General features: G+C 70.1%; 49 protein-coding genes (2 of these 49 running past the window's edge). 23 read left to right on the top strand and 26 right to left on the bottom strand.

Features of this window, described 5'->3' with window-relative positions; all coding sequences use genetic code 11:
* Window positions 1-154, top strand: partial view of an NPCBM/NEW2 domain-containing protein gene (locus AB0I12_RS06650; RefSeq protein ID WP_359925552.1) — the end only. The gene continues 1910 nt to the left of window position 1, outside the view; the window shows 154 of its 2064 coding nt (coding positions 1911-2064); the start codon falls outside the window, past its left edge; the stop codon is at window positions 152-154.
* A gap of 42 nt (window positions 155-196) precedes the next feature.
* Here AB0I12_RS06650 and AB0I12_RS06645 read toward each other — a convergent pair whose 3' ends face one another.
* Window positions 197-1831 carry a family 20 glycosylhydrolase gene (locus tag AB0I12_RS06645; protein WP_359925549.1) on the bottom strand — a complete coding sequence of 545 codons (1635 nt, stop codon included), beginning with the start codon at window positions 1829-1831 and terminating at the stop codon, window positions 197-199.
* Between the two features lie 49 nt (window positions 1832-1880).
* On the opposite strand from AB0I12_RS06645, the gene AB0I12_RS06640 reads away from it, so the two are divergent.
* Window positions 1881-2555 (top strand): GAF and ANTAR domain-containing protein, encoded by a 675-nt coding sequence (locus AB0I12_RS06640; protein WP_359925546.1) that lies wholly within the window; start codon window positions 1881-1883, stop codon window positions 2553-2555.
* A gap of 24 nt (window positions 2556-2579) precedes the next feature.
* Here AB0I12_RS06640 and AB0I12_RS06635 read toward each other — a convergent pair whose 3' ends face one another.
* Window positions 2580-3074 carry a DUF6069 family protein gene (locus AB0I12_RS06635; RefSeq protein ID WP_359925543.1) on the bottom strand — a complete coding sequence of 165 codons (495 nt, stop codon included), beginning with the start codon at window positions 3072-3074 and terminating at the stop codon, window positions 2580-2582.
* A gap of 194 nt (window positions 3075-3268) precedes the next feature.
* Between AB0I12_RS06635 and AB0I12_RS06630 the strand changes: the two genes are divergently transcribed.
* Window positions 3269-3760: a DUF1269 domain-containing protein gene (locus AB0I12_RS06630; protein ID WP_355698630.1), complete on the top strand. Its 492-nt coding sequence runs from the start codon at window positions 3269-3271 to the stop codon at window positions 3758-3760.
* Between the two features lie 141 nt (window positions 3761-3901).
* Window positions 3902-6070: a phage holin family protein gene (locus AB0I12_RS06625; protein WP_359925540.1), complete on the top strand. Its 2169-nt coding sequence runs from the start codon at window positions 3902-3904 to the stop codon at window positions 6068-6070.
* On the opposite strand, the gene AB0I12_RS06620 is transcribed toward AB0I12_RS06625, so the two are convergent.
* Window positions 6021-7517 (bottom strand): DUF2252 domain-containing protein, encoded by a 1497-nt coding sequence (locus tag AB0I12_RS06620; protein ID WP_359925537.1) that lies wholly within the window; start codon window positions 7515-7517, stop codon window positions 6021-6023. The genes AB0I12_RS06625 and AB0I12_RS06620 overlap by 50 nt on opposite strands.
* 139 nt (window positions 7518-7656) lie before the next feature.
* Here AB0I12_RS06620 and AB0I12_RS06615 point away from each other — a divergent pair, with 139 nt between their 5' ends.
* Complete coding sequence (locus AB0I12_RS06615; protein ID WP_359925535.1) at window positions 7657-8193, top strand: potassium channel family protein; 537 nt, start codon at window positions 7657-7659, stop codon at window positions 8191-8193.
* Window positions 8194-8200: 7 nt separating this feature from the next.
* On the opposite strand, the gene AB0I12_RS06610 is transcribed toward AB0I12_RS06615, so the two are convergent.
* The 5 genes from AB0I12_RS06610 to AB0I12_RS06590 all read right to left on the bottom strand — a co-directional run bounded on the left by AB0I12_RS06610 (window position 8201) and on the right by AB0I12_RS06590 (window position 11221).
* Window positions 8201-9790, bottom strand: a complete 1590-nt coding sequence (locus AB0I12_RS06610; RefSeq protein WP_359925532.1) for an MFS transporter — start codon at window positions 9788-9790, stop codon at window positions 8201-8203.
* 42 nt (window positions 9791-9832) lie between these two features.
* Window positions 9833-10156: an SHOCT domain-containing protein gene (locus tag AB0I12_RS06605; protein WP_359925530.1), complete on the bottom strand. Its 324-nt coding sequence runs from the start codon at window positions 10154-10156 to the stop codon at window positions 9833-9835.
* 10 nt (window positions 10157-10166) lie between these two features.
* Entirely contained in the window at window positions 10167-10622 is a 456-nt protein-coding gene (locus AB0I12_RS06600; RefSeq protein WP_359925527.1) for a DUF6325 family protein, read from the bottom strand.
* 79 nt (window positions 10623-10701) lie between these two features.
* Entirely contained in the window at window positions 10702-10968 is a 267-nt protein-coding gene (locus tag AB0I12_RS06595; protein ID WP_359925525.1) for a hypothetical protein, read from the bottom strand.
* On the bottom strand, window positions 10955-11221 hold the full coding sequence (locus tag AB0I12_RS06590) for a hypothetical protein (RefSeq protein WP_359925523.1): 267 nt from the start codon (window positions 11219-11221) through the stop codon (window positions 10955-10957). Before AB0I12_RS06590 ends, AB0I12_RS06595 begins: the two co-directional genes overlap by 14 nt.
* A 270-nt stretch (window positions 11222-11491) precedes the next feature.
* Between AB0I12_RS06590 and AB0I12_RS06585 the strand changes: the two genes are divergently transcribed.
* Entirely contained in the window at window positions 11492-14101 is a 2610-nt protein-coding gene (locus AB0I12_RS06585; protein ID WP_359925517.1) for a LuxR C-terminal-related transcriptional regulator, read from the top strand.
* Window positions 14102-14117: 16 nt separating this feature from the next.
* On the opposite strand, the gene AB0I12_RS06580 is transcribed toward AB0I12_RS06585, so the two are convergent.
* The 3 genes from AB0I12_RS06580 to AB0I12_RS06570 form a co-directional block, all read right to left on the bottom strand.
* A complete protein-coding gene (locus tag AB0I12_RS06580) occupies window positions 14118-15692 on the bottom strand; it encodes a phospholipase D-like domain-containing protein (protein WP_359925514.1) in 1575 nt (524 codons plus the stop codon).
* Between the two features lie 49 nt (window positions 15693-15741).
* Window positions 15742-16149, bottom strand: coding sequence for a hypothetical protein (locus AB0I12_RS06575; protein ID WP_359925511.1), 408 nt, complete (start codon window positions 16147-16149; stop codon window positions 15742-15744).
* Between the two features lie 105 nt (window positions 16150-16254).
* Entirely contained in the window at window positions 16255-16770 is a 516-nt protein-coding gene (locus tag AB0I12_RS06570) for a hypothetical protein (protein ID WP_359925509.1), read from the bottom strand.
* Window positions 16771-16967: 197 nt separating this feature from the next.
* On the opposite strand from AB0I12_RS06570, the gene AB0I12_RS06565 reads away from it, so the two are divergent.
* Both AB0I12_RS06565 and AB0I12_RS06560 read left to right on the top strand, forming a co-directional pair.
* Window positions 16968-18200 (top strand): AI-2E family transporter, encoded by a 1233-nt coding sequence (locus tag AB0I12_RS06565; protein ID WP_359925506.1) that lies wholly within the window; start codon window positions 16968-16970, stop codon window positions 18198-18200.
* 10 nt (window positions 18201-18210) lie between these two features.
* Window positions 18211-18819 carry a hypothetical protein gene (locus tag AB0I12_RS06560; protein WP_359925504.1) on the top strand — a complete coding sequence of 203 codons (609 nt, stop codon included), beginning with the start codon at window positions 18211-18213 and terminating at the stop codon, window positions 18817-18819.
* 16 nt (window positions 18820-18835) lie between these two features.
* Here the strand turns inward: AB0I12_RS06560 and AB0I12_RS06555 are convergent, their stop codons facing one another.
* Complete coding sequence (locus tag AB0I12_RS06555) at window positions 18836-19246, bottom strand: hypothetical protein (RefSeq protein WP_359925501.1); 411 nt, start codon at window positions 19244-19246, stop codon at window positions 18836-18838.
* Between the two features lie 129 nt (window positions 19247-19375).
* Between AB0I12_RS06555 and AB0I12_RS06550 the strand changes: the two genes are divergently transcribed.
* Complete coding sequence (locus AB0I12_RS06550; RefSeq protein ID WP_359925498.1) at window positions 19376-20692, top strand: cation:proton antiporter; 1317 nt, start codon at window positions 19376-19378, stop codon at window positions 20690-20692.
* Here the strand turns inward: AB0I12_RS06550 and AB0I12_RS06545 are convergent.
* A complete protein-coding gene (locus AB0I12_RS06545) occupies window positions 20681-21274 on the bottom strand; it encodes a phosphatase PAP2 family protein (RefSeq protein ID WP_359925495.1) in 594 nt (197 codons plus the stop codon). The two genes, AB0I12_RS06550 and AB0I12_RS06545, sit on opposite strands and share 12 nt — an antisense overlap.
* Window positions 21271-22551 (bottom strand): diacylglycerol kinase family protein, encoded by a 1281-nt coding sequence (locus tag AB0I12_RS06540; RefSeq protein ID WP_359925492.1) that lies wholly within the window; start codon window positions 22549-22551, stop codon window positions 21271-21273. Before AB0I12_RS06540 ends, AB0I12_RS06545 begins: the two co-directional genes overlap by 4 nt.
* A 209-nt stretch (window positions 22552-22760) precedes the next feature.
* On the opposite strand from AB0I12_RS06540, the gene AB0I12_RS06535 reads away from it, so the two are divergent.
* From AB0I12_RS06535 to sulP, 4 genes are read left to right on the top strand one after another with little or no spacing between them, the layout of a single operon-like run.
* Complete coding sequence (locus tag AB0I12_RS06535) at window positions 22761-24263, top strand: DUF2252 domain-containing protein (RefSeq protein ID WP_359925489.1); 1503 nt, start codon at window positions 22761-22763, stop codon at window positions 24261-24263.
* A gap of 49 nt (window positions 24264-24312) precedes the next feature.
* A complete protein-coding gene (locus AB0I12_RS06530) occupies window positions 24313-27081 on the top strand; it encodes a cation-translocating P-type ATPase (protein WP_359925487.1) in 2769 nt (922 codons plus the stop codon).
* 15 nt (window positions 27082-27096) lie between these two features.
* Window positions 27097-28026 carry a PPK2 family polyphosphate kinase gene (locus tag AB0I12_RS06525; protein WP_359925484.1) on the top strand — a complete coding sequence of 310 codons (930 nt, stop codon included), beginning with the start codon at window positions 27097-27099 and terminating at the stop codon, window positions 28024-28026.
* A gap of 19 nt (window positions 28027-28045) precedes the next feature.
* Complete coding sequence (sulP, locus tag AB0I12_RS06520; RefSeq protein WP_359925481.1) at window positions 28046-29818, top strand: sulfate permease; 1773 nt, start codon at window positions 28046-28048, stop codon at window positions 29816-29818.
* 87 nt (window positions 29819-29905) lie between these two features.
* Here sulP and AB0I12_RS06515 read toward each other — a convergent pair whose 3' ends face one another.
* Window positions 29906-30391, bottom strand: coding sequence for a hypothetical protein (locus tag AB0I12_RS06515; protein WP_359925478.1), 486 nt, complete (start codon window positions 30389-30391; stop codon window positions 29906-29908).
* Between the two features lie 207 nt (window positions 30392-30598).
* On the opposite strand from AB0I12_RS06515, the gene AB0I12_RS06510 reads away from it, so the two are divergent.
* Window positions 30599-31897 (top strand): hypothetical protein, encoded by a 1299-nt coding sequence (locus AB0I12_RS06510; protein WP_359925475.1) that lies wholly within the window; start codon window positions 30599-30601, stop codon window positions 31895-31897.
* Here the strand turns inward: AB0I12_RS06510 and AB0I12_RS06505 are convergent, their stop codons facing one another.
* Window positions 31898-32608 (bottom strand): hypothetical protein, encoded by a 711-nt coding sequence (locus tag AB0I12_RS06505; protein ID WP_359925474.1) that lies wholly within the window; start codon window positions 32606-32608, stop codon window positions 31898-31900.
* Between the two features lie 280 nt (window positions 32609-32888).
* Window positions 32889-35594 carry a LuxR C-terminal-related transcriptional regulator gene (locus tag AB0I12_RS06500; RefSeq protein ID WP_359925471.1) on the bottom strand — a complete coding sequence of 902 codons (2706 nt, stop codon included), beginning with the start codon at window positions 35592-35594 and terminating at the stop codon, window positions 32889-32891.
* Between the two features lie 245 nt (window positions 35595-35839).
* Here AB0I12_RS06500 and AB0I12_RS06495 point away from each other — a divergent pair, with 245 nt between their 5' ends.
* The 3 genes from AB0I12_RS06495 to AB0I12_RS06485 all read left to right on the top strand — a co-directional run bounded on the left by AB0I12_RS06495 (window position 35840) and on the right by AB0I12_RS06485 (window position 39604).
* A complete protein-coding gene (locus tag AB0I12_RS06495; protein WP_359925468.1) occupies window positions 35840-38536 on the top strand; it encodes a LuxR C-terminal-related transcriptional regulator in 2697 nt (898 codons plus the stop codon).
* A 173-nt stretch (window positions 38537-38709) separates the two neighbouring features.
* Complete coding sequence (locus AB0I12_RS06490) at window positions 38710-39144, top strand: hypothetical protein (RefSeq protein WP_359925465.1); 435 nt, start codon at window positions 38710-38712, stop codon at window positions 39142-39144.
* Window positions 39145-39154: 10 nt separating this feature from the next.
* Window positions 39155-39604, top strand: coding sequence for a hypothetical protein (locus AB0I12_RS06485; RefSeq protein ID WP_359925462.1), 450 nt, complete (start codon window positions 39155-39157; stop codon window positions 39602-39604).
* 27 nt (window positions 39605-39631) lie between these two features.
* On the opposite strand, the gene AB0I12_RS06480 is transcribed toward AB0I12_RS06485, so the two are convergent.
* The gene (locus tag AB0I12_RS06480) at window positions 39632-40759 is read right to left on the bottom strand and encodes a hypothetical protein (protein WP_359925461.1); all 1128 of its coding nucleotides are present in this window, start codon (window positions 40757-40759) and stop codon (window positions 39632-39634) included.
* 206 nt (window positions 40760-40965) lie between these two features.
* Here AB0I12_RS06480 and AB0I12_RS06475 point away from each other — a divergent pair, with 206 nt between their 5' ends.
* Complete coding sequence (locus AB0I12_RS06475; protein WP_359925458.1) at window positions 40966-41421, top strand: hypothetical protein; 456 nt, start codon at window positions 40966-40968, stop codon at window positions 41419-41421.
* Between the two features lie 44 nt (window positions 41422-41465).
* Here the strand turns inward: AB0I12_RS06475 and AB0I12_RS06470 are convergent, their stop codons facing one another.
* The 7 genes from AB0I12_RS06470 to AB0I12_RS06440 all read right to left on the bottom strand — a co-directional run bounded on the left by AB0I12_RS06470 (window position 41466) and on the right by AB0I12_RS06440 (window position 49853).
* On the bottom strand, window positions 41466-42860 hold the full coding sequence (locus AB0I12_RS06470; RefSeq protein ID WP_359925455.1) for a GH1 family beta-glucosidase: 1395 nt from the start codon (window positions 42858-42860) through the stop codon (window positions 41466-41468).
* Window positions 42861-42870: 10 nt separating this feature from the next.
* Window positions 42871-43869 carry an ABC transporter ATP-binding protein gene (locus AB0I12_RS06465; RefSeq protein WP_359925452.1) on the bottom strand — a complete coding sequence of 333 codons (999 nt, stop codon included), beginning with the start codon at window positions 43867-43869 and terminating at the stop codon, window positions 42871-42873.
* Window positions 43866-44897: an ABC transporter permease gene (locus AB0I12_RS06460; RefSeq protein WP_359925449.1), complete on the bottom strand. Its 1032-nt coding sequence runs from the start codon at window positions 44895-44897 to the stop codon at window positions 43866-43868. The genes AB0I12_RS06465 and AB0I12_RS06460 overlap by 4 nt, the downstream gene beginning before the upstream one ends.
* Window positions 44898-44899: 2 nt before the next feature.
* The gene (locus tag AB0I12_RS06455; protein WP_359925446.1) at window positions 44900-45880 is read right to left on the bottom strand and encodes an ABC transporter permease; all 981 of its coding nucleotides are present in this window, start codon (window positions 45878-45880) and stop codon (window positions 44900-44902) included.
* Window positions 45877-46890, bottom strand: coding sequence for an ABC transporter ATP-binding protein (locus AB0I12_RS06450; RefSeq protein ID WP_359925443.1), 1014 nt, complete (start codon window positions 46888-46890; stop codon window positions 45877-45879). Before AB0I12_RS06450 ends, AB0I12_RS06455 begins: the two co-directional genes overlap by 4 nt.
* Window positions 46891-46947: 57 nt before the next feature.
* The gene (locus AB0I12_RS06445; RefSeq protein WP_359925441.1) at window positions 46948-48639 is read right to left on the bottom strand and encodes an ABC transporter substrate-binding protein; all 1692 of its coding nucleotides are present in this window, start codon (window positions 48637-48639) and stop codon (window positions 46948-46950) included.
* 164 nt (window positions 48640-48803) lie between these two features.
* The gene (locus AB0I12_RS06440; RefSeq protein WP_359925438.1) at window positions 48804-49853 is read right to left on the bottom strand and encodes a LacI family DNA-binding transcriptional regulator; all 1050 of its coding nucleotides are present in this window, start codon (window positions 49851-49853) and stop codon (window positions 48804-48806) included.
* A gap of 230 nt (window positions 49854-50083) precedes the next feature.
* Between AB0I12_RS06440 and AB0I12_RS06435 the strand changes: the two genes are divergently transcribed.
* Window positions 50084-51259 carry an ROK family transcriptional regulator gene (locus AB0I12_RS06435; protein WP_359925436.1) on the top strand — a complete coding sequence of 392 codons (1176 nt, stop codon included), beginning with the start codon at window positions 50084-50086 and terminating at the stop codon, window positions 51257-51259.
* On the opposite strand, the gene AB0I12_RS06430 is transcribed toward AB0I12_RS06435, so the two are convergent.
* A complete protein-coding gene (locus AB0I12_RS06430) occupies window positions 51256-52482 on the bottom strand; it encodes a family 16 glycosylhydrolase (RefSeq protein WP_359925433.1) in 1227 nt (408 codons plus the stop codon). The genes AB0I12_RS06435 and AB0I12_RS06430 overlap by 4 nt on opposite strands.
* 235 nt (window positions 52483-52717) lie before the next feature.
* Here AB0I12_RS06430 and AB0I12_RS06425 point away from each other — a divergent pair, with 235 nt between their 5' ends.
* From AB0I12_RS06425 to AB0I12_RS06410, 4 genes are all read left to right on the top strand, one after another.
* Window positions 52718-54595, top strand: a complete 1878-nt coding sequence (locus AB0I12_RS06425; RefSeq protein WP_359925431.1) for a ricin-type beta-trefoil lectin domain protein — start codon at window positions 52718-52720, stop codon at window positions 54593-54595.
* On the top strand, window positions 54592-55962 hold the full coding sequence (locus AB0I12_RS06420; protein ID WP_359925428.1) for a ricin-type beta-trefoil lectin domain protein: 1371 nt from the start codon (window positions 54592-54594) through the stop codon (window positions 55960-55962). Before AB0I12_RS06425 ends, AB0I12_RS06420 begins: the two co-directional genes overlap by 4 nt.
* A 91-nt stretch (window positions 55963-56053) precedes the next feature.
* On the top strand, window positions 56054-56869 hold the full coding sequence (locus AB0I12_RS06415) for a MerR family transcriptional regulator (protein WP_359925425.1): 816 nt from the start codon (window positions 56054-56056) through the stop codon (window positions 56867-56869).
* Between the two features lie 2 nt (window positions 56870-56871).
* Window positions 56872-56973, top strand: partial view of a VOC family protein gene (locus tag AB0I12_RS06410; protein WP_359925422.1) — the start only. It continues 246 nt past the right edge of the window; the window shows 102 of its 348 coding nt (coding positions 1-102); it begins with the start codon at window positions 56872-56874; its stop codon lies beyond the right edge, outside the window.

Here is a 56973-nt window from a genome sequence, read left to right as displayed (position 1 = left end):
CTTGTTCGACAGCGGCACCGTCGACCGCAACACGGCGAAGCAGTTCGACGTCGACCTGACCGGCGTCCGCGTCCTGGACCTCCTCGTCGGCGATGCCGGCGACGGCGGCTACAACGACCGCGCCGACTGGGCCGCACCGACCGCGACCTGCTGACCACGATGTGAAGGGGGCGGTCTGCGAAGACCGCCCCTGCACCTACTTCCAGTCGACCTCGGTCGACTTCAGCCAGGTCCAGCCGCGGGTGCGCCAGGCGGGAGACTGCTCAGCCAAGCGCGCGGCGTACATCGGCCAGTCAGTCTGGGTCTGGTGCGACCATCCCTTCTCGGCGGCGCCGGGGAGGCGGGGGAGGAGCAGCACTTCGAGGTCGTCGGGGCCGGTGATGGTTTCGCACCAGATCGCGGCCTCGACGCCGGCCAGCTGATCGGTCGACGTCACGCCGGGGGTGTCCTCGACCGGGTCCCAGTCGAGCCCGTCGCGGAGGGTGGCCGGGCCGTAGAACTCCAGCCCGAGCCGCTTGCGCGCCTCCTCCTGTTCCGGGTCGGACGAGGCGTCGCCGTGCGGCCGGTCGAAGTACAACCAGGTGGTCGGCGAGGCGATCAGGCGCGCGCCGGCGGCGAGTGCCTTCGGGGCGTCGCCCTTCGCCTTCCGCAGGTGCTCGACGAGGATCGGCAGCAGGTCCTCCGGCGGAACCGGCCCGTTCCCGGCGTCCGCCGCGTCGAGGTCGATGCTGATCCAGTACTGCGCGACGTCGTCCGGGCCCAGGTTCGCCCGGGCGATCTCCTGCCACCCGACGACGCGCTTGCCGCGCGCCCGCACCAGCGCGGCGGCCTTGTCGACGAACGCGGCATGGTCCTCGTCCGCCATGCCCCACGCCTCGTCGCCGCCGATGTGCACGTACGCGCTCTGCGGGAACTGCGGGACGACCGCGTCCAGCACGTCCTCGACGAACGCCCAGGTCTCGGGGCGACCGGGCTCGAGGGCGTTCAGTGGAATCGCGTTGCCGTTGCCGAGATCGATCGTGCGCAGCTCGGCCGGGGCCAGCTCCGGGTACGCCGTGAACACCGCCGACGTGTGCCCCGGCATGTCGATCTCGGGGACGACGGTCACGTACCGGTCGGCCGCGTACGCCACCAGCTCGGCCAGCTCGTGGGTGCGGTAGTACCCGCCCGGACGGTCGCCGATCGCGCCGGCGGCGCCCACCCGCGTCAACTCGGGCCGCGTTGGTACCTCGACCCGCCAGCCCTGGTCGTCGGTGAGATGGAGATGCAGCACGTTGAGCTTGTACAGCGCGAGCATGTCGATGACCCGCCGTACCTCAGCCGGCGCGTGGAACGTCCGCACCACGTCGAGCGACAGTCCGCGCCAGGCGAACCGCGGTCCGTCGACGATCCGGGCCGCCGGGAGTACCGCCGTACCGTCCTGCAGGTGGGCGGTGATGAGCTGACGCAGTGAGGTGAGGCCGCGGTGGACGGCTTCGGGAGTCGGGCCCCACACGCGGACGCCCTCGCTCGTGATCTCCAGCCCGTGGCGCTCGTCCACGTCGTTGCCGTCCGCGCGAACTCCGGCCGCGGACGGGATGTCGCCGAGGCCCTCGTCGCTGATCAGCACGGTGACGGCTGCCGGGGTCGCGTCCGGCGGGACCGTGGCCGCGTCACGGATGACCGGCGGGACGAGCGTGAGCCCGGTGTCGAGCCGGACCTCCCGGACGAACAGCGCGGCCGGCCCGGCGAGCTCCGGTGACTGTACGGCGACACCGGATTCACCACTCAAGGTGAAGGTTTCGTCGCTCGTGGTCGTCGTCGTGGGTGCGGGGATCACGGGAAGACTCATGCGACGATTCTGCGGCATCGCCGCCGCACGGGCTGGGTACCGGACACGAATGGACACGCAACGGCTGCTGGAACAGGCAGAACGGCTGTCGAAGGCGCTCACGCCCGGTGACCTCGACCATACGCTCGAGCGGATCACCGCGGCGGCCGTTGAAGTGCTCGACGAGGTGGACCACGCCAGCATCACGATCCTGCACCTCGACGGTCGGCTGGAGACGGTCGCACCCACCGACGACTTGCTGTGGGGCGTGGACGCGGCGCAGTACGAGTTGCGGGAAGGGCCGTGCTACGACGCCGCGGCCGACGCGGTGCACGTCGTGTCGCCGTACCTCGCCGATGATCCACGCTTCCCGCGGTACGCCGCGACCGCCGTCGCCGCCGGGATCCAGGCCCAGGCGGGCATCCGGCTCTTCGACGCGCCGAAGTCGCGCGGTGCGCTGAACCTGTACGCGCACACGGCCGGTGCGTTCAGCGATCTCGGCGCACTCGGTCTGCTCTTCCAGCACCAGGCCGCGATGGCGATCGGGTACGCCCGTGAGATCCACAACCTGCAGGACGCCGTGCGTACCCGGGGCCTGATCGGCAACGCGGTCGGGATCATCATGGAGCGGTACCAGCTCTCCGACGACCGCGCGTTCGCGTTCCTCACCAGGCTGTCCCAGGACGGCAACGTGAAACTGCGCGTGGTCGCCGAGCAGATAGTCGCCGGGACCGCCACCCACTGAGGCCGGCCGGACGCGCGCAGACGGCTACTGCGGATAGGGGACCGGGCCGGCCGGTGGCGGCCTGTGCTGTCCGACGGTGGTCGCGCTCCGGGCGGTGCCGGTCACCAGGGCGCCGATGGTGATGCCGATGGCCAGATTGATCAGCGCGGTGGCCACAGTCTCCCAGGAGCGTTCGGCGGCGAAGGGTGCGAGCACGGCGGCCAGCGTGGCGAGCGTGACGACCCACTTGAAGAACCGGAGCGGACGGGGCGTCGACAGGATCAACAGGTGCACGAGGCCGGTCGCCACGAGGGCAGCACCGGCGGACACGGCGGCGTACGTCCAGGTATCCGCATCTCCCCAGACGCCGTCGCCCTTGGGGGCGAGCACCTCGAGGTCGAAGACACCACGGGCGAGCAGGATGCCGACGATCGCGACGAGGCCCGCAACGGCAGCGGTGGCCGCTCCGCCCGCCCAGAGGCGGGCTGCGTTGACGCGCGGAGCCCGGTCGGCGGCTGGCGACGAAGGTGGCATGGTCATGCGTCGGACCCTCCTGTCGAGCGGCGTTCCCCAGACCTTGGCCACTGAGCGGTCGCGCCGCATCACTCGGAGCGGATGATTCGCCGTTCGCGCGGGGCCGGCTCCGGCGTCGTTCACCCAGTGGGGATGAGGCGACGGCCGCGTCGTCGGCCGAGGCTGCAGATGACGTACAGACCGACTTAAGGGAGCGCACGATGGCGACACTGACGGTGTGGAAGTTCGACAGCCCGACAGGAGCCGATCAAGCCGTCGGAACGTTGGAGTCACTGGCCAAACAGCAGCTCATCGAGGTGCACGACGCGGCGACTGTGTCGTGGCAGCCGGACAAGAAGAAGCCCAAGACCCGGCAGTTGCACAACCTGGCCGGTGCCGGGGCGCTGGGCGGCATGTTCTGGGGCATGCTCTTCGGGCTGATCTTCTTCGTTCCGCTGTTCGGCGCGGCCATCGGCGCTGCGACCGGCGCGCTGGCGGGATCGATGAGCGACGTCGGCATCGACGACGACTTCATCAAGACCGCCCGCGACAAGGTCACCCCCGGGACCTCGGCACTGTTCCTGATGTCGAGCGGTGCCGTGCAGGAGAAGGTGAAGGCGGCCTTCGACGAGCGCGGGGTCAAGCCCGAGCTCATCGAGTCGAACCTGTCGGCCGAGCAGGAGGCGGAACTGCGCGAGATGCTCGCGCAGTAGCCGGGTTCCGAACCACATCGGCGGCGCCGGCCCCCGCGTGACGAACGCGGCGGCCGGCGCCGCCGCGCGCGACCGGCGACGACCTGTGGTCATACGGCAGGGATGACGACACAACCCGGCGCAGCCGGTGCGATGGGAGGCATGTCCGAGACAGCACCGGTCCCTGTGGGCCGGCGATCCGAGCTCGCCGGACGTCTCGCCCACGGCGCGCGGCACCGGCGGTGGTACTCCTGGCTGGCGTCGGCGGTCCTGTGGGTGGTGGCCGCGGCGCTGGCGGTCCTGCTGTGCGATGCGATCGTGCCCGGGTTCCATGTGGACCTCCCGCTCGGTCCGCTCAGTTTCGCCGTCGTCCTCGGGATCGCGGGGCTCGCGCTGCAGCCGCTGCTCGTCGCCGGGGCCGTGCGGCTCGGCTGGGCAGGCGTCCTGCTGCTGGCACTCGCCGGGCAGGCGTTGATCGTTCTCGCCACCGCGTGGCTGCTGCCGGGAGTGCGGATCGACGACTTCTGGTCCGCGTTGCTCGCCGCCTGGATCCTCGGCATCGTCGGTACGGTCGTCGGCTGGCTCAGCACCGCCGGCACCGACGACCGCCTGGTCCAGAGGCTGGTGGCCTCCGGCCGTCGCCGCCCGGTCGAGCTGGACGATGCCGAGGTGGAGGGCGTGGTCTTCGTCCAGGTGGACGGTGTGCCGTTTCCCGTCCTGCAGATGGCGGTGACGGCGGGGTCGGTGCCGACGCTGTCGCGCTGGCTCCGCTCGGGCAGCCACCGGCTGTACGAGTGGACGCCGAAGCTGCCGGCCACGACGCCCGCGAGCCAGATGGGCATCCTGCACGGTGTCATCGACGGGATCCCCGCCTTCCGTTGGTACGACCGCGCCGGCGACCGGATCCTGGTGGCGAACCGCCCGGCCGACGCCGCCGTGATCGAGGCCGCCCTGACCACCGGGCACGGACTGCTCGTCGACGGCGGCGTGAGTATCGGCAACCTGTTCACCGGGGACGCGCCGCAGGCGGCACTGACCATGAGCCGGCGTGCCGGCCGGGGCGAGATCACCAGGCGCGCCGCCGCCCAGTTCGTCGCCAGCCCCAGCGGTCTGACCCGTGGCCTGTCACGGTCGGTCTCGGAGCTCCTGCGCGACCGGTTCCAGGCGCGCCGCGGAGTCCGGCGGGACGTCCAGCCCCGCTGCCACCGCTCCTGGTCGACGGCGGCCCTGCGAGCGGTCACCAACGGGGTGCTGCGCGATGTCAACACCGCACTCGTCGCCCAGCACATGCTCCGCGGCACGCGGTCGATCTACGTCGACTACGTGGACTACGACGAGGTCGCGCACCACGCGGGAGTCCTGCGCCCGGAGAGCCTCGAGGCGCTGGAGTCGATCGATCGCGTCCTGCACCAGCTCGAGTTGATCGCGTCCGTGGCGCCGCGGCCGTACCGCTTCGTGATCCTGTCCGACCACGGCCAGGCGCAGGGAACGCCCTTCGCGGACAGGTACGGCGAGGAACTCGCGGTCGTCGTGTCCCGGCTGGCCGCGGCGGACGTCGCGGTGTCGTCCGCGCCGGTCGAGGGCTGGGGCCGGACCCGGATCCTGGTGGACGAACTCGCGACCGGGAAAGGGGTCGGCGGGCGCACCATGCGCAACGCCGCCGCGGCCATCCAGCGCCGCGGGCAGGACGAGGCCGACGCCGTCGAGGCCGGCGACCGCCAACGATCCGGCAAGGCCGAGGGCGACGAGGAGTTCCACGTGTTCGGGTCGGGCAACCTCGGACTCATCTACGTGCGCGGCAGCAAGGAGCGACTGACCAGGGATCAGCTCGATCGCCGGTATCCGGCGCTGCTGGCGGGACTGGCCGCGCATCCGGGCGTCGGCTTCGTCGTCGTCCTGGACGACGTCGACGGTCCGATCGCGCTGGGGGCCGCGGGCAGTCACCGGCTCGACGACGGCCGGGTGGACGGCGTCGATCCGCTGGCTCCCTTCGGACCCAACGCGCCCGCCTTCGTCCGCCGGGCGGCGCTGCGACCCGAGGCGCCCGACATCTACGTCAACAGCCTGGTCGAATCCGGCACCGAAGAGGTCGCCGCGTTCGAGGGCCTCGTCGGGTGCCACGGCGGGCTCGGCGGCTGGCAGGACCGCGCCCTCGTCGCCGTTCCCGCGGACCTGCCGTTCCCCGCCGAGCGGGTCGTCGGAGCCGACGCCTTGCACGTCGCCCTGAAGGACATCCTGCGGTACTGCGGCCATCGGACCGACGTCGCGCCCGACGTCGGCTCTACAGTCCGGTCTCGGCCTCGAGCCGACCGCTCTGGACCGCGTTCATGAACACCTGGTAGTCGCGTTCGTTCTGGTCGGCGTACGCCTCGGCGTACTCGGCCATCGCTTCGGGGAACGCGTCGTCGCCGCCGAGGTAAGTGGCCAACGCGATCCGGTCACCGGACCGGGCGTGCGCCCGGGCGAGTGTCCAGGCGCACAGCTGGCCGTACAGCGTCATGCCGGCCGGATCCATCTTGTGCAGCACGGCCGCGCCCTTCATGTCGCGCAACTGCCGGACGTAGAAGTCGCGGGCCTGTCCGTCGATGCCCTCGGTGCGCCGCCAGCCGAGGAAGATGTCGCCGGTCGCCTGCATCAGGCGTTGCCCGGCCACCACTCGTTCTCCGTCGTTGCGGGGCGCGGGCCGCTGCCTGAGTGCGGTGGGGACCTTCGCCTTGAGCGCCGACGGCCCGGCCTCCTTGACCTGGAGGAGGAGCGGATCGCCGTCGTCCCGGCCGTGGAGCAGCACGATCCAGGACCGCGCACCGACGCTGCTCACGCCGACCACGTTGCGCGCCAGGTCGACGACCTCGAACTGGTCGAACAGCACCCGCCGCTCGGTCGGCAGCGACCGGCGGTACAGGTTCAGCAGGTCCTTGATCCCGGCCTCGAGCTCCTTGCGGTCGGCGTCGGGCAGGTAATCGGCGATCGGCACGAGCAACGGCGGATCGGCCTTGATCCGGACCCCGTCGTCGGTGATCTCGGTGAGCTTGGCGAAGGACTTGAGGCTTTCGCTGCCGCGGGCCTTCGGCAGCGCCTGGCCGACGATCTTGCGCCTGCTCGAGCCCATCTTGGCGCGCAGCATCGTGGAGACGTCGTCGACGTCCGCGCGGGCGTACCAGACATCGAGAGCGTGCATGGTCCCGAACTCGGCGGTAGCGCGGCGGTAGCGCTGGACCGCCTCCAGCACACACCTGCGGCGCTCCTTGCGCCCGAACCCGTTGCACCGGCCCGCGACGGCGAGGCTGACGGCGAGGCGCTTGACGTCCCACTCCCACGGACCGGCCATGGTCTCGTCGAAGTCGTTGACGTCGAACAGCAGGCGGCGGCGGCCGGGCGTTCCGAAGACGCCGAAGTTCGCCAGGTGGGCGTCACCGCACAGCTGCACCCCGAGGCCGGACACGGGGGCCACGGCGAGATCGGTCGCCATGCCGGCGGCGTTGCCGCAGAAGAAGGCGAAGGGGGACACCGTCATCCGGCCATGCCGGACCGGCACGAGCTCCGGAACCCGGGACCTGGCCTGCTCCTCGAGCAGCGCGACCGGATCCCGGCGCTGCGCGGGCAGCACCAGTTGCGCCTGCTCGCGCGGGGGCAGCGCGGTCCGTGCGGCGAGTCCCAGGCGGGCGTGGTCGGACGGTGTGAGCCGCCGGACGACCGGCGCCGATCCGCGGGCGGTACGGGGTGAATCGGTCGAGCGGATGACGGCCCGGGCCGGCACCATCGGCATCGATGCACTCATGTTGCACCACCCCTCCGTCGTGCCGGGTCGCGTGACACGGCGCTGGATCCGCGACCTCCACCGAACACCGGAGGTCGCCCGGGCAGCATCACCCACGCCGGATGAACCAACTGCCGCGCGCACGGTCTTGACTTGACTCGTGAAGGACGGGGCGATCGACTACCGGCAACTGCCGCAGCCCGCCCGCCGCCGGCTGGCGGTGGTGTCGCTGCTGCGTTCTCTCCTGGTGTCCTTCGTGATCGTTGCCGGTTACTTCCTGCTGCCGCTGCGTCTCGACGGCCGCATGCCCGTGGCCGGCCTGGCGTCCGGTCTCGTCGTCGTCGGCCTGGTGCTGGGATGGCAGATTCGCCAGATCTCCCGTTCGCCGCACCCGCGGGTCCGGGCGATCGGCGCACTGGCGACCTCGGTGCCGCTGTTCCTCGCGGTCTTCGCCCTCACCTACTTCCTGATGGCGCGCATCCAGCCGGCGAGCTTCTCCGAGCACCTCAGCCGGCTCGACGCGGCGTACTACACGGTGACCATCTTCGCGACCGTCGGCTTCGGTGACATCGTGCCCGTGTCCGGCCCGGCGCGGGTGGCGACCACGGTCCAGATGCTGGGTGACCTGGCCCTGGTCGGTCTGGTCGCACGCGTCCTGGTAGGGGTGGTCAACCAGAACCTCGATCGCCGGAAGTGATCAGGACCTAGGCCTGTGCGCCGGCGTCCTGGGCCGGCGGCGAAGGCTGCAGGCGCGCCATCCGGAAGGAGTTCACCAGCCCGGCGGCTCCGGCGAGGATCGGAATGCCCAGCGCCACCTGCAGGGCGAGCGGCCGTGCGGTGGTGTTGATGTCGACGATCTCCGCACGAACCTCGGGCGGCTGACCGGCGAGCAACTTGTCGAGGTCGGTGTTGCTCATCACCTCGGCGTCGTGCTCGAGCGTGTCGGCGACCTGTTGCTGCTGCGCCGGCTGCAGCACGGTGCTGGATTCCGCGAGATTCGTGAACGCGAACGACAGGGTCGCGAGCATGATGGCCCCGGCGAACGCCAGCCCGAAGGACAGGCCGAACGAGCCGGCCGCCGAGTTGACACCGGCCGCCTCGCTGACCCGTTCCTGAGAGATCGGAGCCAGCGTGTAGTTGTTCAGCTGGGACACGAGCAGTCCCAGACCCACTCCGACGACCACCAGCGGTCCGGCGAGCGCCCAGCCGGACTCGGCCCGGGGCACGATCGGGAGGAGGATCACCAGGCCCGCGGTCAGCAGCGTGAATCCCCACCTGATGATGCCCGTCGGGCGTCGCCCGCCCGCCTTCTTCTCCGCGAGGATCGCCATCCCGAACATGCTCAGGGACAGCGGAGCCAGCGAGAGGCCGGCGGCCATCGCGTTGTACTCGAGCACCATCTGCAGATAGATCGGCAGCACGATCATGGTGCCGCCCAAGGCGATCTGCTGGAGCATCTGCTGGGAGATCCCCAGCTTGAAGGGCGCCGAGCTGAACAGGGCCGGATCGATGAGCGTCGGCTGGCCGCGGCGCTTGCGGCGCACCAGCCAGTAGCCGAACGACAGGAGTCCGAGGACGCCGACGGCCATGATCAGGCCGACATACTCGCCGCCCTCCTGCCAGACCAGGATGCTCAGGACGATGCCGCCCATCCCCACGACCGACAGCACGGCGCCGACGACGTCGACCCGCCGGGAGCCGGTGTACGGCGCGTCATGGATGAGGCCCTGGCCGGCCAGCACGACCGCGATCACCGCGACCTCGAGCAGGAACGCGACCCGCCAGGACAGGTACGTGGTGATGAATCCGCCGAGCAGTGGTCCGACCGCGGCGGCCAGCGCGGCGGCGGCGCCCACCAAGGCATACGCCCTGGTCTGCGCCGCTCCTTCGAAGTTGCCGTGGATCAGTGACTGCATGGCGGGCAGCAGCAGTGACGCCCCGATGCCGCCGATCAGAGCCCAGAAGATGATGATCGCGGTCAGGCTCTGCGCCAGCGCCATCGCCGAGGCCCCGATGGCGTAGCCGCAGAGTCCGAGCAGGTACGCGCGCTTGCGGCCGATCAGGTCGCCGACCTTGCTGCCGATCAGGATGAACGCCGCGGAGACCAGTGCCTCCAGCGCGATCGCCGACTGGACACCGCTGACCGTCGTGTCGAGGTCCCGGACCACCGAGGAGATCGAGACGTTCATCAGCGAGGTGTCCACGACCAGCACGAACATCGCCATCGCGAGCAGGATGCTGAGTCGTGGGCTCGCCTTCGTCCCTGCCGGGACAGCGCCGGGTTCGTCGGTCATGCGTGCCGCTCCTGTCGATCGGCCGCCGACCAGCGGCGGGCCTCAGCCGGCGAGAATCTTGGCCTTCTGCGCCTCGAACTCGGCGTCGGTCAGCACACCCGACTGCTTCAGTTCGCCCAGGCTCTTGAGCTGCGCCAGCCGGTCCTCCGTCGCCGATGCGGCCGGTGCGGCCGGTGCGGCCGGTGCGGGCGCTGGTGCGGGCGGTGGCGCCATCTGCTCCTCGTACGCCTGGTTGCGGGTGGCCGCCGTATCGGCGTCGCGCTGGGCGAACTTCGCGTCCTGACGGCGCTGCACCCGGCCGTGCACCGCTGTCGCGGTGCCCGCCACGGCGGCGGTCCTGACTATTCCTCGCAACAGTCCCGGCATGTCAGGCTCCTCAACTCGACGGTTCCAGGGTTTCCAGGGCGTCCAGGGCGTCGAGCACTTCCATCACGTCCTGGGCCGGGATGCGTCCCCCGGCGATCAAGGTGCCGCCCGACTCCAGCGCCGCCGCGACGAACGGGATCGCCCAGGTGTTCTCGTAGACGATCAGTGCGGCCAAGGTGCCCGGGTCCATCGCGGCCGCCGCCGCGGCCAGGTCGTCGTCGGCCAGGATTCCCGACCGGGCGCCGCTGAGGTCCGCGAACCCGCCGGCCGGTCCCGTGGACTCGGCCAGGTCGACCAGGTAGGGGGAACCGTCGGCGTCCTTGCCGACCAGCATCACGTCGTACACGTGGATGATGCCGCGATCGACCAGGTTCACCAGCTCTTCGGCCGCCCGTCCGGTCAGCTTGTTGCCGGTGAACTCGAGGAGCACGTAGTCGATGGGTCCGTGAACGTCTGCATCCGACATGACTCTCCATCCCTCCCGAGGGGCGCAGGCCCCCGGCGTCCTGTACGGCCCACAGTGCCGTGGGCCGGTAGTGGCGGCATCACCCCCGCGGGATGAACTCCGGTGCGCGGGGTGCGGCGGCGACCTCCGCCGGGGTCAACTGGCGGATGCTCAGGATCACCAGGCCCGCGCCCTCCAGCCGGGCGACCAGATCGGCGATGCCCTGGTCGTCGCGCACCCGCAGCCGGAACGCGCCTGCTGTCCGGTGGCCGGCCTGCGGGCCGGCGCAGAACGCCAGCGTGGCGGGCCTCAGGTTGCCCTGGAGGACCACCTGGTACGACGGGCCGTGGTGCTCACGTGGTGTCATCGTCTTCGCTCCGTTGGTCGAGATCCGTCCACTCCGTCGACGGTGACGCCGGGTCGAGCACGCGCCGTACCTCGATGACCTCGATGCCCAGGGACCGGAGCCTCGCGAGCAGGCCGTAGAGCGCCGCCTGGCTCGGGATGCTGTAGACGATGGTGTTCACCTGGTCGATCGCGACCGTCACCGCGCGCATGTCTCGGAGATCCTGTTCGGGGACTGCGTCGGCCACACGGACCTCGTACGTCGCCTCGCCCATCGAAACCACTCCGTTCGCCACCTGTGCGTTCGACGCTCGCAAAGGTCCGATGCCGCGGCGTCACCCCTGTGGGGTGAACTGCCCGGGGCGACGCGAGCTCCCGGGCGGGCGCGTGCCGCCGCAACGGTGACCGGCCGGTGTTACGAAGATGCGGCGATCGGACGCAAAACGCTGGTTTTATGGGCGTATTGGTGGTTTCGTCGAGAACGTAAGACCCCTCAGGCAGTCCCTCCCACCGTTCGGCGCGCCAGCACGTCACCGGGAGGGATCATGCCTAGTGAGCAGTTTGCGAGGACGGGCGGCAGTCGCCGTGCGTCGCCCGGCGCGCCGTTCGCGGGTCGTCTCGGATCCGCGATCGAAGCCCCGGCGATCATGCCCGGGATGGTGCCGAGGCAGCGACTCGTCGACCGGCTGGACCTCGCGGTCCAGCGGCCGCTGACCCTGATCAGCGCACCGGCCGGTTTCGGCAAGACGATCCTGGTCGAGTCGTGGGCGGAGCTCTATCGAGGCCCCGCCCTGATCCGGCGGGTCACGCTGCCCGCCGACGGTGAACCTGCCGACGTCCTGAACTCGGTCCACCAGTTGTTGCGTCGCGACGACCGGCAGGTGCTGGTGCTCGTCCTGGACTGCGGGGACCTGATGATCACGCCGGAGTACGGCAAGAGCCTCGACCGCCTCGTTCGCGGCTACGCCGGACGCTTCCGGGTGGTTCTGCTGACCCGGTACGACCCGCCCATCCCGCTGTACCAGTACCGGTTGGCCGACGCGATCGCCGAGATCCAGGCGACCGACCTGGCGTTCACGCTCGACGAGACCAGGGCGCTGATGCGCGAGTTCAGCCTGGACCTGACCGAGGAGCAGGTCGCCGACCTGCACATCCGGACCGACGGCTGGCCCGTCGGCCTCATGTTCGCGGCCATGAACCTGGCCGGAAAGTCCGACCCCGAGCGGGTGATCAGCGAGTTCCGCGGCGACACCGGCAACGTCGCGGCCTACCTGATGTCCGAGGTGCTCGACTCGCAACCGGCCGAGCTGCGGCAGTTCCTGCTCCGGACCAGCCTCGTCGACGTGGTCCGGCCCGGGCTGGCCGAGGCGCTGACGGGGTCCCGTTGCGACCTTCGCTCGCTGCAGTTCCTCGCGCGCGGCAACTCGTTCATCCAGCCCGTGCCGCGGACCGCCGACGGTTACAGCTACCAGGCGCTGTTCCGCGAGTTCCTGCGCGCCGAGATGCTGTACGAGCAGCCGGCCGCTGTCCCCGCACTGCACCGCGCCGCGGCGGCCTGGTTCGCCCAGCACGGTCAGCCGCTGGACGCGATCCACCATGCCGTCACGGCCGGCGATTGGGCCCAAGCGGCCCGCTATCTGGTGGCGGATCCCGACTCCGCCGCGCTGTTGATCGGGCGTCGCCGGCGGCACGCGACGGCATTGCTCGCGGGCTTTCCCGATGATCTGGAGGGGCCCGAGGCGGCGGTCGTCAGGGCCGTCCTGGGCCTCGCCGAGTTCGATGTCGGCCGTTGCGTGCGGGAGCTGGACCGGGCGCGGACCTCGCTGGACGATGATGGGTCCATCCGCAGCCAGGCGGCCGAGCTGGTCATCAGCCTGCTGCAGGCGGTGTGTGCGAGCCTCGGAGCTGCTACCGATGCCGACCTGGGCGTCGTCCTGGCGGCTGAAGGCAGGCTCCAGGCGGCGTCGAGGCCGGCGGTCTTCCACCCGGAGGCGAGGCTGCTGATCCTCGGATGCAAGGGCCGGATCCTGCTCCAGCGCGGCGACTTCCCGGCGGCCGTCGAGGCCTTCGACGACGGCATCGCGCTCGCCGAGGACACCGGCGCGCATGAAGCCCTGACCGAGTTCCTCGGAATGGCCGCCCTGGCCGAGGCGATCCGGGGACGCCTGCGACGGACCGGCGAGATCGTCGCGCAGGCGACCGCGCTCGCCGAGGCCGGGACCTCGCCCGACCTGCCGCAGGCCACCCTCGTGGCGGAGGCCTGGATGCACACCGACCAGGGCGATCTGGCCGAGGCCGAAGAACTGGTGCAGCGGGCCGAGGAGGCCGCCGACTCGACCCACGACGCCCGGGTCGTCACCGCGGCGTTCGCGCTGGTGCGGGCCAGGCTGCTGCGAGCCAGCGGCGACGTCGAGCTGGCCACCGCGGAACTGCGGGCCGCCAGCGCCGACTTCGGTCTGCACGGCGGCTGGCTGGACCAGGCCCTGATCATCGACGCGGCGAAGCTCCTGGTGACACAACACCAGCTGAGGGAGGCCGTCGGGATGATCGAGCGGTCGCCGGGTCGTGAGCAGGCCGGATCCCTCCTGGTGCTGCAGCGCGCGGCGGTCGACGCCGGCGAGCGCACGCCGCCCCAGCCGCCGGTGGCCGTCGATCGCGCCACACCCCTCCAGACCCAGGTGGACGGCTGGCTGGTCCAGGCGGCCGAGTCGATCCGGGCCGGGAACACGGCACGCGGCGGGCTCTGCCTGGAACGCGCCCTCAGGCTGGCCGCTCCGGAGCTGTTGCGCCGGCCCTTCGTGGAGGCGCCGCCGGTCCTGCGCAAGCTGCTGCAGCCGACCGGTGACGCGATGCGGCACCACGCGTGGCTGCGTGCACCGTCGCGTCGCGAGCGAGACCGAGTCGTCGATCGCCGCGGGACGTCCCGGAACGACCTGGTCATCACCACGGCACTCACGAGCAAGGAACAGGAAGTCCTCGAGCACCTCGCCGAGCTGCTGACCACGGAGGAGATCGCCGACACCATGTTCGTGTCCGTGAACACGGTTCGGAGCCATGTCCGGAGCATCCTCCGCAAGCTGGGCGCGTCGCGCCGCAACGAAGCCGTCCGACGAGCATGGGAGATGGGGCTGCTGCCTACCCGGCCGGATGCCTAGGCCCTGGCCCGTCAGGTCAGAACTCGGCCGACCTGCGCAGCCGGTGTGGGCGGCCGTCCGGGTCGTAGATCAGGCGGTACAGCGGCTCCGCCCAGAGCGCCTGGAACCGGCTCAGCGGCTCGGTCCGGTGCGCGCGGATCTGTCCGGCGGGCCGCGCGCCCTGACAGCCCCCGGCGTACCACGCGTCCAGCGCCGCGGCGGTGCGCGTCCACAGGTCCAAGGCGGCCGGCGGGTCGAGAGCGGCGAGGCTCTCGCGCGTCAGGCCGAGGTGCTCCGACCACACCTCCAGCCGCAGGTCACGCGCCAGCCGCCGCGCGTCGGTGCCGGTCGTGTCGACGACGGCGCAGGTGAGTTCGCTGTCGCAGGTCCAGGAGCGGCGGTTGAAGTTGTCCGACCCGCAGGTGAACCACGTGTCGTCGACGATGCAGATCTTCGCGTGGACGTAGATCGGCGTGCCCTCCTCGTTCTCCAGGTCGAAGACCCCGACCCGTCCGGGCGCGGCCCGCTGCAGCAGGCGCACGGCACGCAACTGGCCGAACCGGGACGGCGGTCCGCTGAGAGCGCCGTCGGCATCGGGGTATCTCGGCACGACGACGATCACGCGGAGCGCCGGTGACCGCTCCAGGGCGTCGTGGATTCCCTGCGCGACGAGCTCGGACCACAGGTACTGGTCCTCCACGTAGATCAGGTCGCGGGCGATGCCGAACGCCTTCTCGTACGCGCGAGCGACGCTGCGTTCGCCCTCGGGCGCGAACGGATAGCCGGGACGCTTGTGACCGTACGTCCGCAGCACCTGGACGGCGTGCGGCCCGGCCGGCGGGGGATCCGGGAACGACTCCGGCAGCGGCTTCGGATGCCGCGGCATCCGGGCGAGCCGCTGCACGATCATCCGGTACGGCGTCCGCCGGTCGAGCGGATGGCCGTCGTCCCAGCGCTCGCAGAACGTGCGCAGCAGATCGCCGACGACCGGACCGCGGATCTCCAGCGCCGCGTCGTGCCAGGGCGTGCGATCGCCGTACCGGTGGTTCATCGGCGCGGGCTGCGGATCGCCCAGGTGGTCGTGGTCGTCACGGCGCTGATGACACAGGTCGATCCCGCCGACGAACGCGAGATCGCGTTCCGGGTGGCCGGCGTGCCGGACGACGAACAGCTTCTGGTGGTGCGACCCCAGCCACCGGACCCGCTGGTCGAGAAGGACCTCGGCGCCGACCTGGTTGAGTCTGGTCCCCAGCTTCCGGTTCTCCCGGGCGCTGAACCGCAGGTGATCCGAGTGCGACCGCCACAAGAGCCCTCGGACCTCGACACCCGACCCGGCCAGATCGGTCAGCACGGCGCCGATGGTCGGGCCGTCGGGCAGCAGCTTCTCGTCCGCGTCGCCCCGCCAGTCGGTGAAGTACACGCGGTCACCGGCCCGCAGCGCGGACAGCTCCTCGTACAGCCTGCGGAAGTAGGTTGCGCCGTGGATCAGCGGCCGGACCAGGTTGCCCTCGACCCAGGACCCGTCCACGTCGCCCATTCGGTCGATGTCCGTACCGGGGTTGCCGCGCTCGTCCGGACGGAGGAACCACGTCCCGGCGGTCTGGTCGGTCATCGTTCATCCTCGCTGCGCCGGATGCCGACGAGGCGGTCCGGCCGGTCACCTACGCGTCCGCGCGGGAGCGCGTCAGCGCCCAGATCACCCACACGTCCAGACCGATCAGCAGCAGCGCCCAGAACGGCTGGTACGGAATGAAGAAGAAGTTGTTCAGCGCACTCAGCATGACCAGGAAGAGCGCGACCCACTCCGCCCAGCCGGCCCGGCGGAACAGACCGACGGCGGTGGCGACCATGGCCAGCCCGAAGATCAGGTAGATCCATCCCCAGGCCGTCAGGTCCAGGTCGAAGGCGTAGCCCCGGACCTGGACGAAGTACTCGTCGTTCAAGATCGCGGACAGGCCGGTGATCACGTGGAACGCGCCGATCACCACGATGACCACGGCGGCGAAGACGACAGCGCCCTTCGCCCAGCCCGACTCCGGCGGTGACGCGATGGTGCGGTTCTCGGTCATCTGCGTTCACATCCTCCTGCTCGACCCCCGACGGACATCGGGAACGCGTCGACAGTAGGTCCGCCCCGACCGCCACGCGTCACCCGTGGCGGACGACGTGCGCGCTCAGTGCGACAGGGCGGCCTTCAGCAGGACGATCGCCAGGCCGAGCAGGAGATTGACCACCCCCGCCGCGATCAGACGGGCCCAGGTGGCGCCTCCTCTGGCAGCGACGTACAGCGCCCATCCCAGCTGGGATCCCACCGCCACCGCGAGCGCCAGCCAGGCGGCTTCGGAGTCCGTCAGACCGACGAGGGCCCCGATGCCCGCCGCCGCCGCGGGCGGTACGGCGGCCTGCACGAGCGGCCACTCCCGCCGCGCGGCCGCGCGGATCCTGCGCAGTGGCGGGATGGCCTGGGTCGAGTGCTCCGCAGCCAGCTGCGCATAGACATGGGCCAGCCAGAACACCACGCCGGTGGCGAGCAGGAGGACGATCAGCTGTCCCGGATGCGGCGGCTCCTGGCCAGGACCTGTCCCGGCCACGACCGACGCCGCGAGCAACGATCCGTAGACCGCCCCGGCAGCGTCGGGCGGTTCCTGCCGGCTCGCACCGGCGGCGTCGACCGTCGACTCGTCGCCCATCCCGCCTCCTCCGCAGGGCCGCAGAACCGTGCCGGGAATCGAGGGAAGTCTCCGGCAGGGACCTCGGCGGACTCCTCACCCTGCCCGGATGACCGGTCCGCTTCCGTAGGGAGGTTCATCCGGTGAGGGTGATGCTGGGCAGGACGATCTGGGCGATGTTCGGAGCCCGGGGGAGTCGGCGAGAGGGGGTTGCGACGATGACCGCAGGCTCCAGCGAGTCCGCCGCCGACCGGACTTCGGCGGTTGATCCGGGTGTGGAGCCGGCCGCGCAGCCGACCACTCCCAGCTGGGCGCTTCCGCGCGGCGTCGTCGTCCTGGCGGGGACTGCGTTCGCCGTACTGACGGCAGTCGGCCTGCGTGGCTTCTCGCACATCGTCGGCCCTACCTTCCTCGCGCTCGTCCTGACGATCGCCGTGAGCCCGCTGCGCCGGCTGCTCGTCCGGCACGGGGTCAAGCGCTGGCTGTCCGCGCTGATCGGCCTCGTGGTCGTGAACGCGATCCTCCTCGGAGTGGCCGCCGCGCTGGCCTTCTCGGTCGCCAGGCTGGCGACCCTGCTGCCGGCCTACGAGGACAAGTTCACCGAGATCGTCGACGACGTCCGCGGCTGGCTCGCGGACCGCGGCGTGGGGGCCGACCAACTCCAGGCCGCCCTGCAGAAGATCGACCTCGGGCAGTTCTTCGACGTCCTGCAGGGCTGGCTGTCCGGCCTGCTCGGGGCCGTCTCGAGCCTGGGGTTCGTCATCGTCGTGCTGTTCTTCATGGCTATCGACGCGGCCCCGTTCGCGGATCGGATGCGGGAGGCGGCGCAGAGCCGGCCGGACGTCATGGGCGCCTTGGGCGGCTTCGCCCGCGACACGACGCGCTACCTGATCGTCGCCACCGTCTTCGGTCTGATCGTCGCCGTGTTCGACGTCGGGATCCTTTACGTGCTGGACATCCCGCTGCCGTGGCTGTGGGGCCTGCTCGCGTTCATCACCAACTACATCCCGAACGTCGGGTTCTTCATCGGAGTGCTGCCGCCCGCGCTGCTGGGCCTGCTCGGTCACGGCTGGGCGACGCTCGTGTGGGTGATCGTGGGGTACAGCGTCGTCAACTTCATCATCCAGTCGATCATCCAGCCGAAGGTCGTCGGCGACGCGGTCGGCCTGTCCACGACACTGACCTTCCTGTCACTGATCTTCTGGGCCTGGATCCTCGGCCCGGTCGGCGCCGTCCTCGCCATCCCGCTGTCGCTGCTGGTCAAGGCCCTGCTGCTGGACGCCGACCCCTCCACCCAGTGGCTCAGCGGCTTGATCTCCGGCGGTCAGCGTCAGGACGAAGGCCCGGCGCCCGAGCCGGGATCTGAGCCGGCACCTGAGCCGGCAACCGAGCCGGCAACTGAGTCGGCAGAACTGCCCGCGGGCGAGGTCGCCGCGGAACAACCCGGATGAGGAGATCAGCATGCCGCGTTCGGTGTCGTACGAGTTCGACGAGATCCTGCCGACCTGTCAGGGTCTGCCCGGCAGTCTCGCACCCGGCTCGCCCACCGCGGATCCGGCCGACGGCACCGTGCTGATCGGACCCGCGCGGAGCTTGCACTACCTGCTCGACACCCCGCTCCGCGATGTCGTCGGGCTCAGCTGCCGGCTGCGGATCAAGTACCCCGCGCCGACGGTCAGCTCGTCGCTGCGGATCCTCCAGCTCGGGGATGCGTTCGACCTGGGACTCGAACCGCTGACGACCTATCGCGCCCTCGTGCGCGTCCGGCTGCACCAGGTCCGGCACGACCTGGGCCAGCTGGCGAATCCCGGCACGCGCTTCGCGGAGCTGCGGCTCGACTGGCACACCAGCGGCAAGACCTTCCTGCGCGTGGACGGCCGGCTGGTCGGCTATCACGACACGCTCGGTCGAGGTCGCCGGCTCACCATCGAGGACGTCACCTTCGGCGCGGTCGCCGTGCTCCCGGACGCGCCCGCACAGCACTACCAGTTACGCGAGTTCTCGGTGAGCGCGCTCCTCGCCCGGCCGCGCTGGCCGCACCGGTACAGGACGGTCGTGCACCGGCCGTGACGGCCGGAGAGCCGGTTCAGGATTCTTCTTGGCGTGCCCGAGTCACTGCCCAGATCACCCATGCGCTGAGCGCGATGACCACCAGCGACCACACCGGCTGGAAGGGAATGAAGAAGAAGTAGTCGATCGCGATCAGCCCGGCCAGGACGATCGCGACCATGCCTGCCCAGGACTTGTTGGCGAACAGGCCGACGCCGACGGCGACGAACGCCAGCCCCAGGACCAGGTGGATCCAGCCCCAGGCGACGGTGTCGAGGTCGAACGCGTACCGCCGGCTGACGACCAGGTAGTCGTCGTCGAGGATCGCGGCGAGTCCGGCGACCACCGAGAACGAACCGACGATGACCATCACGGAAGCGGCGAACGCGAGCCCGCCCACCGCCGCGCTCGGAACGGACTGTCGCGAGTCCATGTCGCCGTACGTCATCGCGTCCCTCTTTCCGTCTCACGTCCTCACCGCCCGACGATGGCCGCCGTCCCGCCGGCACCGCATCGTCCGGCCGGGATGAGGCGCCGGCCGCGGCGACCCTGGCATTCTCACGACGGAGGCGCGGCCATGACAGAAGCCATGTTCGGGGTGCTCGCGCTCCTCGTCCTGGCCTGGGTGGTCACCTCGGACATCCTGGCCAGGGCGAACATCACCGGTCCACTGTTCTTCACCGTCGCCGGATTCCTGATCGGAAGCCACGACTGGAAACACCTCACGGTGCAGGTCGATGCCCCGTCGGTCCATCTCGTCGCCGAGGTCACGCTCGCCTTGCTGCTGTTCGCCGACGCGGCCCGGGTCGACTTCTCCCGGCTGAGGCAGGACATCTACCTGCCCGGGCGCCTGCTCGGCATCGGTCTGCCGCTCTCGGTCGTCCTGGGCTCGCTCCTGGCGGCTTGGCTGTTCGACGACTTCACCTGGGCGGTCGCAGGCTTCGTCGGCGCCACGCTGGCTCCCACCGATGCCGCGCTGAGCGCGCAGGTCATCAACGACCGGCGGATACCGATGCGCCTGCGCCGTGCGCTGAACGTGGAGAGCGGACTGAACGACGGCATCGTCACCCCTGTCGTCACCTTCACGCTCGCTGTTGCCGCCGGGCAACTGGGACCCGGCGAGAAGGAAGGGTTCCTCGGTGACGGCGGTGCGCTGCTCGAGCTGGCGGTCGGCCTGGTCGTCGGTCTGGTGATCGGGCGGGGGAGCGCCAAGCTCCTGGTCTTCGGTCTCCGGCGGCGCTGGACCAGTACCGAAGCCCAGGGACTCGGCACCCTCGCGGCCGCGCTCGGCAGTTTCGCCGTTGCGCTGACGTTGAGCGGCAACGGATTCATCGCGGCGTTCGTGGCCGGCCTCGCCTTCCGGGCGGGCCTGGGCGGAGCGTTGCTGAACACCGACGGCACCGACGGCAGCGCCGCCGCCGATGACGTCGTCGAGCTGCCGGAGTTGCTCGGTGAGATCCTGGCGTTCGTCGTCTGGTTCCTGTTCGGTGCCGCGCTGGTTCCGATCGCGATCGACAACTTCGACCTGCCGCTGCTCGCGTACGCCGTCCTCAGCCTGACCGTCGTGCGCATCGTTCCCGTGGCTGCGTCCCTGGTCGGCAAGGGACTGGACGGCCGTACGGTTCTGTTCCTCGGCTGGTTCGGTCCCCGTGGCCTGGCGTCGGTCGTGTTCGCCTTGCTCGCGATCGAGGAGCTGGGGACGACCGGGCCGGTGCAACCCGCGATCGCGGCCGTGGCCCTCACCGTGCTGATGAGCGTCGTACTGCACGGCGTCTCGGCCGGCCCGTTGGGCGGGTGGTACGTCCGGCACGAGCAAGCGCACGACGACTCGGGCCCGGGCCCGCGGTCCCGACGGCCCGCCCATCGTCAGCTGGGAGGGCGTCTACGACCGTGACCGGCGACGCAGCGCGATCCGGGCGGCCAATCGCCCGAACACCGCTCCGACGGTGACGCCGACCAGAACGTCGCTCGGGTAGTGCACGCCGGTGTACACCCGCGAGAAGGCAACGACCGACGCCGCGGCCAGCAGGGGCCGCCGGAGTCTGGGCAGGACCCCGCCGACGGCGACGGCGAAGGCCGCTGCCGACGCGGAATGTCCGGACGGGAACGACCCGGAGGACGGCATCGGAACCCATCGCTCGACCGGGACACCATGGCCGCCGCGGTCGGGACGCGTGCGCTCACTCGCCATCCGCTTCATCGGCTGGTTCACCAGCAGGGACGCGGCCCCGACCGCGCTCAGGCCCGTCACCGCCGCCCGCCGTCCCCGCGGACCGCCGAACAGGGCGAGGGCGCCGGCCGTCAGGAACCATGGCTTGGAGAAGTTCGCGAAATCGGACACCCGCCGCAGCGGCTCGTCCAGAACCGGTACGGACAGTCGCGCCACCGACCCGAACACCGCGTGGTCGTAGGCCTCGAGACGCCGCAGCGAGCGTAAGAGCCGACCGCCCTCGTCAGGGCCCCTGGTCGGTGTCATCCGGCGGGTTTCCGGTCCCGGCCGAGCGCGATGCGCACCAGCTCGGCCAGGCCGTCGCGCAGACCCTCGGGAGCTGTCGCCGACGGCGACGATCCGGGGTGCTGGTGGGCGATCCGTACCTGGAGGACTCCGGGCCGGATCCGGAACCGCAGCGGTGCGTCGAGGACGAGGGCCTCCCCGTCGATACCCGCCGGGAGGGGGCGATCGGCCTCGACCTCGAAGGTCGGCGCCGACCACTCGCGCCACGGGCGCTGGGCACGCCGGTGGCCGGCCTCCGGAGGCGCCCCGAGCACGGTGATGCCGAGCAGACCGTCGTCGATGCGCGGCCGCGTGCCGGAGCCGACGGCACGACCGAGGCGGTAGCGGTTGTTGGAGACGAGCACAGCCATGCCGCCCCGGTGTCCGTCGCCACCGGGGCCGGTCCAGCGCATGTCGAGCTCGCTGCCGCCGGCGCCGAGCGCATCCGGCACGGTGTCGAGCAGCGTCCGGAGCTTGGCCTCCCGGTACCCGCTGCGCTGGACGGCTTCGGCGTACAGGCCGAGCGACACGTTGTTGACGAACACCCTGCCGTTGACCTCGGCGAGATCGACCCACCGTTGACCGCCGTCGACGAACGCGTCCAGCGCGCCGACGACGTCGTCCCGGTCGACCCCGAGGTCGAGGGCGAAGTGGTTGCGGGTGCCGGCGGGCACGCAGGCGTACGGCAACGAGTGCTCGGCGGCGATCGCCGCGACGATCGCCTGCGAGCCGTCGCCGCCGGCCATCGCGAGCCCGTCGGCCCCCCGTGCCACCGCATCGCGGACCAGGGTCTCGAGGTCCTCCCCGGGCTTGAGCTCGATCGGCTCGATGCCGCGGCGGCGCGCTTCCTCGGCGAGCGCGAACCGCTCCGCCTTGCCGCCGCCGGAGCGCGGGTTGTAGAACAGCACCGCCCGCTGCGGAGCGGCAGCCCGCGGCAGCTCCGCGCGGGCGAGGAAGGCGGCGCGGGTCGCAGCCAGCGTCAGCAGGACCCCGGCCAGGACGAGCAGGTCGACGCCGAACTTGCCGCCCACCACGATGAGGACGATCGCACCGGCGGCCGCGATCCCGGCGATGTAGAGCCCGGCCACGCGGGCGACGCCGCGCCGCAGCGCGCCGTACCAGGCGGCCACGACCGCGATCGCCAGGCAGGCGACGACGGCAAGGCCCCGCGGGAACTCCTTGACCACGACAATCACGCCGAGAACGGCAGTCGCCGTCCCGGCCAACAGCGCCACCACCGCCGCCACCCGTCGCCTCATGGTGATCACGTCACACCCACCGAGCCGCGAAGGCATCCCACACCCAGGATGAATCGGTCCCGGGAACGGCCGCCGGGCCCGCTCGTCCATCAGGGGTGATGCGACGGCGCGGGTTGTGCTGAATCGTCGGCGCCGTACGCGGATCGCAGGGCCGCGTGTCCGGCTCGTCCGGCGAGCCGCACCGGCGACGAGGAGAGGGGCGGCCGGCCATGCCCACCAAGGTGCATCATCTGACATTGCAGGAGCGGCAGGCCCAGGGACTCGAGGCTCGCACGCAGGTCCCGCCGGACAGCCACGCCGGCTGGCGACCCGCCGCGGACCGGCCCGACCCGGTCTCGCTCATCGAGGAACAGAACCTCCGCCGGGACGCGGACCTGGTCCCGGTCCGGCACGGCCGGATGATGGCGTCGCCGTTCACGTTCTACCGCGGCGCCGCCAAGATCATGGCGGTCGACCTCGCCGCGACACCGACGTCCGGTCTCCAGGTCCAGTTGTGCGGTGACGCCCATCTGTCGAACTTCGGCGTCTTCGCCTCGCCCGAGCGGCACCTGGTGTTCGACATCAACGACTTCGACGAGACGCTGCCGGGGCCGTTCGAGTACGACGTCGAACGGCTGGCCGCGAGCTTCATGGTGGCGGCGCAGAACAACGGCTGCTCGACGCCGGACGCGCAGGCGATCACGAAAGGCTGTGTCACTTCCTACCGGGGGGCGATGGCCCAGTTCGCCGGGATGCGAACCCTCGACGTCTGGTACGCGCACCTGGCCGAGGACCAGATCAAGGAGTCGGTGGACGCCTTCTTCGCGGCCAGCGGCCGGGCCAAAGGGTCCGGCAAAGACGGCAAGAAGGGCAAGCAGAAGAAGACCGGCGAGGACGAGGGCATCACCGGGATGACGCAGAAGCAGGTGAAGGAGGCCCAGAAGCGCTTCCAGAAGAACGCGCTGAAGGCACATTCCCGCAACAGCGACCAGGCCCTGTCCAAGCTCAGCGAGGAGGTCGACGGCCACTACCGGATCGTCAGCGCCCCGCCGGTGATCGTCCCCGCCCGCGAGCTGCACGTGGTGTACGGCCGGGAACCCGCCGACTTCGAGGAGGTCGTGATCAATCTGTTCACCGGCTACCGCGCCAGCCTCCGCCCGGAGTTGCGGCGCCTTCTGGAGCGCTTCGAGGTCATCGACTGGGCCCGCAAGGTCGTCGGTGTCGGCAGCGTCGGAACCCGGGCGTTCATCGTTCTGCTGCAGGGCCGCGACCGCGACGATCCGCTGTTCCTGCAGGTCAAGGAGGCCACCCAGTCGGTGCTCGAAGGACCGTTGCCGAAGAGCGAATTCGCGCAGTCCGGCGAGCGGGTCGTGCACGGGCAACGCCTGATGCAGGCCAGCAGCGACATCTTCCTGGGTTGGTCCGAAGGAGTGGAGCCCGGCCGGTACTACTACTGGCGCCAGTTGCGCGACATGAAGGGCTCGGCGCTCGTGGAGATGCTGAAGCCCGCGGAACTCGCCTTCTACGGCCGCACGTGCGGATGGACGCTGGCCCGGGCCCACGCACGGTCCGGCGACCCGGTCGCGATCTCCGCCTACCTCGGCGAGGACGACACCTTCGACAACGCGATCACCGACTTCTCCGAACGTTACGCGACCCAGAACGACCAGGACTTCGCGGACTTCGCCAAGGCCATCAGCTCGAACCGGATCGACGCTCTGCAACAGGTTTGAGGCCGACCCGTCGATCCGAGGAGAGGACAGCACCGTGGGTGAGATCGGTATGGCAGTACCTTCAGCGACCGGGGGCGAGACGGCGCCGTACGCGCTGACGCCGGACGCGGTGGTCGCCGCGGCCGGATCCGACGCCGGGTCAGGGCTGTCCGCGGCCGAGGCGGCCCAACGGCTTTCGTCGTACGGCCCCAACGAGATCCCGGCCGAGAAGCCGCCCTCGGTCTGGGCCGTCGCGGGCCAGCAGTTGCGCGACCCGATGAACATCATGCTGATCGGAGTCGTGATCGTCAGCCTGCTGATCGGCGAGCTGTCGACCGGCATCATCGTCGCGCTGCTGATCTTGCTGAACGTCGGTCTCGGCACCCGCCAGGAGTTGACGGCGCGGGCGAGCGTGAACGCCCTCGCCACTTTGCAGGTCCCGCAGGCGCGAGTGGTCCGCGACGGCGAGCCGGCGATGATCGCCGCCACCGAGGTCGTTCCGGGCGACATCGTGCAGGTCGAGGCCGGTGACATCGTGCCCGCGGACGGACGCATCGTGCAGTCGGCGACGCTGGAGGCGCAGGAGGCTGCGCTGACCGGTGAGAGCGCGCCGATCGCCAAGGACGCCAACGCCCTGGACAGCTCCGACGTCGGCCTGGGCGACCAGACCGACATGCTGTTCCAGGGGACGTCGGTCACCCGGGGAACCGGCACGGTGGTGGTCACCGCCACCGGCCTGCAGACGCAGATGGGCCGGATCGCGACGATGCTCACGTCCGTCACGCGGACGCGGTCACCGCTGCAGCGGGAGCTGGACTCCCTGACGAAGGTGCTCGGAATCATCGCCTGGGGAGCGGTCGCGATCATCGTGGTGGTCGGCCTGATCCGCGGGATACCGGGCAAGGACCTGCTGCTGCTCGGGACCGCGATGGCGATCTCGGCGATCCCGACCGGCATGCCGGCGTTCGTCTCCGGCCTGCTCTCGCTCGGCGCCCGGCAGCTGGCCGACGCGAAAGCCGTGGTGAAGAACCTGACCGACGTCGAGACCCTCGGTGCGACGAACGCGATCAACACCGACAAGACCGGGACGCTGACGCTGAACCAGATGATGGTCTCGACGTTGTACGCCGGCGGTTCCTGGTTCACCGTCGACGGCCAGGGCTACCGGATGAGCGGCGCGATCCGGTCGGTGGCCGGCGTCCCTGTTCCCGACTTCACGCGGCTCGGTCTCGGGCTGGCCCTCGACAGCGACGCGGTCGTCGGCGACGACGGTTCGGTGATCGGCGACCCGACCGAGGCGGCGCTGGTCGTCCTGGCCGCCAAGCTCGGCGTCGACGCGGAGGAGACCCGGCGTCGGTACCCGCGGCTGGCCGAGGTCCCGTTCGACTCCGAGTACAAGTTCATGGCGACGTTCCACCGGGTGACCGTCGACGGCGCCGAGCACGTCATCGAGCTGGTCAAGGGCGCGCCGGACGTCGTCGTGGCCCGCTGCAGCCAGGTCGGCGGACCGCTCAGCGGCTCGCAGATCCCGATCGCCGACGGGCGGCCCGGCATCGACGAGGCCAACCTGCGGATGGGGCGGCAGGGCCTGCGGGTGCTCGCGTTCGCGGCCCGCCTGGTCGGCGACGACGAGCTGGCGACGATGACCGCGGATCCGATGGCGCTGACCACCGGGCTGTCGTTCGTCGGGATGGCCGGCATCATCGACCCGCTCCGGGTGGAGGCGAAGAGCGCGGTCCGTACGGCGCTCGCGGCCGGCATCGACGTCCGGATGATCACCGGCGACCACGCGGTCACCGCCCAGGCGATCGGCCAGCAGCTGGGTCTGGGGCCGGGCGCGATCAGCGGCCAGGAACTGGCGGCGCTGACCGACGAGCAGCTGAAGCAGCGAATGCCCGAGCTGCACGTGTTCGGTCGGGTCACCCCGCAGGACAAGCTGCGCCTGGCCCGGGCCATGCAGGAGCAGGGCATGATCGTCGCGATGACCGGTGACGCGGTCAACGACGCGGCCGCGCTCAAGCAGGCCGACATCGGGGTGGCGATGGGCAGCGGCAGCGAGGTCACCAAACAGGCCGCGCGGATGGTGCTCACCGACGACAACTTCGGGACGCTCGTGCACGCGGTCGAGATCGGCCGCCGCGTCTACGACAAGGTCGTGTCGTACGTCCGGTACCAGATGACGCAACTGCTGTCGCTCGTGCTGCTCTTCCTCGCCGCGACCGCGTTCGACATCAACGACGGTGTGGCGATGACGCCGTCGATGGTGCTGTTCCTGCTGTTCTTCGCCACCGCCGTCGGTGTCGTGGTGATCGCGATCGATCCCGGTGATCCCGAGGTCATGCACCGTCCGCCGCGCGACCCCGCCGTACCGATCACGAACCGGAACGCGGTGATCCGGTGGGTCGGCTACGCGTTCGTGCTCTTCCTGGCCGCCTTGGCGCCGCTGGTCGCGGGGCCGGACGATCCGAGTACGACGCAGGGCACGGTGTCGATGACGATGACCTTCGTGGTGATGGGCGTGGGGACCGCGTTCAACTCGGTGGTCAACCGGCGCGCCCCGGCCAGCGGTCTGACCCCGCCGATCGTGAAGGCGGCGGCGATCGCGGTGATCCCCATCGTGCTGCTGTTCCTGGCCAGCGAACTGCCGACGTTGCAGTCCGGTCTGCTGACCGTCGAGCTCAGCCCGCGCCAGTGGCTCACCTGTTTCGGCCTGGCCGCCCTGCTTCCGATCGCCGTCGAAGCGGACAAGTTGATCACCCGGCGCAGGCGACGGACTCCGGTGCGGCTCCGCCCGGAGGACGCCGTCGCGCCGGCTCGCGTCCGGCAGCCGGCCGGCTGAGGGTAGGGGGAGACCATGACATCTCGCGAGCAGCGGATCGCCGACTTCATCGCACCGTTCCGCGTCGAACCGGGCCAGAAGGTGCGGCTGGGCAGGGATTTCGCGCCGGACTTCAAGGGCACGATCGGCTCGAAGAAGCGCGGCCGCAAACTGCTGGTCCAGGGCACCGACCTGCTGTCGGAGTACCAGTCCCGGCTGTACGCCGACAACACCCACGGTGTGCTGGTGGTCCTGCAGGCGCTCGACGCCGCCGGGAAGGACGGCACGATCCGGCACGTCATGACCGGGGTCAACCCCCAGGGGGTGGCGGTGCACAGCTTCAAGGTGCCCTCGAGCGACGAGCTGGACCACGACTACCTGTGGCGCTACGGGGTGCGCCTGCCGGCCCGCGGGCAGATCGGGATCTTCAACCGGTCGCACTACGAGGAGGTGCTCGTCGTCCGCGTGCACCAGGAGCTCCTCGACCGGCAGAAGCTCCCGCGCGGCACCCGGAAAGGGGTGTGGAAGCGCCGCTACCACGAGATCAACGAGTGGGAGCGGATGCTCAGCGCCAATGGCATCAAGATCGTGAAGCTCTTCCTGAACCTGTCCCACGAGGAGCAGCGGATCCGCTTCCTGCGCCGGATCGACCTGCGCGACCACAACTGGAAGTTCTCCGCGGCCGACGTCCGCGAGCGCGAGTACTGGGACTCCTACCAGCGCGCGTTCTCGCGGATGCTGTCCAATACGAGCACCGAGTGGGCGCCCTGGTACGTGATCCCCGCCGACCGCAAGTGGTACGCGCGGATCGCCGCGGCCGCCGTGATCGCCAACACGCTGATCGAGATCGATCCCCGCTATCCGAAGGTCGGCAAGGACGCCCGGGAGGCGCTGGAGGAGATCAAGGCCGCCCTGGAGAAGCAGGCACCCGAGGGCGCGGCGCCCGATCCGTTTGCGGGCGAGTAGGGCGAGTAGGGCGACGACCATGGCCGAAGGCACCGCTCGACCCGATGCGAAACCGGCCCGGTGGCGCGAGTACGTGCCCGGCCTGGACGTGGCCGCGTCGTACCGGCGCGCCTGGCTTCCGAAGGATGTCGTCGCCGGCCTCGTCCTGTCGGCCCTCCTGGTGCCGCAGGGGATGGCGTACGCCGAGCTGGCCGGGCTGCCGCCGGTGACCGGTCTCTACACCTCGATCCTGTGCCTGCTCGGGTACGCGGTGTTCGGGCCCTCCAGGGTGCTGGTGCTCGGCCCGGACTCGTCCCTCGGACCGATGATCGCGGCGACGCTCGCGCCGCTGCTGCTGGCCGGCGGGGACCCGGGTCGTGCGGTCGCCCTCGCCTCCATGCTGGCCGTGATGGTCGGCGTGGTGATGACAGTGGCCGGCGTGGCCCGGCTCGGGTTCGTGGCGGACCTGCTGTCCAAGCCGACCCAGATCGGTTACCTGAACGGGCTCGCCCTGACCATCATTGTCGGCCAGCTCGACAAGCTCTTCGGCTTCTCGGTCGACGCCGACGGGCTGATCGCCGAGACGCGCGACTTCTTCTCGGGGCTCGCGAACGGCGAGGCCAACGCGACGGCCGCGGTCCTCGGGATCGGCTCGCTGATCGGCATCCTGCTCCTGAACCGGCTGCTGCCCAAGGTGCCGAGCGTCCTGGTCGTCGTGGTCCTGGCCGCCCTCGTGGTGAACGCGTTCGATCTGCAGGACCACGACGTCGACACGATCGGCGTGCTGCCGCAAGGATTCCCGCCCTTCACGATCCCCTCGGTCGGGTGGGACGATCTGCCGCCGCTGCTCGCCGGGGCGCTCGCGATCGCCGTCGTCGCGCTGGCCGACACGATGTCCACGGCCTCGGCGTTCGCCGCGCGCAAGGGCGATCGCGTGCGCGGCAACCAGGAGATGGTCGGTATCGGCGTCGCGAACATCGCGGCCGGCTTCTTCCAGGGCTTCCCGGTGAGTACCAGCGGGTCCCGCACCGCCGTCGCCGAGCAGGCCGGCTCCCGGTCCCAGGTGACCGGCATCGTCGGCGCCGCGGTGATCACCGTGGTCGTGGTCTTCGCGACCTCCTTGATGCAGTACGTCCCGCAGCCGACGCTCGGCGCGATCGTCATCGCGGCCGCGCTGTCGCTGGCCGACATCCGCGGTACGCGCCGCCTGTGGCACCAGCGCCGTACCGAGTTCCTGCTGTCCGTCGTCGCGCTGCTCGGTGTGGCCCTGCTGGGAGTCCTGCCCGGCATCGGGATCGCCGTGGCCCTGTCGATCCTGAACGTCTTCCGCCGCGCCTGGTGGCCGCACCAGGCCGAGCTCGGCCGGGTGGGCGGGATCGCCGGTCTGCACGACACCGTCAGCTACCCGAACGCCCAGCTGCTGCCCGGCCTGGTCGTGCACCGTTTCGACGCGCCGCTGATCTTCGCGAACGCGCGGATGTTCAGTGACACGGTGCGGGAGATCGCCGGCGAACGGCCCGGCCTGCGCTGGATCGTCATCGCCGCCGAGCCGATCACCGACGTCGACACGACGGCCTCCGACATGCTGCAGGAGCTCGACGCCTGGCTGAACGCCCGCGGGGTGTCCCTGGTCTTCGCGGAGATGAAGGACCCGGTGCGCGCGAAGATCGAGCGGTACGAGCTCACCCGGACGATCGATCCGGCGCACTTCCTGCCGACCCTCGACGACGCCGTCGCGGAGTACGTCCGGCAGACCGGCGCGCAGTGGCGGGACCCGCAGCCGGACGCCGACGACGAGAGCTCCCGGCGGTGAGTCCCGGACAGGGATCGAGCACGTCCGCGGACGGACGTGCTCGATGGCCGGCAGGACGAGCGACCGGGTGAGTCTGCCTGCCGACGCTCACCTCATCGGCGGTACGCGCTGTTCGGCCGCTGATTGCGGAACCTCGCCCTCCTGACCGTTCCAGGTGGCCTCCGCGCGCCGTTCGATCCGCTCGCGCGCCCCGCTCCACCCGGCGGTGAGCGCGTACAGCACGGCGGTGTCCAGCGCGATCATCAGCAATGACCACACCGGGTAGGCGCCGATCGACACGATCTGCAGGACCACGTGCAGTCCTACCACGATGATGGCCGTGATCCTGGCCCACGTCTGCGCCGCCAGCAGGCCGCATCCGACGGCCAGCAGAACCAGCCCGGAGATCAGCAGGAACCATCCCCAGCCGGTCACGTCCACGACGATGAGCTTGTCCGGCGCGATGACCAGACGCTCGTCCTTGATCAGCGCGACGAATCCTTCGAACACGTTGACCAGCCCTATGACCACGAGCATCACACCCGCGAAGACAACCAAACCGGCCATGGCCCCCGGAGCCCGTTTCGCAGCCATCCGACATCCCCTCTCGTGCGACGGGAGCCGCCGGAACCGGTGGCTCCTCATCTGGATGCTGTCCCGGTCACCGCACCGGCACCTCACCCCACGCGGATGAGGCCCTGCCGGCGCGGGCAGCGAGCTGCTTCATCCACGCAGGGTGAGGTTCGGGCTGTCCGCTGCGGAGACGATCGATCCCTCAGACGACCGTCGAGGAGGCGCAGCATGTCCGATCCAGGCCCGACGGTGCCAGATCCCGAGCCCACTGCGTCCGCCGCGCCCGCCGCGGAGCGGCCGTCGCGGGGCCGATCGGCCGCGGTGGTGATCTGCCTGCTGCTGGCGGCGTTGCTGACGGCGCCGGCGGGCATCGCCTATTGGGGGCACCGGACCCTCAACGACACCACACGCTACGTGAACACGGTGGGGCCGCTGGTGGACTCGCCCGAGGTCCAGAACGCCATCGCGACGAAGGTGACCGACACGATCCAGCAACAGGTCGACATCGAGGCGCTGCTCAACGACGTGTTCTCCGGGGTGATCACCGACCGGCCGCGGCTGCAGCGACTCGTCGGTCCGCTGGCCGCCGCGATCAACAGCCTGATCGACCGCCAGGTCCGGGAGTTCCTCGCCTCGGACGAGTTCGCCGACCTCTGGACCGCGGTCAACACCAGAGCCCAGCAATCCCTGCAACGGCTGCTGAACGGTGATCAATCCGGTGCCGTTCAGCTCCAGGGCGATCAGGTCGTGCTCGACGTCTCCGAGGTCATCGAGCGTGTCAAGCAACGCCTCGTCGACCGCGGCCTCACGATCGTGCAGAACATCCCGATCCCCAATGTCGACAAGCAGATCGTCCTGCTGGAAGCGCCGCAGCTGAAGCAGATCAAGAACATCTACGCGTTCGCGAACCCGGTGGCGCAGTGGCTGATCGTGGTGGTGGCAGGCCTCTATCTGGCCGCGCTGGTGCTCTCCCGGCGGCGTCCGCGGACCACGGTGATCATCGGCGCGGTGCTGGCGGCGAACGCGCTGCTGGTGGCGCTGGCCATCGCCGTCGGACGCCAGCTGTTCAGCGACGCTCTCGCCGGAACGGTGTTCGCCCCGGCGAGCAGGGTCTTCTACAACACCCTGCTCGTCTACCTGGACCGAGGTCGGCAGGTCATGCTCTGGCTGGGCCTGATCCTGATCGTCGTCGGCTGGTTCGCCGGTGCCAACAGATACGGATCCGCGGTCCGCGGCACGATCCGGGGCGGGCTGGAGAACATCGGTGGTTCGCTCGCCGACGGACCGGTCGGCAACGCCGGCCGATGGGTCGCGCCGAACGCCGGATGGTTGCGTGTGGTGGCCGGCCTGGTGGGCGCCGTCGTACTGCTCTGGGGCAACAACATGTCGGTGTCCCGGCTGTTCTGGTCGCTCGTGCTCGTCGTCGGGCTGCTGGCCGTCGTACAGGTCCTGGTCGGTGCGGGCAGGTCAGCGTCCCAGGCCCCGCCGATGGTTCCGGGACAAGCCGTCCCGGGCGCCGCGAAGTAGTCAGCTTGCCCGGCGCCGGTGGTCGGCGACGTACGGCAGGGGGTTGCCGGACGCTCGCGCGCCGGCGGCGAGCCAGGCTGCGACTCCGTCCGGGGAGCGCCGGTCGAGTTCGTCGAGATAGCGCTGCCGCTGTTCGACGACGGCCAGACGCTCCGCCGCCGTGACGGCCGCCTCCAGCCGGCGGAAGCTTCGCCGCCAGGCGAGACACACCGCCTCGTCGTCGAGGGACTCGAGCTCCACGACCGGCTCGGCCGCGGGACCGCCGATGAGCGACGTCGCGGGGATGCGAGCTGCGGGCGACCCCGGCGGGGTGCCCGGAAGGCCGCCCTTGGCTTCCCGTCGCGCCCTGAGGAACGAGGTGACAGGAGGCGACGTCGCGACCAGCGCCAGCACCAGCAGGACGCCGGCGAGCTTGAGGACGATGATCAGCCCCACCGCGGCCGGGGCTGCCAGCCCGCCGCTGAAAGCGGCCCGGAAGATCCGGGGCACCGCACGCCGTCCCTCCTCTGCCCACAGGGACGCTGCGATGACGCCGGTCACCAGCACGAGCAGAACCACGCAGAGTACGACGGTGGTCACGTCCCAGCTGACGAGCGCACATCCGAGGCCGGCCGCCGTGGCGAGATGGGCCGACCATGACCAGATCGTGCTGCCGGTGGAACTGCCGCCCTGGTTCCTGCCGGCGCCGTGGGACGGCGTCGGCCGGCTCATGTTCCCAGCCCTTCGCCAGGTCGCCGATCGGCTCGGTCAATGACTCGGTGGATGACCACGGCACCCTCCACATCACCAGGGACGCGGCAGCCTGCGGCTGCCGGCTCTTGGCGCCACCCACCCCTCAGAGAATGACACCAAGAGCGACGGCGGTGGCCGGGTGCGGATCGATCCCACCGGCCGATCGCACAGTCCACCTGTGTGCCGACGGTAGGCGCGGCCGACCCTGGCAGGCTTCACCCTCGGCGGACGATCTCGGCCCGCCCCGGACCGGTCGGCGTCAGCGGCCGGGTCGCTTGCTCAGCAGACCGAGCTCGCGGGCGCGCCGTACGGCGTCCCGGCGTCTGGTGACGCCCAGTTTCTGGAAGATCCGCTTGAGGTGTGCTTTCACCGTGTTCACCGACACGAACAGCTCCACCGCGATCTCCGCGTTGGTCATCATCGTCGGCAGGTAGTTCAGGACGGTCAGCTCACGGTCCGTCAACGGCTCGGTCGTCGGGGCGCTCAGCGCGCCCAGCGGCTTGACCAGGCCCAGACCCGCGATCAGCTCGTCCAGGAAGGCGGCGGCCTCGGGATCCCATCGCGCGGTCAGGGGCAGCAGCCGCGACAGCCGATCCGTCGGCCCGAACAGGAACGGCCGGCGGACGCCCTCGCGCCGTGCAGCGTCCACCGCCCGGCCGAGGGCGCCGAGGGCGCGGTCGGTCGCACCCTGCCGGTCGGCCAACAGCGCCGTGAGCAGCCAGACCTCCACCGCGGCGGTGGGATCGTTCGTGCTGACCCGCAGCGGCGAGAGGATCGCCTCGGCGCGGTGCGTGTCACCGCCGGCGAGGAACGCTTCCGCCAGGCAGGTCTGCTCCCGATCGAAGGGCGGCTGATAGCCCGTCGGTGCATCGAACCTGGCGATCGCCGCCGCCGGGTCGTCCGCCGCAAGGTCGAGCTCGGCCTCGGTGACGGCATACCAGCGCTGCAGCAGGACCGGTGGCCGCCACCGCTCGATCTCGCCGCGCACGCGCGCCAGCTGCTCGCGCGCCGCCTCGACGCGGCCGAGGGACGCGTACAGACGTGCCTGCGCCAGACCGGCCGCGCACCTGGCCGTCAGTTCCGGACGCGCGGCCTCGGCGCCGCGGGCCAGCTGGCTCTGCGCCTCGTCGAGGTCGTTCCACCGAAGGTGGATGATCGACAGCGCCAGGTACGCCGTTGCGGCCTGCGGGAGCGGCTCCCAGCCGCGGGCGTCGACGAGTTCGACGGCCTGGGTGGCGTACCCGAAACCCCGTTGCAGCCGGCCGGAGACGGCGGCGGCGAGTCCCAGATGGGCCAGGACGTTGATCCGGGAGGCGTCCAGCCGATGGGCGGTGGTGAGTCGGAGCCCTTCCTGCAGACGCGCCTCGGCCTCGTCGAAGGTGTCGCACCACAGCAGGCCGGTGCCCAGATTGCTCAGGGCGATCGCGCGGTACTGATCGGCCGCCGGAAGCGACGCACCCGGTCCGGACGTCTCGCCGACCGCCGCCGCGGAGTCCGCGACCAGGGCGTCGATGTCGCCGCGGGAGCGGGTGACGGCGGCCGAGAACACATGGATCGCGATCGAGGTGCCGATCCGCGCCTCCGGACTCGTCCGGTCCAGCTGTGCCCGGGCCCGGTCGAGGTGCGGACGCATCTCCTGTACCCGGCCGGCGTGCATACACAGGGCCGCCGCGGCCACGGCCAGTGTCGGGGCCTCGGTGAGCCGGCCGGCCGGAATGCGGGCCAGCTGCGCCGCGACCGCCGAGCGTTCGGACGAAACCATCAGCGGGGCGGCCCTGGTGACGAACAGCCGGCCGAGCAGCGCCCAGTCGGCCGCGTCCGCGCTGTGCCGCAACGCCTCGATCGGCTGACCGTTCGCCGCGAACCAGAGGGCGGCCCGCCGTTCCAGGTCGGGCACGATCTCCGGTTCGACGAGCATCAACTGGTGACGCAGCATCTCCCGGAGCATCGGGTGGTACCGGTACCAGTGCCGGTCCGGGCTCAGCCCGACCACGAACGCGTTCGACCTCTCGAGCAGCTCCAGGAAGCGCTGCCCGCGGGAATCGTCGGTCAGCGCCTGGGCGAGCCCGCCGGTCAGCCGTTCGGTCACGGAGGTCCGCAGCAGGAACTGCTGGAGCTCGGGTGGCTGGTTGGTGAGCACCTCCTCGACGAGGTAGTCGCTCACTGCCTGGTCGTTGCCGGCGAAGTCCGCCGCGGTCCGGTCCGGACCTCCGCGTTTGAGGAAGTAGGCCGCCAGCTGGAGCCCGGCCGGCCAGCCTTCGGTCCGGTCGACGAGCAACCGTGCCTCGTCCGGCTCGATCGGGACGCCGTCGGCGGCGAACAGCGCCAGCGCCTCGGGGACGTCGAAGGCGAGGTCATGGGAGCGGATCTCGGCCAGCTCGCCCCTGAGTTCGAGGCGGCGCAGTGGAAGTGCGGGAACCGCCCTCGACAGCAGCACCAGTCGCAACTGCTCGGGCGGGTGCCGCAGCAGCTCGGCGATCCCGGTGAGCACCGCCGGTTCGCGCACGATCTGGAAGTCGTCGAGGACGACGACGACCGGATCCGGCAGCCCGGTCAGCCCGGCGACGAGCCGGCGATGGTTGCCGTCCCTGCCGCCGAGGCCCGGTGCGAGACCCGCCAGCGGGTTGCCGTGGGGGATCTCGGTGGCGCTGCGGATCGCGGCCACGAACGAGGTCCAGAAGGAGCGCGGATGGTTGTCGCTCTCGTCGAGCGAGAGCCACGCCACCGAACCCGGGCCCGGGGGCGCCGCGGCCCACGACGCCGTCGCCAGCGTCTTTCCCCAGCCGGCGCCCGCGCTCACCACCGTCAGCGCGCGCCGCGTGCCCTCGTCGAGCATGCCCGCGATCCGCGGCCGGTCGACGTACGTCGACGGCACGCGCGGCCGCGCCAGCTTGGTAGTGAGCAGGTGGATGTCCGACGCCGCGGAGGCATCGAAAAGGAACTGTTCGGCGTCAGCAGGTGACATTGCCCCGACCCTGTCGACCGCACGCAGTCCGTACCGAAGGCCCCTCCATCTGGACGACGGACAAACGCACGGGTACCGAGCGCTGGCCCTGAGTAGCCCCGGATCACATCGCCCCCGCGACGAGGCACTCGGTCTGAATCGCGCCCCCACGACCAGCCCTGTCTCGCCCCATGCTACGCGCATTCGCCCGGCATTACCCCCTTCGGGTGATGCCGTCGGACTCCAGCGGGGTCACGGTATGGCTCATGGGGGGGAAGTTCGGAACCGAGCAGCCCGCTGGGGTCGACGGTGCAGGGTCCGTCGACCCCTTGTCGGCGGTTCGGTTCGGTATCCCGCGCCGTCCGCGGCGGTACGTCGACAGGCCGCGCCTGAACAAGCGTTTGGACCGGGGCGCCGAGCTGCCGCTGACGCTGGTCAGTGCTCCGGCCGGGAGCGGGAAGACCGCCCTCGTTGCCGCCTGGGCAGCGGCCCGGCGGGCAGCGACCGGGCGGGGCATTGCCTGGCTGACGCTGGAGGAGCAGGACGTTCCGGCAGCGATGTTCCTGGCCGAGGTCGTCGAAGCCCTCCGCCGGCAGGGCGTGGTCCTGCCAGGAGCCCGTGACGACACCGCGGACGCCCACTCCCAGCTGCTCACCGAGCTCGCCACGGCGCTGGCCCTGCGGACGCACCCGGTGACGCTCGTGCTGGACGGCTACGAGATCGCCGGCGCCGAGCAGTCGAGCGACCTCGACTTCCTGCTGCAGCACAGCGATCAGCGCCTGCACGTGGTGATCCTGACCCGCGTCGATCCCGCGCTTCCGCTGCTGCGCTACCGCCAGGCAGAGATCATCACCGAGATCCGGATGGCGGATCTCGCCTTCACCGAGGCGGAGACGGCCCGCCTGATCCACCTGTCGCGGATCAGCGTGCGCAGCGACTCCGTCACGGCGCTGACCCGGCGGACCCGCGGCTGGGCGGTCGGCCTGCGCTTCGCGAGCATGTACCTGGAGCGCAGCGACGATCCGGACGAGGCAGTGGCCCATCTCGCCGGCGACAGCGGCAACATCGCCCAGTACCTGTCGGTCGAGATGCTCCGAACGCAGTCGGCCGAAGTACGGTCGCTGCTGCTGCGGACCAGCGTCGTGGACGTGCTCCAGCCCGGGCTGATCGAAGAGCTCGGCGGGCCTTCGGCCGGGCAGACCCTCGTGTCGCTGTCCGCCGGCAACGTGCTCGTCGAGCCGCTGCCCGACCATCCCGGCTGGTACCGCTACCACCCCTTCCTGCGCGACCTGCTGCGCGCCGAACTCGCCTACGAATCACCGCGGCAACGGCAACAGCTGCTGAAGAAGGCGGCCGATTGGTTCGCACGGGAAGGCTTGCTCGAAGCCGCCGTCGGCCTGGCCTCCGAGGCCGGGGCCTGGAGCGACGCCTCGGCGTATGTCGTGGACGGTCTCGCCATCGGCGCGGTCCTGCTCGGTGACGACAGCTGCGGGGTGTACGTGACCCTGCGGAAGATGCCGCCCGACGTCGGCGATCCGGCCGCCAGGGTGGTCAGGGCCGCGCTGGCTCTGACCGACCGTGACACCGCCTGGTGTACCCGCGAGCTGGAGCAGGCCTGTACGTCGCTGGTCCCGGAGTCGGACCACGATCAGGCCGTCGAACTGGCGGCCGACATCGTCCGGACCGTGTGCTCGTCGCTGACCGGCGATCCGCGCACCGCGCTGCTCGCCGACCTGGCCGAGCAGAAACTCGGCACACGGGATCGGCGGAAGCTCGCGGCCCATCCCGAGCTTGCCCTGCTGATCCGGGCCGTCAAGGCGCGGGCGCTCCTGCAGGACGGCGACATCGCCGGGGCACGCGCCGCGCTGGTCGCCGCGGTGGGTGCGGTGGTGCCGGGATACGAGAACCTGACCGCGGCGTGCCTCGGCTACCTCGCGCTGCTCGACTCCGCCGAGGGCGCACTGCGCGACGCTCGCGAGTGGGCGGCTCGGTCGGTCGCCCTCACCGAGTGCGCGGGGGTGCTGGCTGAATGGCCTCCGGCCGCGACCGAGATCGCCCTCGCCGGCGTGAGCATCGAACGTCACGAGCTCCGGGACGGCGACGACCACGTCAGAGCGGCGATGCGGTCGTTCGACGCGTGCGACGAACCTGTCCTGCAAGCCCGGGCGGCCGTGGTACAGGCGCGTCTGCTGGAGGCTCGCGGAGCGCTCGACGAGGCCATGGCCCTGGTCGAGGCGGCCGCCGATCGGACCGGCGTCGACATCGGCTGGCCGGCACGCCCGCTCCAGGTCGAAGCGGCCAAGCTGAAGGTCGCCCAGGGCTGGCCCGACGAGGCGGCACGGATGATCGAGCAGCTGGACGACCGCACCGACGCCGTCGGCACCCTCGTGCTCGGTCAGGCGCATCTGCAGCGCGAGAACTGGACCGGTGTCGCGGCGTCGGTCTCCCGCATTCTTGCTCAGGGCAACGAAATGCCGCTGCAGGCCACGGTCGGCGCCCGGCTGCTGGAAGCGGCGTACGAGTTGCACCGCGGGGAGTCCGGCCGCGCCCGGACCGCGGTCGCCGACGCCGTCCGCCTGGCCCGGCCGGAGGAACTGCGCCGGCCGTTCTGGGAGGCGGCCCCGGCCGTCCGGCAGCTGCTCGAGTCCGACCCGGAGCTGGTCGGCCAGAACCCCTGGCTCCGGCCCGTCCTCGGCCCCCGGACCAGGACGGTCCGGATCCGCACCGCTGCGGCTCCCGGCCGCGCGGACGCCGAGCCGATCATCGAGCCGCTCACTCCGAAGGAGATGGAGGTGCTCGGTCACCTGTCCGAGCTGCTCACCACCGAGGAGATCGCGCTGGAGATGTACGTGTCGGTCAACACCGTACGCACCCACATCCGCAACATTCTCCGCAAGCTCGCGGTGTCACGGCGCAACGAGGCCGTACGCCGTGCCCGGGCGCTCAGCCTGATCCCGGCCTGAGGCGCCGGACACCGCTCGGCCGCGGCGTTTCGGGACCAGATCGTCCGGAGCGGGTGATGCAGGTCCGCGCGGCCCGGCGCATCGTCCGACTAGCGGGCCGGGGAACCGACAGGCCGTTGTGGCCGCCGGACTCCGGACCGTGATGACCCAACATACCCAGGGAGTGAACGACAGTGACCCAAGGGGCAGCAGCATCGCACTACGACGCCGCGGGCGAGGAACACGAGACCAGCAGCTGGGCGGTCGGTTTCGTCCTGTTCGCCGGCGTCATGATGATCATGGCCGGATCCTTCCAGGCGTTCTCCGGCCTGGTGGCGCTCTTCGAGAACGAGTTCTACGTCGCCACCCGCAACTACCTGTTCCAGTTCGACGCCACCGCCTGGGGCTGGATCCACCTGATCGGCGGTGCGCTGGTGGCGCTGGCCGGCTTCGCGGTGATGGCCGGACAGACCTGGGCGCGGGTGGTCGGCATCATCCTGGCGGTGCTGAGCGCATTCGCCAACTTCACCTTCATCCCGTACTACCCGTTCTGGGCGATCATGATCATCGCCGTCGACGTCTTCGTGATCTGGGCACTGGCCGTGCACGGTCGCGACCTGAAGGCCTGAGTCGACGCCGATGGACGCCGAACGGAAAGGGCTGGCGCTGTCCGGGTTCGTCGTGTTCGCCGGCGCGATGCTGATGGTGATCGGCCTGGTGAACGTCTTCCAGGCGTTCGTCGCGTGGTTCGCCGATGACCGGCTGGCCGCGAAACCGGAGCACTTCGTCGTCGTGAACACGACCGCCTGGGGGTGGGCCCTGCTGATCTCCGGCCTGCTCCTGATGGCCGTCGGTGGCGGCCTGCTCGCCGCCACCGGCTGGTCGCGGATCGCCGCGATCGTGGTGGTCTGCCTGCACGCCGTCTCGCAGGTCGCCTCGTTCGGCGCCTACCCGGTCTGGTCGCTGCTGATGATCGCGCTCGACGTGATCGTGCTGTGGGCCCTCACCGCGCGGTGGTCCGACGTCCGGGACCGCCTGGGCGGCGTCGGCGACGCTCCCTGGAGCAGCGCCCAAGGTCCGCAGGTCTAGACCTGGAGGTTCAGGGCCGGCGCCGGGTCACTCGATCCGGCGCCGAGTCTCGTCGACGTACGGCAGCGGGTCGCCGGAGGCTCGCGCACCCGAGGCGAACCAGGCAGCCAGCCCGTCCGGCGATCGCCGGTGCAACTCGTCGAGATACCGCTGCCGCTCCTGGACCACGGCCAGTCGCGCACTCGCCGTCGAAGCAGCCTCCAACCGGAAGAAGCTCCGGCGCCACTCCAGACAAAGCGCCTCATCATCCAGCCGCGCAAGTTCCGCCGCCGCCCCCGACTGCGCCGCCCCCGACTGCGCCGCCGCGGCCTGCCCGTCGCCCGCCCGGCCCCCCACCGGCCACACCTCGCCCCGCTGCGCGTCGTCCGCCTGGGTCTCGCCGGGCTCCGCCTGCCCCGGCTGTACGCCGTCCGGCTGAGTCTCGCCGGGCTGCGCGTCGTTCGGCTGCGCGTCGCCGGGCTGCGCGTCGTTCGCCTGGGTCTCGCCGGACTGCGCCTGGCCCGGCTGCGCCTCGTTCGCCTGAGTCTCGCCTGGCTGCGCGCCGTTCGGCTGTGCGTCGCCGGGCTGCGCGTCGTTCGCGTGGGTCTGGCTGGACTGGGCTTCGCCGGACTGTGCCTCGTGCGGCCGCGCCTCGCCGGGCTGCGTCCCGCCGGACTGTGCCTGGTGTGGCCACGTCTCGCCGGGCTGTGCGTCGTTCGCCTGGGTCTCGCTCGGCTGCGGCCCGCCGTACTGTGCCTCGTGGGGCCGTGTGTCGCCGGGCTGCGTCTCGTCGGGGAGTGCTTCGTGGGGCCGTGTGTCGCCGCGGTGGGTCTCGTCGGGCAGTGCTTCGTGGGGCTCTGTGTCGTTCGGCCGGGCTGGTGGGAACCAGCGTGCGCGTACGAGGGCTGTGAGTGAGGGCATTGTCACGGCGAGGATCAGGGCGATCAGGAGGCCGGCGGATCCGAAGGCTGCGATCAGGCCGGCTATGGCGGGGCCGAGGACGGCGCCGGCGCCTGTCGTCTTGGCGATCTTGCGACCCGCCCCCTGGACGTCGTCGCCCGACCAGACGGATGACGCGACGACGGCCGCCACCAGCGTGCCGAACGCCACCAGCACGACCGCGGCCGACCAACCCCACCAGGCGAAGATGCAGAGGATCCCGATTCCGGCCGTCACGCAGGCACAACACCACCAGACCAGCCGGCCCACGCTGCGTGGTCCGCCGGCCCCGGGCTGGTCGGCACCGGATCGCCGTGGCGTCGCACTCACCCTCAGGAACCTGTCACCTCCCCGCCTGACCTGCCTCATCCTCGCCGGATGAGGCACGCGGGGCCGACGCGGCGAAGGCTGGAACCGACGATTCCGTCGAGGGGAGACCGGCCATGTCGCACACGAGACCGCACGAAACCGCCGACGTGGCTGAGCCGGAGAAGCCGTACCACGTCCAGCCCACGGCGATGTCGGCCTGGGTCGGCTGGATCGCGTTCGCCGGCGTGATCATGGTGCTGCTCGGCATCTTCCACGTGCTCCAGGGGTTCGTCGCCCTGTTCGAGGACGGCTACTTCCAGGTCGACAAGTCGCACCTCACCGTGCAGGTCTCCTACACGGTCTGGGGCTGGGTGCACATCATCGGCGGCGCCATCGTCGCGGGCGCCGGTATCGCGGTGTTCGCCGGCCAGCTGTGGGCCCGGATCGTCGGCGTCCTGGTGGCGATGGCGAGCGCGATCGTGAACGTCGGATTCCTGGCCGCGCACCCGTTCTGGTCGGGCATCATGATCCTGATGGACATCCTGATCATCTGGGCGCTGACCGTCCACGGCCGCGAGATCAAGGAGTAGGCGCCGCTCCACGGGCCGGTGATGCCGGCCCGTGGGACTTCACGTCACGCCGTTCGGCCGGCCCGGTGGAGTGCGGCGAGCTGCTTCAGGTGGAGCGCGCTCTGTTTCGGCGTCCGGGTCTGGGTTTCATAGTCGACCCGGACGATGCCGAAGCGCTTGACGTACCCGTAGGCCCATTCGAAGTTGTCCATCAACGACCAGGCCAGGTAGCCGCGGATGTCGGCGCCCTGCGCGATCGCGTCGGCCACGGCACCCAGGTGGGACGTGAAGTACGCCGTCCGGCCGGTGTCGTCGACGTACCCGTTCTCGTCGGCCACGTCGTCGAAGGCGGAGCCGTTCTCGGTGATGACCATCGGCAGGCCGGGGTAGTCACGGGCGATGCTGAGCAGCAGGTCGGTGAATCCCTCGGGGACGATCTCCCAGTCCATCGCGGTGCGCGGCCGGCCCAGCGGCACGTCGCGGCTCACCGGAAGGCCGTTGCCGTCGACGGTGCTGCCGTCCTCGGCGTACCCGGTGAACTTCTGACTGAAGTAGTAGTTCACGCCGAGCACGTCGATCGGCGCCGCGATGATCTCCAGGTCGCCGTCCTCGATCGGCAGCTCGACCCCTTCGCGGGCGAGGTCCGCGACCACGTCGGCCGGGTAGTGCCCGTGGACGAGCGGGTCGAGGTAGATCCGCCGGCCCATCCCGTCCGCCCGCCGCGCCGCGTCGACGTCCGGTGCCGCGTCCGAGGCCGGGTACGCCGTCGCCACGTTGAGCGTGATCCCGATGTCGAGCTTGCGCGGCGCGGCCGCGCGCATCTGCTGGGTCGCGAGCCCGTGGCCGAGCAGCAGGTGGTGGACCGCGGCGATCGCGGCCGGGTACTCGCGCCGGCCCGGGGCGTGCAGGCCGTAGGCGTAGCCGAGCATCGCCGAGCACCACGGCTCGTTCAGCGTGGTCCAGGTGTTCACCCGGTCCTGCAACGCGTCGAACACCAGCATCGCGTACTCGGCGAACCGGTACGCCGTGTCGCGCACCGGCCAGCCGCCCGCGTCCTCGAGCTCCTGCGGCAGGTCCCAGTGGTACAGCGTCACCCACGGGTCGATGCCCTGGGCAAGCAACTCGTCGACCAGCCGGTCGTAGAAGCCGATCCCGGCCGCGTTCACCGGGCCCTTGCCGCGCGGCTGGACCCGGGGCCAGGCCACCGAGAAGCGGTACGTGTCGAGGCCGAGGTCCTTGATCAGCGCCACGTCCGCCGGCATCCGGTGGTAGTGGTCGCACGCGATGTCGCCGGTGTCGCCGTTGTCGATCGCTCCCGGAACCCGGCAGAACGTGTCCCAGATCGACGGCGTCCGGCCGTCCGCGCTCACCGCACCCTCGATCTGGTACGCCGAGGTTGCGACACCCCACCGGAAGCCGGACGGGAACCCTCCGACGAGGGTCTCAGGAGTGGTGCTCATCTTCGCCTTTCTAGGCTGTGCGGCCGGGGAGCCAGCACGCGACAGATCGGTTGGGGTCCTTGCGGGCCGACGGGATCTCCAGGACCGGGATCTCCGCCGAGCAGCGCTCGAACGCTTGTGGGCATCGCGGATGGAACGAGCAGCCCGACGGCATGCCGCGCAGATCGGGTGGTGAACCAGGGATCCCGGAGAGCTCGCGCCGTTCGCCGCGCAGGGCGGGGAACGACTTCAGCAGGCCTTCGCTGTAGGGGTGCAGGCTGTCGGTGTAGAGCTCCTTGGAGCGGGCTTCCTCGACGATGCGCCCGCCGTACATGATCGCGATCCGGTCCGAGAACTCGACCAGCAGCGACAGGTCGTGGGTGATGAACAGCACCGAGAACCCGAGCCGCTCGCGCAGTTCGACCAGCTGCGCGAGGATCTGCCGCTGCATCACCACGTCGAGCGCGGTGGTCGGCTCGTCCATGATCACCACCTGCGGCTCGAGGACGAGCGCCATCCCGATCATCACCCGCTGCCGCATACCGCCGGACAGCTGGTGCGGGTACGCGTCCATCCGGTCCGCGGAAATCCCGACGAGTTTCAGCATTTCCTGAGCCCGCGCGATCCGGGCCTGCGGGGACAGCTGCGGCTCGTGCGCCTTGATCACGTCGAGCATCTGGGTGGAGACCTTGTGCACCGGGTTCAGCGAGTTCATCGCGCCCTGGAACACGATCGACGTCTCCGCCCAGCGGAATGTCCGCAGTTCCGCGTCGGTCAGCGCCATCACGTCGTACGGATCGCCCGACGGCGGGTGGTAGACCACCGACCCGCCGCTGATCACGCCGGGCGGCGGCAGCAGCCGGGTCACGCCGTAGGCCAGCGTCGACTTCCCGCTGCCGCTCTCGCCGGCCAGGCCGAGGACTTCGCCGCGGTGCAGCGTCAGGTTGACGTCACGGACCGCCTGCACGGCTTCGTCACCGAGGCCGTAGTCGACGTGGAAGTTCTTGATCTCCAGCACCGGCGTCTTCACGCGACCTCCTCCTCACGGCGGCGTACGACGGGGGTCACCGGCGCCTGTTTCGACGACAGCACCGGCGTGAAGCCGACCCGCATCCGCACCGAGTGGCCGTCCTTGGTCTTCACCCGGGTGCGGCCGCTGCTGCGCAGTCGTGGGCTGACGAACTCGTCGATGCCGAAGTTGATCAGCGACAGTGCCGTGCCGAGGACCGCGATCGCCAGACCGGCCGGGACGAACCACCACCAGGCACCCTGGGCCAGCGCCTGCTGGCTCTGCGCCCAGAACAGGATGGTTCCCCAGTTCCACTCGGAGATCGTGGAGATCCCGATGAACGCCAGCGTGATCTCGGACATCACCGCGAAGATCACGGTGCCGACGAAACCGGAGGCGATGATCGCGGTCAGGTTCGGCATGATCTCGAAGGTGATGATCCGCCAGGTGCTCTCGCCGGTGGCCCGCGCGGCTTCGACGTAGTCGCGGCGGCGCAAGGACAGCGTTTGCGCTCGCAGCACCCGGGCGCCCCAGGCCCAGGACGTCAAACCGATGACCAAGGCAACCATCAGGTCGCCGGCCGAGGGGATCGTGGACGCGACGATGATGATCAGCGGGAGCGCCGGAATCACCAGGAAAACGTTGGACAGCGCGGACAGGCTGTCGTCCGCGGCGCCGCCGAGGAAGCCCGCGCTGACGCCGATCAGGATCGACAGCGCGGTCGCGACGAGGCCGGCCAGCAGGCCGACGAACATCACGCCGCGGGTGCCGACGAGCACCTGGCTGAAGATGTCCTGCCCGAGGTGCGTGGTGCCGAACCAGTGCTTGCCGGACGGCGCCTGGATCAGGTCGCTGCTGCGGGCGGACGGGTCGTACGGCGCGGCCCACGGGCCGATGATCGCGATCAGGCAGAAGAACGCGAGCACGACCAGGCCGGTCGCGGCCTTCGGGTTCGCGACGAACCGCAGCCGGCGGCGTTTCGCGGGCGCCGCCGCGACCTCAGGGCCTTCGGGCGTGACCGCGGTGATGGTGGTGGCTGGTGCGGACATCGTCAGCCCTCCTTCCGGGTCCGCGGATCGAGCAGGAGATAGGCGACGTCGGCCAGCAGGTTGGCGACCAGCACGGACAACGTGATGACCAGGAAGACGCCCTGCATCAGCGGGTAGTCCTTGGCGCCGACGGCCTGGAACAGGTTGTAGCCGATGCCCGGGTAGGAGAACACGATCTCCACCAGCAGCGTGCCGCCGACGATGAAGCCGAGCGACAGCGCGAAGCCGGAAACGTTCGGCAACAGGGCGTTCCGCGCGGCGTAGCTGACCATTACCCGGCGCTCGGGCAGGCCCTTGGCGTGTGCGACGGTGATGTAGTCCTCGGAGGACACCGTGACCATCATGTTCCGCATGGTCAGGATCCAGCCGCTGACCGAGGAGATCAGGATCGTGATCGCCGGCAGCAGGCTGTGCTGGATCGCGCTGCCGATGAACTCGCCGCTCCAGCCCGGCACCAGCCCGGGCTCGTAGCCGCCCGAGGACGGGAAGAAGCTGTCCGGTCCGGCGAGCAGCGTGATCGCCAGCAGACCGAGCCAGAAGTACGGGATCGACGACAGGAACGTCGTCACCGGCAACAACCCGTCCATCACCGATCCGCGCCGCCAGCCGGCCAGGACGCCGAGTGACGTACCGATCATGAAGCTGGCGAAGGTGGTGATACCGACGAGCGCAATCGTCCAGGGCAGGCTCTGCCGGAGGATCTCCGAGACCGGGGTCGGGAAGAACGTGAACGACAACCCGAGGTCGCCGCGGAACACCTGGCCCCAGTAGTCGACGTACTGGCTCCACAGCGACGCGTTCTTGTCCAGGCCGAACAGCACGTAGAGCGAGTTGATCGCGTCGGTGCTCATCTGGCCCTGGAACTTGTTGATCAGCGACGTCACCGGGTCGCCCGGGATCAGCCGCGGGATGAAGAAGTTGATGGTCAGCGCGGCCCACGCGGTGAAGACGTAGAAGGCCAGCCGCTGCAGGAGGAACTTCACTTGGCCGTCCCTTCTTCGTAGAGCCAGCACGCGGCCCAGTGACCGGCGACCGGCAGTTCGAAGCGGGGCGGCAGATCGGTCGAGCACTTGGGCATCGCGTGCACGCAGCGCGGGTTGAACCGGCAGCCACTGGGCGGCGCGATCAGGCTCGGCGGCTCGCCGCCGGCCTGGTCCTCGGGTGTACCGAGCTGCCCGAGCCGGTCGGGGTCCGGCGCGCTGTCGATCAGCAGCCGCGTGTACGGGTGGGCCGGGTGCTGCGTGACGGTCTCGGAGTCGCCGCCCTCGACCATGCGGCCGGCGTACATCACCAAGGTCTCGTCAGCAAAGTACCGGGCGGAGGCGATGTCGTGGGTGATGTAGAGGATGGCGAGGTTCAGCCGTTCCTTCAGGTCTCGCAGCAGGTTCAGGACGCCGAGCCGGATCGACACGTCAAGCATCGACACCGGTTCGTCGGCGAGGAGCGCCTCGGGGTCCGCGCCGAGGGCGCGGGCGATCGAGACCCGCTGGCGCTGACCACCGGACAGTTCGTGCGGGAACTTGTCCAGGTAGCGCTCCGGGGGAGTGAGCTGGACCTGCGCCAGGAGGTCGCGCAGGTTCTGCTCGAGATCGCCTTCGCGGCCGTGGATGCGCAGCGACCGGGTCAGGTGGTACCGCACGGTGTGCGTCGGGTTCAGCGAGGCGAACGGGTCCTGGAAGATCATCTGCACCCGGCGCGCGTAGGCGCGGAACTTCCGGCCGCCGTGCACGGTGATCGGCTCGCCGTGCAGCCGGATCTCACCCGAGGTGCGTCCGTACAACTGGGCCAGCAGCCGCGCGACGGTCGACTTGCCCGACCCGGACTCGCCGACCAGCGCGGTCACCCGGCCCCGGCGCAGCGTCAACCGGACGTCGTCGACGGCGTGCACGGCCTTGTGCTCGCGGGACAGCAGATCACGGATTCCCCGCCGTACCGGGAAATGCTTGGTGAGGCCCTCGGCCTCCAGAACAACCTCGGTCTCGGTGACCGTCATCAGTCTCTCCTCAAGGCGACGGCGCCAGGCCCGTGGGCCTGGCGCCGTGCACCGCTGTTACTGGCTGCCGGCCGGCTTCAGGTTCAGGATGATCTGCAGAGCGTTCTGCTGGGTCGGCTGCGCCGGCCCGTACTGGTTCTGCTCGTCGGGCCAGCCGACCCAGTTCTTGGTGCTGTAGAGACCGCCGACGTTGGACGCCGAGGTGGGGATGATCGGCATCTGCTCGACCATGATCTTCTGCAGCGTGTTCAGCGCGGTGGTACGGGTCGCGTCGTCCGCGGCGTTGGCGTACTGGTCCAGCGCCTTGGTCGCCTCCGGGCTGTTGAACCGGCCGTAGTTGCCGCTCACGCCGCCCTTGCCGACCGGCTTCAGGATCTTGCCGTCCATGATGTTCTGGTAGATGTCGTACGGCGTCGCGCCGCCGTTGGTCCAGTGCATCGCGGCGTCGAAGTTGCCCTCGTCGATGTTCTTGAACCACGCGTCCTGGTTGGCCTTGTCGACGGTCGCCTTGATCCCGATCGTGGACAGGTTGTCCTTGATGATCTCGAGGTCGGTGATGTAGTCGGACCAGCCGGCCGGGTCGGTCAGCGTGATCGTCACCGGCTTGCCGGACGGGTCCTTGAGCGCGTCGCCCTCGAGCTTGAAGCCGGCGTCGGTGAGCTCCTTCTTGGCCGCCTCGACGTCCACCTTGTGCTTGAGGTCCTTGTACTCCGGCGCGATGAAGGACTCACCGGCCGGGGTCGGGATGCCGGTCATCGACTCGACCTTCGGGTAGAAGTACCCGGCCTCGCCCTGCTGGAAGATGTCGTCGCGGTTGATCACCAGGTTCATCGCGCGCCGCAGGGCCGGGTTGTCGAACGGCTTGCGGGTGGTGTTGATCCACAGACCGTGGATCCCGAGGTTCGCCGGGAACCACAGCTTGTGGTTCTTCGGGTCCTTGTCCTGGTAGACGGCCTTCACGTTCGGGACGAAGACGAAGCTCCACTCCGAGGCGCCGTTGGCCAGCGCGGTGGTCTGCGCGTTGTTGTCGTTGTACGAGGTGTACCGCAGTTCCTTGACCTTGGGCAGGTCCTGCCAGTACGAGTCGCGCAGCGTCAGCGTCGTGGTCTGCGGGGTGAACGACTTCACCGTGTACGGACCGGTGCCGATCGGGCTCTTCAGGGTGTCCTGGCTCGGGTCCTTGATCGTCGACCACTGGTGCTTCGGGATCACGAACACGGTCAGGATCTTGTTCTGGTTGGTGAACTGCGACCGGGTGAAGGTCAGGTCGACCTTGTTGCCGGACGCGGTGATGGTGCCGTACGGGATCGCGTCGGAGTTCAGCGCCTCGTTGTCCTTGCGGATCTGGAACGAGTACGCCACGTCGTCGGCGGTCATCGGCTGACCGTCGGAGAACTTCACGCCGTCGCGGACCGTCAGCGACAGCTTGGTGTAGTTGGCGTCCCACTTCCACTCGGTCGCCAGCCAGGGCTTGCCGGGTTCGGTCGGCTTGATCCCGTTGATCATCACCAGCGGCTCGAAGATCATCCAGCGGTAGCCCAGCGAGGCGCCCGAGGAGGAGCCGAGGAACGGGTTGTGGTTCTCGGTCTGCGGACCGTTCGGCATCCCGACGTTGAGCACGGTCGCGCCTGTGCCCGATCCGCCGTTTCCAGAGCTGCCTGACTTCCCGTCCCCGCTACTACAAGCAGCCAGGGTGGCTGCCGCGAGCAGGCCCGCCAGGGCCAGCGCGACGCTACGTCGTGCTCGCATCGGTTCCTCCTGTGTTCCAGTTGACGGATGGCCCACCCTGAGCCGGTGGGCCAGTGCATCCTGGCGTGAGAACGCTCTCATCGGAAGAGCGAACGCCATATCGGTTCGGTGTCGAGGGGTGGTTCCGGCGGCGGGACAGGGGCAGCTGCCCCGCCGCCGGAGATCTACCGGTGGGACCGGTTCTTCGGGGCGGGGGCGGTCCCCAGTGGTCGACTCTTCGGGGCGGTTGAGCTGCGGACGATCAGCGTCGTCGGCAGCACCTGCGGGGTCTCGGGCAGCGGCGTGCCGCCGAAGTACCCCATCAGCATCCGGGCCGCGGTCTGACCCATCTGGCGCATCGGCTGATGCACCGTGGTCAGCGGCGGTTCGGTGTGTTCGGCGTACGGGATGTCGTCGAACCCGACCACCGACACGTCGTTCGGCACGTTCCGCCCGGTCTCCCGGACGGCCTGGACGGCGCCGCCGGCGGAGAGGTCGTTGTGGGCGAAGATCGCGTCGAACTCGAGTCGTTCGCCGAGCGCGTGCTGGACACCGCGACGTCCGCTCTCGTAGGTGAAGTCGCCTTCGAACACGAGTCTCGGGTCGAGCTCGAGGCCGGCCTCCGCATAGGTGTCGCGGAAACCGTCCAGGCGTTCGTGGGTGCAGCCGAAGCGCTCGACGCCGGTGATCACCAGCGGCCGGCGGCGACCGAGCTCCAGCAGGTGCCGGGCGGCGGACTCGCCGCCGGCGTAGTTCGTGGTGGCGACGGACGGGAACTGCGGGCGCTTGTCGCGGTCGTCGATCAGGACCACCGGCAGACCGCGCGCATGGAGTTGCTCGATGTAGGTGAGCGTGCCCTCGGGCTCGATCACCAGCAGGCCGTCGAACGACTGCGCCGAGACCTGGGACGCGAACTGCTGCATGGATTCCTCACCCCGGTTGAAGGTGAACAGCAGCAGGCCGTAGCCCTCGCTCTCGACCACGTCGACCGCGCCCTGCAGCACCTCGCCCATCCAGGGCCAGGTGAGCGACGGGACCAGCATTCCGACGATCCGGGTCCGGCCGCGGGCCAGGCCGACCGCGCGGGCGCTCGGCACGTACCCGAGCTCGGCGATCACCTGGCGGACCCGCTCGGCGGTCCGCAGGTCGAGCTCGCCCTTGCCGTTGAGGACGCGTGACACGGTCGTCTTGCTGACGCCGGCACGGGCCGCGACATCGGCGATGGTGATCGACACGCTGACTCCCCTCGGGCGGTAAGGGTGGCGCTCTGGATGGGACGGAACCGGTTTCGGAAGCGGTTCCGTAGATCAAAGCCGAGACCGCAACGGGCCGTCAATCACGGAGTGGTAACGAATCGCGACTTAGTTCACGACTTGGAAGAAGCCACCTCTTCCGTCGGGTGGGACGGCATGATGAACTCGGGGACGAGCGGCCCACCTGGGGCCCCGCAGCGTGAGGTTGGGGTATGGAAGTTCGCCGGACCACGGTGCGGGACATGCGCCGGTCCAACCGCTCGGTGATCCTCACCAGCATCTACCGCGATGGTCCGCTGAGCCGCCAGGAGCTGACCGGCCGGACCTCGCTCAGTGCGGCGAGCGTGAGCAACCTGGTCGCCGAACTGATCGCCGAAGGCGTCGTCGAGGAGGCCGGTTCGGTCGAGTCCGAAGGCGGCCGGCCGCGGGTGCTGTTGCGGGTGGCACCGACCTTCCGGTACGTCGTGGGCGCCGAAGTGGGGGAGACCCGGGTCCGCGTCGAGCTGTTCGACCTGGCCATGAACGTGCTGGCCCGGGCCGACCACCCGATCAGCTCGCCGACGCCCGAAGAGGTCGTGAAGCACGTCCTGGAAGGGCTTTCGGCCGTTGTCGCGTCCTCGGGAGTGCGCCCGGAGCAGATCCTCGGCCTCGGGGTCGCGGTCTCGGGTGTCGTCGAGGACAACGCGATCGTCGACGCGCAGACGCTCGGCTGGGACGCCGTACCGCTCGCCGCGATGCTTGCCGAGGGCACCGACATACCGGTGCACGTGGACAACGGCGCGAACATGCTCGGCCAGGCTGAGATGTGGTTCGGCGCGGGCCGCGGCGCGACCGACGTGGTCGTGGCCCTGGTCGGCTCCGGTGCGGGCTCGGCCCTGGTGGCCGGCGGCTCCAGCTACCGCGGCGCCCGCAGCAGCGCGGGCGAGTGGGGTCATATGACGATCGTGTACGGCGGCCGCCAGTGCCGCTGCGGCGCGCTGGGCTGCCTCGAGACGTACGTCGGCGCGGAAGGCGTCCTGGACCGGTACCGGCAGGCCGGCGGCGTGGCCGACGGTGACGAGGAGACCGCGTTCGTCGAGCTCCTGGAGTCGGATTCGGAGCTCGCGGCAACGATCGTCGACGACACGATCGGCTACCTGGCCGCGGGTTTCGCGAACCTGGTCAACCTGGTGAACCCCGAGCGCATCGTGCTCGGCGGCTGGGCCGGCCTGCTGCTCGGCGAGAAGCACCTGGACGAGTTGCGCTCGGAGGTCGGCAAACACGCCCTCCGCCGCCCCTACGCCCAGGTCTCCATCGTCCTGTGCGAACTGGGCCGCGACGCCGTCGCGCTAGGCGCCGCGACCCTCCCCGTAGTACGCCTGCTCCGCGACGGCGGCGCAGTACGTTAGACGGTCCACTTCTGGTTGGCTGCGCCGGTGCAGGTCCAGGTCTGGAGAGGTGTGCTGTTGGCGGAGTTGTTGCCGGTGACATCGAGGCACTTGTTCGCCTGCGGGTTCACCAGGTCGTGGCCGGCGGTGTAGGTCCATTTCTGCGCGCCGGATCCGTTGCAGGTCCAGAGCTGGACCTTGGCGCCGTCGGCGAGTGAGCCGGCGTTGACGTCGAGGCACTTGCCGAGCGCGCGGATCGTGCCGTCACCGGGGCGCGTCCACTTCTGCGCGTTCGTGCCGTTGCAATCGTACAGCTGCACCGGCGTACCGTCGGCGGAGTTCGCGGCCGCGACGTCCATGCACTTGCCGGCCAGGCCGGTGATCTGCGAGCCGCCGCCGCCCGAGCTGCCGAGCGTGGAGACGCGGACGTAGTCGACGGTCATGGTCTGCGGGAACACCGTCGTACCGTCCGGGTAGCCCGGCCAGTAGCCGCCGACCGCGAGGTTCAGGATCATGAAGAACGGGTGATTGAAGACCCAGGTGTTGCCGCCGAGGTCGGCCGGCGTACGGCGCTGGTACTGCACGCCGTCGACGTACCAGGTGATCGAGTCCGGGGCCCAGTCCACCGCGAAGGTGTGGAAGTCGTCGGCGAACGACCAGCCGTTCGGATGGTTGTACGCGGCACCGATCCCGCCGGCGCCGGAGTAGCCCGGGCCGTGGATCGTGCCGTGCACGGTGGCCGGCTCCTTGCCGATGTTCTCCATGATGTCGATCTCGCCGTCGTTCGGCCAGTTGCCGCCGCCGAGCATCCAGAACGCGGGCCAGATCCCTTGCCCGCGGGGGATCTTGATGCGGGCCTCGAACCGGCCGTACGTCTGGGTGAAGGTCTGCGCGGTGAGCAGCCGGGCCGACGTGTACTGGCACGGGCCGTAGTGACACTGGTAGCCGCCGTTCTCCTGCCGGGCGGTGATCACCAGGTTGCCGTTGCCGTCCAGCGCGGAGTTTCGGGTGCTGTTGGTGTAGTACTCCATCTCGTTGTTGCCCCAGCCGCCGCCGCCGATGTCGTAGCGCCATTTGGCGGGGTCGGGGGCCTGGCCGGCCGGGCCGTCGAAGGTGTCCTCCCAGACCGTCGCCGTCGTGGCGGCGGAGGCCTGCTGGTGCCCGGTGGCCGCGGGCTGGAGGAGGGCGGTGCCGGCGAGTGCTGCACCGATCGCGAGGAACGCGAGCATGCGGGGACGCTTCATGAGTACCTCATTTCGGGGGCGTCTGAATGAGGGCAATAACTGGCCCGCAGCGTGCCGTGAGAACGCTCCCACGTCAACCCCGCGACTAAATAAAAGATCTGAAAAAAGTCTCGGTTTCGCCGTTGACACCGATATGCACGAATGGTTACCTCGTGCTGACCACCTGTTGCGGCGCGGGCAGACGCCGGCAACTCGAACCGCCTCATACTCCTTTAAAACAAGGGAGAACCGCCCCATGCCCGCGAAACGGCTTTTGCCGGCCGCGGTCGCCGCGCTCTGCGTGGCCGCCGCCGGACTCGGCTTCGGAACCGCTCCACCCGCCGTCGGCTCGGTCGCCGCCGGTGAACAGGTCAACATCTGGCTGACCACTACCAACGACTCGGCCGGCCGCACCGTGACCCGCGGTCTGCAGCAGCAGACACCGGTGAACTTCGGACCGGCCGGCGGAACCGCGAACCAGACCGTCACGGTCAACGAGAACACCACCTACCAGTCCTTCGAGGGCGGCGGCGCCTCGTTCGCGGACAGCTCCGCCTGGCTGCTGAACAGCAGCAACGTGATCTCGGCCGCGACCCGCGACCAGGTGATGCGGGACCTGTTCGACCCGGTGAACGGGATCGGTCTCGCGTTCGTCCGGAACCCGATGGGCGCCTCCGACCTCGCCCGCTTCAACTACTCCTACGACGACACCTGCTGCGACCTGAACGACTTCAGCATCCAGCACGACCTCGCCGACGTCGTACCGCTGACCAAGCAGGCGCGGCAGCTCAACCCGGCGCTGAAGGTGATGGGCTCGCCGTGGAGCGCGCCGGCCTGGATGAAGGACAACAACGACTTCGTCCACCGCGGGTGGCTGAAGTGGGAGTACGCGCCGATGTACGCGCAGTACTTCGTCAAGTACCTGCAGCAGAACGAGGCGCAGGGCAACCACATCGACTACATCTCGGTGCAGAACGAGCCGACCTGCTGCGGCAGCGACAGCACCGGCTACGCGTCGATGAACTGGAACGGCTCCGGCCTGCTCGAGTTCACCAAGAACAACCTGATGCCCGCGCTGCAGGCGGCCGGGCTCACCACCAAGGTGCTGATCCTCGACTACAACTGGGGCAACTACAACGACCTCGGTTCGGTCCCGATCGCCGACGCCGCGCTGCGCAACCACCCGAACTTCGGCGGGATCGCCTGGCACGGGTACGGCGGTGACGTGAACCTGCAGACACAGGTGCACAACCAGTACCCGGGCGTGAACGCGTACATGACCGAGCACTCCGGCGGCACGTGGATCGCGAACCAGCAGGTCGAGGACATGAACAACCTGATCGACTACACCCGTAACTGGGACAAGTCGTGGGTCAAGTGGGGTATCGCGCTCGACGAGGACCACCTGCCGTACGTCGGCGCCGGCTGCAACGTCTGCACCGGGCTCGTGACGGTGCACCGCAACGACGGCCAGCGTGGTCAGGTCACCAAGACGGTCGAGTACTACACGATGGGCCACCTGACGAAGTTCGTGAAGCCGGGTGCGCTGCGGATCGACTCGACCGCGAACAGCTCGGTGAAGAACGTGGCCTGGAAGAACCCCGACGGCTCCAAGGCGCTGATCGCCTTCAACACCACCGGCAGCTCACAGTCCGTGCGGGTCAATTGGGGATCGCAGTCCTTCGTCTACACGCTGCCGACCAAGACGTCGGCGACGTTCACCTGGTCGGGCTCGCAGAGCGGCGGTGGTGGTACGAGCGGGCAGATCACCGGCCTGGGCGGCAAGTGCGTCGACGTCGCCGGTGCGAACTCGGCCGACGGTACGGCGGTGCAGCTGTACGACTGCAACGGCACGACCGCCCAGCAGTGGTCCCGTCCTGGTGACGGCACACTCCGCGCGCTCGGCAAGTGCCTGGACGTTTCGGGCGGCTCTGTGGCCAACGGCGCCAAGGTGCAGCTGTGGACGTGCAACGGCAGCGGGGCGCAGCAATGGAACTACACAAGCGGCAATGACCTGGTGAATCCGCAGGCGAACAAGTGTCTCGACGTCACCAACAACACCTCCGCCAACGGCACCCCTCTGCAGCTGTGGAGCTGCACCGGTGCGGCCAACCAGAAGTGGACCATCTCATGAAGCGATTACTCGCAGTGGGCGCGACGCTCGTCCTGGGACTGACTCTGGCTGCACCGGCTGTCACGGCTCAGGCAGCCACCGGTGCCGTCACCGGTCTGGCCGGCAAGTGCATGGACATCGCCGCGGCGAACAGCGCCGACGGTACGCAGGTCCAGCTGTACGACTGCAACGGTACGAGCGCACAGCAGTGGACGCGCTCCAGTGACGGGACCCTCCGCGCACTGGGCAAGTGCCTGGATGTGTCCGGCGGCTCTGTGGCGAACGGCGCCAAGGTGCAGCTATGGACGTGCAACGGCAGCGGGGCGCAGCAGTGGACGTACACGTCCGGGCGCGACCTCGTGAACCCGCAGGCGAACAAGTGCCTCGATGTCACCGGCAACAACTCCGCGAACGGTACGCCGCTGCAGCTGTGGAGCTGCACCGGTGCGGCGAACCAGAAGTGGAACGTCCCGGCGGCGGACGACGGACCGCCGCCGGCGGGTGGGGCGCCGATGGCGGCCGCGCCGTACCTCTACCAGGGCTGGGGTGACCCGCCGAACCCGGCGACCGTGATGAACGCGTCCGGCGTGAAGTGGTTCACGATGGCCTTCATCCTGTCGAACGGCTACTGCAACCCGCAGTGGGACGGTTCACGACCGCTGACCGGCGGCGTCGACCAGCAGGCGCTCAACACGATCCGCTCCAACGGCGGCGACGTGGTGGTTTCGGTCGGCGGCTGGTCCGGCAACAAGCTGGGACAGAGCTGCGGTACGGCGAGCGAGCTGGCGGCGGCGTACCAGAAGGTGATCAACGCGCTGTCGCTGAAGGCGATCGACGTGGACATCGAGGACCAGGAGTTCTCCCAGGCCGCCGTCCGGCAGAAGGTGGTCGACGCGCTGAAGATCGTCGAGCAGAACAACCCGGGGATCGCGACGTACCTGACCTTCGGGACCACGACGTCCGGGCCGGACGGCAACGGTCAGGACCTGATCCGGCGCGGCGCGGCGTCCGGGCTGAACCTGGACGGCTGGGTGATCATGCCGTTCGACTTCGGCGGCGGGTCCACCAACATGGGCACCCTGACCCGGCAGGCGGCCGACGGGCTGAAGAACCAGGTGAAGGCGGCGTACGGGCTGAGCGACGACGCGGCGTACCGCAAGATCGGCATCTCCTCGATGAACGGCATCACCGACGTCGCGGGTGAGCGCGTCAACCTGTCCGACTTCGAGTCGATGCTGTCGTACGCGTCCGAGCACCACCTGGCCCGCTTCACGTTCTGGTCGGTCAACCGCGACCGCCCGTGCACCGGCGGCAGCGCCGACAGCTGCTCCGGCATCTCCCAGAACCCCTGGGACTTCACCAAGGTCATCGGCCGCTACCGCGGCTGACCCGGGCGATCCGGACACTGCCCACCTGGAGATCTTCCAGGTGGGCAGTTCCATTTGACCCTCCGGTAACCGGAGGGTGGAAGCTTGGGGCATGACGGCGACGGTGACGGTGGGGGAGTTCTCCCGCCTGACGCATCTGAGTGTGAAGACCCTGCACCACTACCACGACATCGGCCTGCTCGCCCCGGTCACGATCGACGCGTCGTCGGGCTACCGGCGCTACGGGACGGACCAGGTCGACACCGCGCTGCTGATCCGGCGGCTGCGGGAGCTGCGGATGCCGCTCCCGGATGTCCGGGCGGTGGTCGAGGCGTCCGACGGGCCGGCGCGCGAGGAGACGCTGCGTGCTCATCTCGAGCGGATGGAGCAGGAGCTCGCGCACACCCGCGAGGTCGTCACGTCACTGCGTCAGCTGCTCACGCCCGGTCGACCGATCCTCGACGTGCAGTACCGGTTCATCCCGCCGTTCCGTGCGTACGGCGTGTCCGGGCACGTGGTGCGGGAGGAGATCGGGCCGTGGTGCGAGTTCGCCTTCGGCCGGCTCGACGCCGTCGGCGCCGACATCCGGGCGACGCCGGGAGCGACGTACTCCGACGAGTTCTTCACCGAGGACGCCGGCCAGGTGACGGCGTTCCTGCCGGTCGCGCTCGACCAGCCGCCGGCCGACGGGGTGGACCTCGTCGACCTCCCCGGCGGGTACTTCGCGATCGCCGTGCACGCCGGTCACATGACCGACTTCGACCGGACGTACGGCGCGCTCGGCAGCCACGTCGCGGAGTACTGCGAGATCGCGCCCGGCCCGATCCGTGAGCTGTATCCCATCGGCCCGGGGGACGTCCCCGATCCGGCCGACTACCGAACCGAGGTCTGCTGGCCGATCCAGCGGATCCCAGTACTGAAAGGCTGAGCATGTCCATTTCTCTTGAGAGCATCGCCTTCGACTGTGCCGACGCGGCCGCGCTGGCCGGCTTCTGGGCCGGTGTGTTCTCGACCGACGTCGATGCGGACGGC

Origin of the sequence: Kribbella sp. NPDC050459, from assembly GCF_040655315.1 — a bacterium.
Lineage (GTDB): Bacteria > Actinomycetota > Actinomycetes > Propionibacteriales > Kribbellaceae > Kribbella.
The sequence above is the reverse complement of the archived record's forward strand: the minus strand, read 5'-3'. Positions and strand labels throughout refer to the sequence as shown.

Coding starts and splice junctions, on each gene's coding strand:
- AB0I12_RS06645 (WP_359925549.1), bottom strand. CDS start 1,831: ATGAGTCTTCCCGTGATCCCCGCACCCACGACGACGACCACGAGCGAC.
- AB0I12_RS06640 (WP_359925546.1), top strand. CDS start 1,881: ATGGACACGCAACGGCTGCTGGAACAGGCAGAACGGCTGTCGAAGGCG.
- AB0I12_RS06635 (WP_359925543.1), bottom strand. CDS start 3,074: ATGACCATGCCACCTTCGTCGCCAGCCGCCGACCGGGCTCCGCGCGTC.
- AB0I12_RS06630 (WP_355698630.1), top strand. CDS start 3,269: ATGGCGACACTGACGGTGTGGAAGTTCGACAGCCCGACAGGAGCCGAT.
- AB0I12_RS06625 (WP_359925540.1), top strand. CDS start 3,902: ATGTCCGAGACAGCACCGGTCCCTGTGGGCCGGCGATCCGAGCTCGCC.
- AB0I12_RS06620 (WP_359925537.1), bottom strand. CDS start 7,517: ATGAGTGCATCGATGCCGATGGTGCCGGCCCGGGCCGTCATCCGCTCG.
- AB0I12_RS06610 (WP_359925532.1), bottom strand. CDS start 9,790: ATGACCGACGAACCCGGCGCTGTCCCGGCAGGGACGAAGGCGAGCCCA.
- AB0I12_RS06605 (WP_359925530.1), bottom strand. CDS start 10,156: ATGCCGGGACTGTTGCGAGGAATAGTCAGGACCGCCGCCGTGGCGGGC.
- AB0I12_RS06600 (WP_359925527.1), bottom strand. CDS start 10,622: ATGTCGGATGCAGACGTTCACGGACCCATCGACTACGTGCTCCTCGAG.
- AB0I12_RS06595 (WP_359925525.1), bottom strand. CDS start 10,968: ATGACACCACGTGAGCACCACGGCCCGTCGTACCAGGTGGTCCTCCAG.
- AB0I12_RS06590 (WP_359925523.1), bottom strand. CDS start 11,221: ATGGGCGAGGCGACGTACGAGGTCCGTGTGGCCGACGCAGTCCCCGAA.
- AB0I12_RS06585 (WP_359925517.1), top strand. CDS start 11,492: ATGCCTAGTGAGCAGTTTGCGAGGACGGGCGGCAGTCGCCGTGCGTCG.
- AB0I12_RS06580 (WP_359925514.1), bottom strand. CDS start 15,692: ATGACCGACCAGACCGCCGGGACGTGGTTCCTCCGTCCGGACGAGCGC.
- AB0I12_RS06575 (WP_359925511.1), bottom strand. CDS start 16,149: ATGACCGAGAACCGCACCATCGCGTCACCGCCGGAGTCGGGCTGGGCG.
- AB0I12_RS06570 (WP_359925509.1), bottom strand. CDS start 16,770: ATGGGCGACGAGTCGACGGTCGACGCCGCCGGTGCGAGCCGGCAGGAA.
- AB0I12_RS06565 (WP_359925506.1), top strand. CDS start 16,968: ATGACCGCAGGCTCCAGCGAGTCCGCCGCCGACCGGACTTCGGCGGTT.
- AB0I12_RS06560 (WP_359925504.1), top strand. CDS start 18,211: ATGCCGCGTTCGGTGTCGTACGAGTTCGACGAGATCCTGCCGACCTGT.
- AB0I12_RS06555 (WP_359925501.1), bottom strand. CDS start 19,246: ATGACGTACGGCGACATGGACTCGCGACAGTCCGTTCCGAGCGCGGCG.
- AB0I12_RS06550 (WP_359925498.1), top strand. CDS start 19,376: ATGACAGAAGCCATGTTCGGGGTGCTCGCGCTCCTCGTCCTGGCCTGG.
- AB0I12_RS06545 (WP_359925495.1), bottom strand. CDS start 21,274: ATGACACCGACCAGGGGCCCTGACGAGGGCGGTCGGCTCTTACGCTCG.
- AB0I12_RS06540 (WP_359925492.1), bottom strand. CDS start 22,551: ATGAGGCGACGGGTGGCGGCGGTGGTGGCGCTGTTGGCCGGGACGGCG.
- AB0I12_RS06535 (WP_359925489.1), top strand. CDS start 22,761: ATGCCCACCAAGGTGCATCATCTGACATTGCAGGAGCGGCAGGCCCAG.
- AB0I12_RS06530 (WP_359925487.1), top strand. CDS start 24,313: ATGGCAGTACCTTCAGCGACCGGGGGCGAGACGGCGCCGTACGCGCTG.
- AB0I12_RS06525 (WP_359925484.1), top strand. CDS start 27,097: ATGACATCTCGCGAGCAGCGGATCGCCGACTTCATCGCACCGTTCCGC.
- sulP (WP_359925481.1), top strand. CDS start 28,046: ATGGCCGAAGGCACCGCTCGACCCGATGCGAAACCGGCCCGGTGGCGC.
- AB0I12_RS06515 (WP_359925478.1), bottom strand. CDS start 30,391: ATGGCTGCGAAACGGGCTCCGGGGGCCATGGCCGGTTTGGTTGTCTTC.
- AB0I12_RS06510 (WP_359925475.1), top strand. CDS start 30,599: ATGTCCGATCCAGGCCCGACGGTGCCAGATCCCGAGCCCACTGCGTCC.
- AB0I12_RS06505 (WP_359925474.1), bottom strand. CDS start 32,608: ATGAGCCGGCCGACGCCGTCCCACGGCGCCGGCAGGAACCAGGGCGGC.
- AB0I12_RS06500 (WP_359925471.1), bottom strand. CDS start 35,594: ATGTCACCTGCTGACGCCGAACAGTTCCTTTTCGATGCCTCCGCGGCG.
- AB0I12_RS06495 (WP_359925468.1), top strand. CDS start 35,840: ATGGGGGGGAAGTTCGGAACCGAGCAGCCCGCTGGGGTCGACGGTGCA.
- AB0I12_RS06485 (WP_359925462.1), top strand. CDS start 39,155: ATGGACGCCGAACGGAAAGGGCTGGCGCTGTCCGGGTTCGTCGTGTTC.
- AB0I12_RS06475 (WP_359925458.1), top strand. CDS start 40,966: ATGTCGCACACGAGACCGCACGAAACCGCCGACGTGGCTGAGCCGGAG.
- AB0I12_RS06470 (WP_359925455.1), bottom strand. CDS start 42,860: ATGAGCACCACTCCTGAGACCCTCGTCGGAGGGTTCCCGTCCGGCTTC.
- AB0I12_RS06460 (WP_359925449.1), bottom strand. CDS start 44,897: ATGTCCGCACCAGCCACCACCATCACCGCGGTCACGCCCGAAGGCCCT.
- AB0I12_RS06450 (WP_359925443.1), bottom strand. CDS start 46,890: ATGACGGTCACCGAGACCGAGGTTGTTCTGGAGGCCGAGGGCCTCACC.
- AB0I12_RS06445 (WP_359925441.1), bottom strand. CDS start 48,639: ATGCGAGCACGACGTAGCGTCGCGCTGGCCCTGGCGGGCCTGCTCGCG.
- AB0I12_RS06435 (WP_359925436.1), top strand. CDS start 50,084: ATGGAAGTTCGCCGGACCACGGTGCGGGACATGCGCCGGTCCAACCGC.
- AB0I12_RS06430 (WP_359925433.1), bottom strand. CDS start 52,482: ATGAAGCGTCCCCGCATGCTCGCGTTCCTCGCGATCGGTGCAGCACTC.
- AB0I12_RS06425 (WP_359925431.1), top strand. CDS start 52,718: ATGCCCGCGAAACGGCTTTTGCCGGCCGCGGTCGCCGCGCTCTGCGTG.
- AB0I12_RS06420 (WP_359925428.1), top strand. CDS start 54,592: ATGAAGCGATTACTCGCAGTGGGCGCGACGCTCGTCCTGGGACTGACT.
- AB0I12_RS06415 (WP_359925425.1), top strand. CDS start 56,054: ATGACGGCGACGGTGACGGTGGGGGAGTTCTCCCGCCTGACGCATCTG.